This window comes from Stenotrophomonas sp. (genome assembly GCF_059505245.1).
The window spans coordinates 112412-169084 of record NZ_JCACKF010000001.1 but is presented as its reverse complement, the minus strand read 5'-3'; the positions used below and the strand labels follow the sequence as shown (position 1 = coordinate 169084).

Below are 56673 nucleotides of genomic sequence, written 5' to 3'. Positions count from 1 at the left end.
TCCTGCTGGCCAACAAGGAATCGCTGGTGCTGGCCGGCGAACTGCTGACCCGTACCGCCGAACGTGCCGGCGCCGAAATCATCCCGATCGACAGCGAACACAGCGCGATCTTCCAGTGCCTGCGCTCGCGCGACGCCAGCGTCGACGGCGCCGGCGTGCGCCGGATCCTGCTGACCGCCTCCGGCGGCCCGTTCCGTGGCCGCAGCCGCGCCGAACTGGCCCAGGTCACCCCGGCCCAGGCCGTTGCCCACCCGAAGTGGTCGATGGGACCGAAGATCTCGGTCGATTCGGCGACGTTGATGAACAAGGGCCTGGAAGTCATCGAGGCCCACCACCTGTTCGGCGTGCCCGGTGAACGCATCGAAGTGCTGGTGCACCCGCAGAGCCTGGTCCATTCGCTGGTCGAGTTCGTCGACGGCTCGACCCTGGCGCAGATGGGCCTGCCGGACATGCGCACCACCCTCGCCGTTGGCCTGGGCTGGCCACAGCGCATCGAATCGGGCGTGGCCGGGCTGGACCTGCTGGCCCAGGGCCGGCTGGATTTCGAGGCCCCGGACACCGACGCCTTCCCCTGCCTGGCTCTGGCCTGGCAGGCCATGCAGGCCGGCGGCACCGCACCGGCGGTGCTGAATGCTGCCAACGAGGAGGCGGTTTCAGCGTTTCTTCAGGGCCGGATCGGTTTCCTGACGATCCCGGCGCTGGTTGCTAACGCTCTTTCAACACTGCCGACGCAAGCAGCCGATACACTGGAGGTCCTGTTGTCCGCCGACCAGCGGGCACGCCAGCTCACCCTGAACGCCATCGACGCCGCCTGAACGACCGCCTCGCCCAGCATGACGCCGCCGCCCCTGCCCGCCACTGTGAGCCTGCATGACTGACTTCATCGGATCGGTCTGGTGGATGATTGTCAGCCTCGGGCTGCTGGTCACGTTCCACGAGTTCGGGCATTACTGGGTCGGACGCCTGTGCGGGGTCAAGATCCTGCGTTTCTCGGTCGGCTTCGGCCGGCCGCTGTGGTCGCGCCGCGACCGGCATGGTACCGAGTTCGCCATCGCCGCCATTCCGCTGGGTGGCTACGTGAAGTTCCTCGACGAACGCGAGGTCGAAGTCCACCCGCACGAGCGCGGCCAGGCCTTCAACCACAAGACGGTCTGGCAGCGCATCGCGATCGTTGCCGCCGGCCCGATCGCCAACCTGCTGCTGTGCATCCTCCTGCTGTGGGCGATGTTCGTGATCGGCAAGCAGGATTACTCGCCCACCGTCGGCCGCGTCAGCGGCATCGCCGCCAGTGCCGGCCTGGCCAGCGGCGACCGCGTGCTGCGCGTGGACGACCGCCAGGTGGTCACCCTCGGCGAGGCCAGCATGGCACTGACCGCGGCTGCGATGGACCGCCGCGACGTGAAGCTGGAAGTGCTGGATACGGCCGATCAGGTGCGCACGCGCACCCTGCCGCTGTCGCAGCTGCCGGCGGGTTTCGATGAGCGGCGGGTGCCGATCCTGGCTGGCATGTACTGGCAGTCGTGGCTGCAGCCCCCGCTGGTCGAGTCGCTCACCGCGGACTCCGTGGTGGCCGGGCAACTGCAGCCGGGCGACCTGATCGTGGCCATTGACGGCCAGCGCATCGACGGCGCCGACCAGGTGATCGGCGAGATCCAGGCGCTGGGCCGTGCCGGTGGCCCGGGCATGATCGAGGTCCTGCGTGGCGGCGAGCGCCTGGCGCTGGAAGTGACGCCACGCAAGGGCCAGGACGCCAAGGGCGGCCCCACGTGGCAGATCGGCGTTCAGTTCCCGACCAAGTTCAGCCCCCCCTACGACACCCTCCTGCGCTACGGCCCCCTGGACTCGGTCACCGTCGCGGTACGCGAAACCGGGCGCCTGGCGGCCGACTCGCTGGGCATGATGGGCCGCATCGTCACCGGCAAGGCCTCGCTTCAGAACGTTTCCGGGCCGGTCACCATCGCCCGCGTGGCCAATGTCTCGGCCAAGCGCGGCCTCGACTGGTTCCTGCAGTTCCTTGCCCTGCTGTCCCTCAGCCTGTGCATCATCAACCTGCTGCCGATCCCGATCTTGGACGGCGGCCACCTGCTGTATTACCTTATCGAGTTGGTCAAGGGCAGCCCGCTGAGCGAGCGTGCCATCGCCGCCGGCCAATACATCGGCCTGGCGTTGCTGGCCGGGCTGATGGGGTTGGCGTTCTACAACGACATCCTCGGCCTGGTCCCGCGATGAACTTTTCCATGTTGTTGCCGTCTACAGCGTCGGCATCCCGCACCAATGAAATCGACCTTCCTACCGGACGTGACATGACGCGACTCCCCAATCGCCGCCTGCTGGCCCTCGCCCTCGCCGCCGTCACCGGCGCTCCCGCCCTGGCCCAGGCAGCCGAGCCCTTCACTGTCAGCGACATCCGCGTCGATGGCCTGCAGCGCATCAGCTCGGGCACGGTATTCACCTACCTGCCGGTGGAACGTGGCGAGACGGTCACCGACAACAAGGTCGGCGAGACGATCCGCGCCCTGTACAAGACCGGCTTCTTCGAAGACGTGCAGCTGGACCGCCAGGGCACGATCCTGGTGGTGACCGTCAAGGAACGTCCGGCGATCAACAAGCTGACCGTGACCGGCAACAAGGACATCAAGTCCGACCAGCTGCTCAAGGGCCTGTCCGACATCGGCCTGACCGAGGGCGGCACCTTCGATCGCCTGAGCCTGGACCGCGTGACCCAGGAACTGCGCCGCCAGTACAACGACCGTGGCAAATACAACGTCGACATCACCCCGACGGTGAGCCCGCTGGACCGCAACCGCGTGGACATCGCCATCGCCATCAAGGAAGGCAAGGCGGCCAAGATCCGCCACGTCAACCTGGTCGGCACCGAAAAGTTCGAGAGCAAGGACATCCTGGAGACCTGGGAGTCCAAGGAGCACAACTGGGCGTCGTGGTACCGCCGTGACGACCAGTACTCCAAGGAAAAGCTGTCCGGCGACCTGGAAAAGCTCAACTCCTGGTACCTGGACCGCGGCTACGTCGATTTCAGCATCGATTCCACCCAGGTCTCGATCAGCCCCGACAAGCGCGACATGTTCCTGACCGCGGGCGTGACCGAGGGTGCGCAGTACAAGATCTCCGAGATCAAGGTCAGCGGCGACACCATCCTCCCGCAGGAGGACGTCGAGCGCATGGTGATCCAGAAGTCCGGCGACACGTTCTCGCGTGCCCTGCTGGAATTCAGCTCGGACACCATCACCAATTCGCTGTCCAACATCGGCTACGCGTTCGCCAAGGTGAACCCGATCCCGACCACCAACCGCGCCGAGCAGACCGTCGCCATCAACATGCAGGTCGTGCCCGGCCCGCGCGTGTCGGTGCGCCGCATCCTGTTCCGTGGCAATACCCGCACCTCCGATGAGGTGATGCGCCGCGAAATGCGCCAGTTCGAGAACAGCTGGTACTCGCAGGCCGCGATCGACCGCTCCAAGATCCGCCTGCAGCGCCTGGGCTACTTCGAATCGGTGGAAGTGGAGACCCCGGCCGTCAGCGGCAGCAACGACCAGGTCGACGTCGTCTACAACGTCAAGGAAACCACCTCGGGCAGCTTCGTGTTCGGCCTGGGCTACTCGCAGTCCTACGGCATGACCACCTCGGTGCAGCTGTCGCAGAACAACTTCCTTGGCGGCGGCAACCGCGTGTCGGTCGAAGCCTCGCGCAGCAGCTACCTGCAGCGCTACGGCTTCAGCTACACCAACCCGTACTTCACCGATGACGGCGTGTCGCTGGGCTATAACCTGTCCTGGCGCGAACTGGACTACTCCGACTTCAATACCGCGCAGTACAACAGCACCAATGGTTCGGCGCAGGTGGTGTTCGGCGTGCCGCTGACCGAGACCGATACCGTCTCGCTGATGTTCGGCATCGACAGCAACCAGATCACCACCTACCAGGGCTCGACCCCGCAGTCGATCATCGACTACATCAACGCGGTCGGTAAGCGCACCTTCCACGCTTGGCGCACCGAGCTGGGCTGGGCGCGCGACTCGCGCAACGACTACTTCATGCCGACGCGCGGCACCTACCAGCGCATCGGCCTGGAAACCACGCTGCCGGGTTCGACCATCGAGTACTACAAGCTGAACTACCAGATCAGCAAGTACTGGCCGATCATGCCGTCGCTGGTGATCAACACCCGCGCGGAAATCGGCTACGGCGATGCCTACGGCAACGACTACACCCGTACGCTGACCAATCCGGATGGCACCACCCGCACCGTCACCGCCAGCGGCCTGCCGTTCTTCGAGAACTTCTACGCCGGTGGCACCAACTCGGTGCGCGGCTTCGAGGACAACACCCTCGGCCCGCGCGAAGTCACCACCGGTTATCCGGAAGGCCAGCCGCTGGGTGGTTCGCTGAAGACCGTCGGTTCGGTCGAAGCCTACTTCCCGCGCCTGTTCGACAGCCCGTCGGCACGCGTGTCGGCCTTCGTCGACTTCGGCAACGTCTACAACGGCACCCAGAACTTCAAGGCCAACGAGCTGCGCGTGTCCACCGGCGTGGCCCTGCTGTGGCGCGCCCCGGTCGGCCCGATCTCGATCAGCTACGCCTTCCCGCTGAAGAAGGAAGACGATGACAAGATCGAGCGTCTGCAGTTCACCTTCGGCGGTCAGTTCTAAGAACTGACCACCGAAGGTGCGCCGCGGCTTGCTGCGCAAGCAGCGGGTCCCGACCTACCTCCTATCCCCCGCGCCATTGGCGCGCCCCCCTTAACAAAGGGGGGCTCTCCACCAGACGGGGTGCGAAGCGCCGGGCTCTGCCCGGCGTTTTCGTTTTGCAGATGACACTGCACGGCACGGGCTTTTGGCCGCGCTCGCGGGAAATTGTCCAGAGGCGGGGGGGGGGGGGGGGGGGGCGCGGGGGGCCCGCGCCCGGGCTATTCGGGCGCGGGGGGGGGGGGCCCCCCCCCCGCCCCCCCGCGCCCCGCGGGGGGGGGGGGGGGGGGGGGGCCCGCCCCCCCCCCCCCGCCTCCCGCCCGTACCAGGCAGGCGCCAAGCCCTGCCCCCGCATGACCGAAATGGCGTCACACGTTAAACTCCCGCCGTGAATACTCCCACCTACACCGCCCAGCAACTCGCCGAGCAGTTCGGCCTGCAGGTCCATGGCGACCCCGCCACCGCCATCCATGGCGTGGCCACCCTCGCCCATGCCGGCCCTGGCCAGCTGACCTTCCTTGCCAACCCGCGCTACCGCGCCCAGCTGGCCGACAGCCAGGCCTCGCTGGTGGTCCTGCGTGCCGACGACGCCGAGGCCGCCCCGGGCACTGCGCTCGTCGCCAAGGACCCGTACACCGCGTTCGCCAAGATCGCCGCGCTGTTCGACATCGCGCCGACCCGCCCACCGGGCATCCACCCCAGCGCCGTCATCGACCCCAGCGCCCAGGTGGCCGCCAGCGCCCATATCGGCCCGTTCGTTTCGGTCGGTGCGCGCAGCGTGGTCGGCGAGAACTGCATCATCGGCACCGGCAGCGTGATCGGCGAGGACTGCAGCCTGGACGCCGGCTGTGAACTGATCGCCCGCGTGACCCTGGTCACCCGGGTCACGTTGGGCAAGCGCGTGCGCGTGCATCCCGGTGCCGTGCTCGGCGCCGACGGTTTCGGCCTGGCGATGGACGCTGGCAAGTGGATCAAGGTGCCGCAGCTCGGCGGCGTCCGCATCGGCGACGATTGCGAGATCGGCGCCAATACCTGCGTCGATCGCGGCGCGCTGGAAGACACCGTGCTGGACGAGGATGTGCGCCTGGACAACCTGGTGCAGATCGCCCACAACGTGCAGATCGGCGCGCATTCGGCCATCGCCGGCTGCACCGGCATCGCCGGCAGCGCCAAGATCGGCCGCTACTGCCTGCTTGGCGGCCACGTTGGCGTGGTCGGCCACCTCGAAATCTGTGACAAGGTCGTGATCACCGGCAAGTCGGTGGTCCGCAACTCCATCCATGAGCCAGGCGAGTACTCGTCCGGCACCCCGTTGACCGACAACCGCACGTGGCGCAAGAACGCCGCGCGCTTCAAGCAGCTGGACGCATTGGCTCGCCGCGTCCTGGCTGCTGGCAAGGAGAAAGAATGAACGATTCGCTGCAGCTTCCGATCGATGTCTGCCAGATCCAGGAACTGCTTCCGCACCGCTACCCGTTCCTGCTGGTGGACCGGGTGCTTGAACTCGACGTCGAGGCCAAGCGCATCCTGGCGCAGAAGAACGTCAGCATCAACGAGCCGTTCTTCCAGGGCCACTTCCCGGGCCGCCCGATCATGCCCGGCGTGCTGATCATCGAAGCGCTGGCGCAGGCCGGCGGCGTCATGACCCAGCTCACGCTCGGCCGCGATGCGCAGTCCAAGCTGTTCTACATGGTCAAGGTGGAAAACGCCCGCTTCAACAAGCAGGTCGTGCCCGGCGACGTGCTGATGCTGGACGTGCAGATGAAGCGCCTGATCCGCAACATGGGCTGGTACTACGGCGAAGCCAAGGTCAACGGCGAAGTCGTCGCGTCGGCCGAGGTCATGTGCGCCGGCGCCAAGGGCTGATCCACTGGAGGCAGCAATGACTGACAACGCACCGCGGATCCACCCCACCGCCGTCATCGATCCGGCCGCGCGCCTGGCCGACGATGTGCAGGTGGGCGCCTTCACCCTGATCGGCCCCGATGTTGAAATCGGCGCCGGCACGGTGGTGGGCCCCCATTGCAGCATCCACGGCCCGACCCGGATCGGCCGCGACAACCGCTTCGTCGGTCATGCCGCGATCGGTGGCGAGCCGCAGGACAAGAAGTTCGCCGGTGAGCGCACCGAACTGGTGATCGGCGACCGCAACGTGTTCCGCGAGTTCGTCACGCTCAACCGTGGCACCGGCGGCGGCGGCGGCATCACCACCATCGGCAACGACAACTGGATGCTGGCCTACACGCACGTGGCGCACGACTGCCATGTCGGCAATTTCTGCGTGTTCTCCAACAACACCACCCTGGCCGGCCACGTGACCGTGGGCGACTACGTGATCATCAGCGGCTTCGCCGGTGCCCACCAGTTCTGCCGCATCGGTGCGCATGCCTTCCTCGGCATGGGCGCGCTGACCAATGGCGATGTACCGCCGTTCACCATGGTCGGTACCGATTCGCTGGGCCGCCCGCGCGGCATCAACAGCGAAGGCCTGAAGCGCCGCGGCTTCGACGCCGACCGCATCTCGGCCATCAAGCGGGCCTACCGCACGCTGTACGTGGCCGGCCTGCCGTTGGCCGAAGCCAAGCAGCAGCTGACCGAACAGGCGCGTGACAGCAATGACGTGAAGGCCATGCTGGACTTCATCGAGCACGCCGAGAGGCCCTTGCTGCGATGAGCAGCACGACCGGCCAGGCGGCGGCCGGCGCCGCGGTGATTCCGTTGGCCTCGATGGCCGGCAGCGTTCCCGCACAGCGGGTGCTCAGCGAGCGCCCGTTGCGGATCGCGCTGGTTGCCGGCGAAGCGTCCGGCGACCTGCTCGGTGCGGGCCTGGTGCGTGAACTGAAGGCGCGCTTCCCGAATGCCGAGTTCGCCGGCATTGGCGGCGATGCCATGCGCAGCGCCGGCTGCCAGACCTGGCACGATGCCAGCGAGCTGGCGGTGATGGGCCTGACCGAAGTGCTGCGCCACCTGCCGCGGCTGCTCAAGCTGCGCTCGGCGTTCCGCCAGCGCGCCCTGGAATGGCAGCCGGACGTGTTCATCGGCATCGACGCACCCGACTTCAACCTGGGCATCGAGCGCTGGCTGAAGCAACGCGGCGTGCGCACCGTGCATTACGTCAGTCCCTCGGTCTGGGCCTGGCGCGAGAAGCGCGCCGAGAAGATCGGCAGCAGCGCGGACCTGGTGCTGTGCCTGTTCCCGATGGAACCGCCGATCTATGCCAGGCACGGCATCGACGCACGCTTCGTCGGCCACCCGATGGCCGATGACATTCCGCTGCAGGGCAACCGCGAGGAAGCCCGTGCCGCGCTCGGGCTGCCGACCTCGGCCAAGGTGCTGGCGGTGTTGCCGGGCAGCCGCCTGGGCGAGATCTCGCGCCTGGGCGAACCCTTCTTCGAAGCCGCCTGGCAGGTCTCTGAACGCATTCCGGGCCTGCATGTGGTGGTGCCTGCCGCCAACCCGGCCTGCCGGCAGCTGATCGAAGAACAGCTGTCGCGCTCGGCATTGCCGGTGGCCTACTCGCACGTGCTGGATGGCCAGGCGCGCAACGCGATGATCGCCGCCGACGTGGTGGTGCTGGCCTCCGGCACCGCGACCCTGGAAGCCATGCTGGTGAAGCGGCCGATGGTCGTCGGTTACCGCGTCAACGAACTGACCTATCGCCTGGTCAAGGCGCTGGGCCTGATCAAGGTCGACCGCTTCGCCCTGCCCAACATCCTGGCCGGCCAGGACCTGGCGCCGGAGCTGATGCAGCACGACTGCACGCCGGACAGGCTGGCCGCGGCCATCCAGCAATGGTTCGACCACCCGCAGCGGGTGATCGACCTGCAGGACACGTACGTGCGACTGCACGAGCGCCTGCGCCGCAATGCTTCGGCGCGTGCCGCCGATGCCGTCGGCGAACTGCTGATGCGCGACCAGGCGCAGGCATGAGCCGCCGTCACGCCGCAGCGGCCAGCCTGGCCCTGTTCGACGGCGCGACGGTGGTCGAGCCGGAACACCTGGTCGCTGGCGTCGACGAGGCCGGACGTGGCCCGCTGGCCGGGCCGGTGGCAGTGGCGGCGGTGGTATTCGATCCGTCACGGCCACGCATCAACGGCCTGGACGATTCCAAGCAGTTGACGGCGGCCCGCCGCGAGCAGCTGCATGACCGCATCATCGAGCGTGCCCTGGCCTGGCACGTGGTGCTGGTGGACGTGGACACCATCGACCGCCTGAACATCTACCAGGCCACCCTGCAGGGCATGCGTGACGTCGTTGCAGCGGTTGCCCATGTGGCCGGCTTCGCCCGCATCGATGGCAACGTGGTGCCCAAGGGCCTGGTGCTGCCGGCGCAGGCGCTGGTCGGCGGCGATGGCATCGACCGCGCGATCATGGCCGCCTCGATCCTGGCCAAGGTTTCGCGCGACCGTTACATGCAGGACGTGCATACCCGCCACCCGCAGTACGGCTTCGAACAGCACAAGGGCTATGGCACCCCGGCCCACCTGGCCGCCCTGCGCGAGCACGGCCCCTGCATGGAGCACCGGCGCAGCTTCGCCCCGGTGCGTGAGTGCCAGGGCCTGACGCAGGCGGCGGCCATCGCCTGAGCCTGCTGGAGTTGTAGAGCCGAGCCCATGCTCGGCTGCTGTGGACAGCCGAGCATGGGCTCGGCTCTACAGAAGGCGGCCTCCCGCACGCCTGAATCCGGCGCCACGCCGTGCCCCTGTCAAGCCTTGTGGCAACCCCCTGCCCTCGCTACCCTGACCGGGCATTCCAGCGCTTCCCGACCCCGGCGACGATCGTCCGTCAGCACCCGGGGCCCGCGCGCTCCAACCTGGTCCGGCATGTCCAACTCCCGCTTCGTACATCTCCACGTCCACACCGAGTTCTCGCTGGCGGACTCCACCATCCGTGTGCCGGCCAAACCGGACCAGGCGGACCCGAAGAAGGCCAAGCAGGCCAACCTGCTGTCGCGCTCGGTCGAACTCGGCCTGCCCGCGCTGGCGGTGACCGACCTCAACAACCTGTTCGCCCTGGTCAAGTTCTACAAGGCCGCCGAAGGCGTGGGCATCAAGCCGATCGCCGGTGCCGACGTGCTGATCGCCGAGGAAGGCCAGGACCCGTGGCGGATGACCCTGCTGTGCCGCGACCGCGAGGGTTACCTGAGCCTGTCGCGGCTGCTGACCCGCGCCTGGATGGAAGGCCATCGCCCCGAGGGCGGCGTGGCCGTGCACCCGGACTGGCTGAAGGCCGGCAACGCCAACCTGTTCGCATTGGCCGGGCGGCAGAGCCTGGCCGGGCGCCTGGCGCTGGACGGCAAGCATGAACTGGCCGAGCAGCAGCTGGCCGACTGGCAGCGCGTGTTCGGCGATGGCCTGCACCTGGAGCTGACCCGCACCGGCCGCGAGGGCGAGGAAACCTTCAACCAGTTCGCGCTGATGGCCGCCGGCCAGCGTGGCCTGCCGGTGGTGGCCAGCAACGACGTGCGCTTCCTGTCGCCGTCGGACTTCAGCGCGCACGAAGCGCGCGTGTGCATTTCCACCGGCCGCGTGCTGGACGACCCCAAGCGCCCGCGCGAATACAGCGACCAGCAGTATCTGAAGTCGGCCGAGGAGATGTGCGCGCTGTTCGCCGACATCCCCGATGCGATCGACAACACGCTGGCGCTGGCCGAGCGCTGCAACATCGAGATGCGGCTGGGCACCTACTTCCTGCCCAACTACCCGGTGCCGGACGACGAGACGCTGGACACCTGGATCCAGAAGATGTCGCGCGATGGCCTGGAAGAGCGCCTGGAGAAGAATCCGCTGGCGCCGGGCAAGACCCGCGAAGAGTATTTCGAGCGCCTGGAATTCGAGCTCAACACCATCATCAAGATGGGCTTCCCGGGCTACTTCCTGATCGTGGCCGACTTCATCCAGTGGGGCAAGAACCAGGGTATTCCGATCGGCCCCGGCCGTGGTTCGGGTGCCGGTTCGCTGGTGGCGTGGGCGCTGAAGATCACCGATCTGGACCCGCTGCCGTACAACCTGCTGTTCGAGCGCTTCCTGAACCCGGAACGCGTGTCGATGCCCGACTTCGACATCGACTTCTGCATGGACCGCCGCGACGAGGTGATCGACTACGTCGCCCGCAAGTACGGGCGCGAGCGCGTCAGCCAGATCATCACCTACGGCACCATGGCCGCCAAGGCGGTGGTGCGCGACTCCGGCCGCGTGCTCGGCTTCCCGTACGGCCTGGTCGACGGCGTCTCCAAGCTGATTCCGAACATTCTGGGCATCCACCTGAAGGATGCGCTGGGCAAGGGCAAGGAAGGCCCGAGCTCTGAGATGGCGTCGGCCGAACTGATCCAGCGCTACGAGACCGAGGACGATGTCCGCGACCTGATCGACCTGGCGCTGCAGCTGGAAGACCTGACCCGCAACGCCGGCAAGCACGCCGGTGGCGTGGTGATCGGGCCCGAGCCGCTGAGCGAGTTCTGCCCGCTGTACGCCGAACACGACGAGAACGGCCTCGGCAAGAATCCGGTCACCCAGTTCGACAAGAACGACGTGGAAGAAGTGGGCCTGGTGAAGTTCGACTTCCTGGGCCTGCGCACGCTGACCATCATCGACTGGGCGGTGAAGGCGATCAACAAGCGCCATGAGCGCGCCGGCATCCCGCCGGTGGACATCGCCGCGATCCCGCTGGACGACACGCCCACCTACAGGGACATCTTCGCCAACGGCAATACCGGCGCGGTGTTCCAGTTCGAATCCTCGGGCATGCGCCGCCTGCTGAAGGACGCGCGCCCCGACCGTTTCGAAGATCTGATCGCGCTGGTGTCGCTGTACCGCCCCGGCCCGATGGACCTGATTCCCTCCTTCAATGCGCGTAAGCACGGCCAGGAAGAGATCATCTATCCCGATCCGCGCACCGAAGCCATCCTGAAGGACACCTACGGCATCATGGTGTACCAGGAGCAGGTCATGCAGATGGCGCAGATCGTCGGCGGCTACTCGCTGGGCGGCGCCGACCTGCTGCGCCGCGCGATGGGCAAGAAGGTGCCGGCCGAAATGGCCAAGCACCGCGAGATCTTCCGCGAAGGTGCAGCCAAGGGCGGCGTCGATGGCCCCAAGGCCGACGAAATCTTCGACCTGATGGAGAAGTTCGCCGGCTACGGCTTCAACAAGTCGCACGCCGCTGCCTACGCGCTGGTCAGTTACCAGACCGCCTGGCTGAAACGCCATTACCCGGCTGAGTTCATGGCGGCCACGCTGTCGTCCGATCTGGACAACACCGACAAAGTGGTCGGCTTCCTCGACGAGGTGCGCAACCTCGGCCTGACCGTGCTGCCGCCCAAGGTGAACCAGTCGGCCTTCATGTTCGAAGCGGTGACGCCGGACACCATCCAGTACGGCCTCGGGGCGATCAAGGGCGTCGGCCAGGGTGCCTGCGAGGCGGTGGTCGAGGAGCGGCTGAAGGGCGGCCCGTTCAAGGACCTGCTCGACTTCTGCACGCGCGTTGGTTCGGCCAAGCTCAACAGGCGCACGCTGGAAGCGATGATCAACTGTGGTGCGTTGGACGAGCTCGGCCGCAACCGTGCCTCGCTGATGCTGCAGCTGCCGGAGGTGATCAAGGCTACCGACCAGATGGCCCGCGAGCGGGCTTCGGGACAGAACTCGTTGTTCGGTGGCCCGGACCCGAGCGCGACCACGATCCAGCTGGACCTGCCCGAAGCCGAGGAGTGGCCGCTGCTGCAGCGCCTGAACGGCGAGCGCGACACGCTGGGCTTCTATCTCAGTGGCCACCCGTTCGATCCCTGGCGCGACGATGTGCGCGATCTGGTCGGCAACGACCTGGGTTCGGTGGAGAAGATCTGGAGCGCCAACAGCGGTGGTGGCGGCGGCGGCGAAAAGCGCTGGCGCCCGGAAGTGCAGACGGTGCTGGCCGGCCAGGTGGTCGGCGTGCGCCGCAAGGGCGAGAGCCAGATCTTCATCCAGCTTGAGGACGGACGTGGCCGCGTCGAGTGCAGCGCGTTCTCCGACGCGATGGCCGAGTTCGGCCACCTGATGACCAAGGACCGCATCCTGGTGGTCAAGGGCGGCCTGCGCGAGGACGAGTTCAATGGCGGCTTCGCGCTGCGCATCCGCCAGTGCTGGGACTTCGATGAGGTCTGCGCCAACTACGCCACGCGGCTGTCGCTGCGCCTGGACCTGCGCCAGCAGCGCCCGGTCTGGGAGCGCATCGATGCGCTGCTCGACCGCCATCGCCCGGGACGGACGCCACTGCGCCTGGACCTGCTGCTGAAGGGGCCGCACGGCGGCGTCGCCGGCATGCTCGATGTGTCCGGGCAGAGCGCGGTACGCATCGATTCCAAGCTGATGGAGGCGCTGCGCGCCGACCCGGCCGTGCGCACGCTGAAGGTGCGCTACAGCCCGCCATGGGCCAGCTGAGGCTGGCTCCCTCACTGTCCTGTCTCCCCTGTTTCCCCGTTCCAAGTATCAAGGACGATTGCCGATGAAGACCCTGCTGTTCCCGTTCGCTGCCGCACTGGCCCTGGCCGCCTGCTCCCCGTCGAAGATCGAGTTCCAGATCGACAACCCGACCGACACGCCGCTGGCGTTGAGCATCGACGGCCAGGACCTGCCGGTGGCCGCACAGGGCTCGCGCCCGGTCTCGCTCGCTGTCGGCGAGCATCGCCTGCATACCGACAAGCTCGGTGATGTGCGCTTCATCGTCTACGTCGACGGTCGTGGCGGGCTGATCAATCCGACCCTCAGCGAGTACGTGATCGCCCGCGAGATCTACGTCACCGACGAGAGCAAGGTGAAGAACTTCGGCGTCGGCAACAGCGGTATCCAGCTCGGCGGCGTCGACTTCGAAGGCCCGTTCGAGAAGCGCCACGACCTGTTCATCGACAAGACCTGGACCTACGGCGTGCGCGAACCCTTCCCCAAGGAAAAGGTGGTGGCCCACGTTGATTCCAGCGGCGGCCAGATCGTGGCCAAGGTGTTCACCGCTCCCGACTTCATCGCTTACGTGGAAGAAGGCATGGGCGAGCCCGGCGCGTTCAAGCGCGAACAACCAGGTGGCTACGTGGCCCCGGCCTACAGCCTGGAACCGGCCCCGGCCAGCCTGCCGGCGCTGGTGCCGGCCTTCGAGGCCCACGCCGCGCCCCTGCGCGAGGTCTACGCGCGCTGGCTGAAGGCCACCACCGCCGATGAACAGAAGGCCCTGCGCAAGCAGGATTTCGCCGCGCAGATGGCCTTCACCTCGGCCACTGCCACCCTGGGCAGCGGCCTTGGCCGGGAAGCCAACGAGGCCTACAACGACTTCGTCTCCCAGCGCAGCCAGTTGATGGGCCGCAGCGCCCTGGTGGTGCCCTGAGCTGACTGGCGCCCCCTGCGCGGCTGCGCTACCGTCGCCTTCCAGACGAAGGCGTACGGGTGGTTTGCACGCATTCGGCTAGAATTCCCCCCTTCTTTACACGACGGCTTCCGATGAATCCGAACTACCTCGACTTCGAGCAACCCATCGCCGACCTGGAAGCCAAGATCCAGGAGCTGCGCAACGCCAGTGCCGGGCCGGCGGTCAATGTCGAGGCGGAAGTGCACGCGCTGCAGGACAAGCTGCGCATGCGCACCGCGCAGATCTTCCGCAACCTGACCTCGTGGCAGGTGCTGCAGCTGGCCCGCCACCCGTCGCGCCCGTACACCGCCGACTACCTCCGCGTCATGTTCGATGAGTTCCAGGAGCTGGCCGGTGACCGCGCCTTCGCCGACGACAAGGCGATCATGGGCGGCCTGGCCCGCATCAATGGCCGCGCGGTAATGGTGATCGGCCACCAGAAGGGCCGCGACACCAAGGAAAAGATCAAGCGCAACTTCGGCATGCCCAAGCCGGAGGGTTACCGCAAGGCACTGCGCCTGATGAAGATGGCCGAGCGCTTCGGCCTGCCGGTGCTGACCCTGATCGACACCGCCGGCGCCTGGCCGGGCATCGACGCCGAGTCGCGCGGCCAGTCCGAAGCGATCGCGCGCAACCTGATCGAGATGGCCGAGCTGAAGGTGCCGATCATCTGCACCGTGATCGGTGAAGGCGGCTCCGGCGGTGCGTTGGCACTGGGTGTGGGCGACCGCACCGTGATGCTGGAATACGCGGTGTACTCGACCATCACCCCGGAAGGCTGCGCCTCGATCCTGTGGAAGGACGCGGGCAAGGCCAAGGAAGCGGCCGAACAGCTGGGCCTGACCGCGCCGCGCCTGAAGAGCCTGGGCCTGGTCGACAAGGTCGTGCGCGAGCCGACCGGTGGCGCCCACCGCAACCCGACGCAGATGGCCAAGCGCCTGAAGGCCGTGCTGCTGAACGAACTGGACGCGCTGGACAAGCTGTCCACCGAACAGCTGCTGGAACAGCGCTACACGCGCCTGCGCAGTTACGGCACGTACGAAGCAGCCTAAGCCCGGTAGTGCCGGCTGCTGGCCGGCAACACGAGGTGATTGCAGAAATGAAAGAGCCGGGCATTTGCCCGGCTCCTTCGTTTGCGCCCTGACAGCATCCACGCATGGCGTGGATCTACCGGACGCAGGTGACCCCGCCTCAGAACGGCTTGGCCAGCACCAGCCACACGATCGGAATGAACGCCAGCAGCGGGATCTCGTTGATCCAGCGCAGCGCGCGCGACGACGGCAGCGCCCGGCCCTTGGCCACGCCCTTGAGCAGGCGGCCGGTCCAGCCGAAGTACACCAGCAGCACCACCACCAGCCCCAGCTTGGCGTGCAGCCAGCCGGCAGCTCCCGGAGCCACCATGGTCGGGAAATCGGGGATGACCTTGTAGCCCAGCCACAGCACCAGGCCGAGCAGGAACGCCAGGCCGAACATCGAGTGGCCGAAGCGGTACAGGCGCAGGCCCATCAGCTGTAGGCGCTCGGTCACCGCCGGCTGGCCCGCGGTCTCGGCCAGGTTCACCAGGATGCGCGGCAGGTAGAACACCGTGGCCATCCACGCCACCACGAACACGATGTGGAAGGTCTTGACCCAGTAGTAGCTCTGCATGCGCTCGCTCCGGCGGCTGGCGTAGGTTGGCGGCCATTCTCGCATGCCGTGGCGAAGCCGCCGCAGGCACGCGCGCCGCGACACATCGACGCATGGCGCGCCGCAACACCGTACGATAGGCGCCGTTTTCCCCGATCGCGCACCGCCCCATGGACAAGACCTACGACGCCGCCTACTTCCAACGCTGGTACCGCCGTGCCGACATCGGCGGCAGCGCCCGCCTGGCGCGCAAGGTGGCGTTGGCCGTGGCCAGCGCCGAGTACTACCTGGAGCGGCCGATCCGCAGCGTGCTGGATATCGGCTGCGGTGAAGGCGCCTGGCGCGCGCCGCTGCTGAAGCTGCGTCCGAAGGTCGAATATCTCGGCTTCGACAGCAGCGAGTACGCTGTGCGCCGCTACGGCAGGACCCGCAACCTGTACCTGGCCCGCTTCGGCGACTTCGCCTGGCTGCGGCCCTGCGCCCCGGTTGACCTGCTGGTGTGTTCGGACGTGATGCACTACGTGCCCGACCGCGAGCTGCGTGCAGGACTGGCCGGCGTGGCCGAGCTGACCGGCGGCGTGGCCTTCCTGGAGACCTTCGCCGCCGAGGACGCGTTCGAAGGCGACCACGACGGCTTCCAGGCCCGACCGGCGCGCTGGTACCGCCGCACGCTGGCCCGCCAGGGCCTGCAGCCGGTAGGGTCGCACTGCTGGCTCGGCCCCGCCCTGGCGGGCGATGCGGCCGCGCTGGAACGGATGTGAATCCGGATTCATTATTTTCAGCCGACTTAACCTGCGGGACACCTGGATGGGATATGCTGCGCGGCAACATATGACCATACATATTCGGTCGTCATGCTCTATCAACTGCACGAACTGACCCGCAACCTGCTCGCCCCTTGGGTGCACCAGGCCCAGGCCAACGCCAGATTCTTCGCCAACCAGGGCCATTGGTGGTCGCAGATGCCCGGTGCTGATCGCCTGGCGGCGGTCAATGAACTCTTCCACCGCATCGGCAAGGATTACGAGAAGCCCGAGTGGGGCATCAACGAAATCGACGTCGATGGCGAGCGCGTGCCGATCGTCGTGCACGAGGAAGTGAGCAAGCCGTTCTGCAAGCTGCTGCGCTTCAAGCGCCACAGCAATGAAGCCGACCAGCTGCACACCATGCTCAACCAGCCGTTCGTGCTGGTGGTGGCGCCGCTGTCCGGCCACCACGCCACGCTGCTGCGCGACACCGTGCGCACGCTGCTGCGCGACCACCGCGTGTACGTCACCGACTGGGTCGACGCGCGCATGGTGCCGGCCAGCGAAGGCGAGTTCGGGTTGGATGACTACATCGCCTACATCCAGGAGTTCATCCGCCACCTCGGCGTCGAACGCCTGCACGTGGTGAGCGTGTGCCAGCCGACCGTACCGGTGCTGGCCGCGGTTTCACTGATGGCCAGCCGTGGTGAACCGACGCCGCGCACGCTGGTGATGATGGGTGGCCCGATCGATGCGCGCTGCAGCCCGACCGCAGTGAACAACCTGGCCACGCAGAACCCGCTGTCGTGGTTCGAGAACAACGTCATCCACACCGTGCCGGCCAGCTATCCGGGTGCCGGCCGCCGCGTGTACCCGGGCTTCCTGCAGCACGCCGGCTTCCTGTCGATGAACCCGAGCCGCCACTTCAGCTCGCACTGGGATTTCTACACCGACCTGGTCAAGGGCGACCTGGAAGACGCCGACGCGCACCGTCGTTTCTACGACGAGTACAACGCGGTGCTGGACATGCCGGCCAGGTACTACCTCGATACCATCCGCGTGGTGTTCCAGGACTTCCTGCTGCCGCGTGGCGAGTGGGTGGTCAACGGCGAGAAGGTCGATCCGTCGGCGATCCGCGATACCGCGTTGCTGAGCATCGAAGGCGAGCTGGACGACATCGCCGGCCTTGGTCAGACCGAAGCCGCGCAGGCGCTGTGCACCGGCATCACTGCGGACCGCCGTGAGCATTTCATCGTCGAAGGTGCCGGCCACTACGGCATCTTCAGCGGCCGTCGCTGGCGCGAGGTGGTGTACCCGAAGGTGCGCGACTTCTTCGCCGCGCATGCCGAAGCCCCGGCGGCGAAGGCCGCGAAGAAGAAGAGCAACGTCACCCCGTTGCGGCGCAAGGCGGGGTAATGCCCCGCCCGGGGTCGGATCCCTTTCCAACGGAAAGGGCTCTGACCCCAGCATGATGGGATCCGGGGTCAGAGCCCTGTTCTGCGAACAGGGATCCGACCCCTGGCCTGTTACAACCGCACCAGCAGGTTCTTGGCAATCAGCCCATGCAGCTTGCCGATGCCGCGTGCCAGGTGCATCGTCAGCACCAGCAGCAGTGCGCCCGCCGCAGCAACCGCGATCGCCACCAGCGGCGAGGCCGCCATCGGCAGCACATTCACGTCGTTGATGTACACGCCGGGGATGTCACCACTGAAGATCGCCGCGACCGGCGCCCAGATCAGGCTCAGCGACAGCGACAGCAGCGTCACCGCGATGGTGAAGTAGATCACGCCCAGCGGCAGCATCAGCACGAAGTACAGCAGCGTCAGCCAGGTACGGCCATCGGTGAACATGTCGCCGATGCGCTGCAGCCAGGTGCGGCTGCGGTCGGTGTAACGCGGGCGGCGCGGCATGCGCTCGCCCAGCAGCGCTTCCACCAGCCGTCCTTCCAGCAGCGCCAGCCCGCGCACCGAGCCGAAGAACAGCACGGTCAGCGGAATGCCGATGATCAGGATCAGCAGGCCCAGCGACAATGACAGGCCGGTCACCACCCAGGTGAAGAAGAAGATGCCGGTGGCCAGCGACAGCAGCATGTAGAACAGCGCACCGTAGGTGTGCGGATCGGTCACCACGCCGAAGAAGCGCGCCAGCAGCGAACGCTGCACCGGCGCCTGCGGCGGTGAGGCCGGCTCGACGCCACTGGCTTCCGCCGCTGCACGCAGCACCGGCGCGGTATCCGCACGCGGCGTACGCAGCGCGCGGTTCACCGTCACTTCGGTCTCGCGGTAGATGTCGGCCACTTCATCCGGCGCGCCATAGCTGCCGGCAACGTCGGCGATCACCTCGGCCTCGCTGCGGCCGGGCTGCGCCGCCAGCTCCGAGCGCAGGTATTCCTCGGCGTCGTACAGCGCGTCCTGCACCATCGCCGGATCGGCACCTTCCAGCGCCGCGCGCAGCTGCGCCAGGTACTGCGGGATGGTCGTGGGCAGGGCGCGGCCTGCCAGGCTCGGGTCGTTCATTGCGGTACCCCCTCCAACACGGAATCGACGGAATCGCGGGTGGCCTGCCAGGCCTGGCGCCACTGCGCCAGCACCTCGCGGCCACGTTCGTTGATGCGGTAGTAGCGCCGCGGCGGCCCGCTGCTGGAAGGTTCCACATGGCTTTCCAGCAGGCCGGCGCCCTCCAGGTTGCGCAGTACCGGGTACAGCGCGCTCTGCTTGCCGCTCAGCACGCCCTCGCCCACCCGCTCCAGCTCCTTGGCAATGAGGTAGCCGTACAGCGGCTCCCCGGCCCGGGCCAGCACCGCCAGCAGGGCCAGCGACACCGTTCCGGCGCTGAGCTCCTTCTGGAACTTCTTCAGGTGGACATCGTCCTCGGACATGACCGGCCCTCCACTACGTTGAAGTCCACAGTAGTGCGAAGTTCGGTATAGCGAATGTGTCGTTAGTCATCGTGCCGGTTGGCGAGACCAGGCCGCTCGCGCAGAATCGAAGCCTCGTTCATGTTCCGGGGTTCCCATGCCGCACCGTCGTCGCCTTGCCCTGACCGCCCTCGCCCTGGCCTGCCTGTTGCCCGCCATGGCCAGCGCGGCCTCGCCTTACCGCAGCCCGCAGCAGATCCTGGACGCTTCGGCCGCCAGCGACTGGCGCACCCCGGACCCGGCCAACCTGCTGTACATGGACCTGCCGGCCGGACGGGTGATCATCGAGCTGGCGCCGCAGTTCGCCCCGCGCCATGTCGCCAACATCCAGACCTTCGCCCACGAGCACTTCTGGGACAGCACCAGCATCTACCGCTCGCAGGACAACTTCGTGGTGCAGTTCGGCGATGCCGACGCCGATGACGCTGCCAAGGCCAAGCCGTTCGGCAGCGCCGCGCGCAAGCTGCCGGCCGAGTTCGAACGCGCCAGCGCCGGCCTGAAGGTCAGCGTGCTGCCGGATCGCGATGGCTGGGCCGCGCAGACCGGTTTTGTCGACGGCTTCCCGGTCGGCCAGGACCCGCAGGCCGGCAAGGCCTGGCTGGCACATTGCTACGGCATGCTGGGCGCGGGCCGCAGCAACGAGGAAGACAGCAGCATCGGTGCCGAACTGTACGTGGTGACCGGACAGTCGCCGCGCCAGCTGGACCGCAACATCACCCTGGTCGGTCGCGTGCTGAAGGGCATGGAACTGCTCAGCGCGACGCCGCGCGGGCCGGCGCCGATGGGCTTCTACACCGACCCGACACTGCGCACGCCGATCGTGTCGATCCGCCGCGCCAGCGACGTGCCGGCAGCCGAGCGCACGCCGATCCAGGTACTGCGTACCGACTCGAAGACCTTCGCCGATACGGTGGAGGCGCGGCGCAACCGCGTGGATGATTTCTACAAGCGTCCGGCCGGGCATATCGATCTGTGCAATATTCCGGTGCCGGTGCGCTGATGGTTTCCTGCGCGTGACGCGTGCTGAAGGTGCTTCACTGTTCATGGGCGTTACTTTTCTTTGTACGCAAAGAAAAGTAACCAAAAGAAACGCGCCGCCAGGTCGCGAGCCGCCGTGTTTCGCACGTCGGTCCCCTGCGCTTCTCGGTGAATCAGGGGACGGTGTGCACAAGGCAGCCGACTAGCAGTCGGCTCTACAGGACATCGGCACCTCTTCGCCCCTGATTCCCCTGCGATGCTCGGGTCGCTCAAGGCGGACCCAGTTCAAAGGCCACAGCTGCACCCAGAAGATCCACGCAATGCGTGGATGCTTTTGCTGTTGATCTTGACCTTCCAGTCCGCCTTGAGCGAGCCGAGCACCGCAGGTCTGGCGAGGGCGAAGAGGCGCGGGTGTCTGAGCGCAGCGAGTTCCCGCGCCGTCCCTCGACGGGCCGAGGAGCGCAGGGCACCGGTGCGCAGCACCGGCTCGCGGCCTGGCGGCGTGTTTCTTTGGTTACTTTCTTTGCACGAGCAAAGAAAGTGACACCTCTCCGCAGGCGCGGAAAAGAGCTGCCGGGCAGCGCCCGGCACTACCAGTGCGTCGGCGCGCTCAGCCCTTCTGACTCACCGCCACGCTCCCCAGAATCAACACACCGGCAATCAACATCTGCAACGTCACCGGCTCACCCAGGAACAACCACGCAAACGCCGCACCGAACAGCGGAATCAGGTAGGTCACCGTCGACGCCCGCGACGGGCCGATACGACCGATCAGGCGGTAGAACATCAGGAACGCCAGCCCGGTGCAGGCCACGCCCAAGGCAATCGCCGCGCCCCACGCCTTCAGTGGAATCGCCGCCTGCGGCCAGTGGGTCACCGCCATCGGCAGCATCCACAGCGAGGCACACGACAGCGTTGCAGCAGCGGCCGCCGCCGAGGGCAGGCCGGTCATGTGCCGCTTCACCAGGTTCACGCCCAGGCCGTACAGCAGCGAGGCCGCCGCACCAGCCAGCACTGCAGTGCCGATGCTCAGGCCCGAGACTTTGGCCGTGGCCAGTACCACCACGCCGGCGAAGCCGACCAGCAACGCGCCCGCGCGGCGCATGCCGATCTTCTCGCCGAAGAACAGGAAGGCGATCAGCGCGGCAAACAGCACGGTCATCGCATTGCAGATGGCGCCGATCGCCGCAGGGGCTCGCTCGGCCGCGTAGGCGAACAGCACGAACGGCAGCGCCGAGTTGATCAGCCCGATCGGTGCCAGCCACAGCCAGCGCCGCGGTGGGAACTGCGCGCGGGCACGCCACAGGAACGGCAGCAGCACCAGCGCGCCCAGCACCAGCCGCACCTCGACCAGCGCGAACGGGCCGAACGACGGCACCGCCACCCGCATGAACAGGAACGAGCAGCCCCAGATGGCGCCCAGCAGGGTCAATTCCAGCGGTGTGCGCCAGTCGCGCTCGGCTGCCTGTGGGACCGCATTCATGCCTCGCCTCCGTCCATCGTCAATTCCTCGTCAAGGCAGACAGGATCGGGCGCAGACGCCTGCCGCACAAGCGCGTAGTATCGCTGCCAGCCACAAATATGGTTTGAGGCTCGACATGCAGCTACGCCCTTCCCTGCTCCCCGCACTGGCCGTGTTCGCGGTCGCCGCGCGCCACCAGAACTTCGCCCAGGCCGCGCAGGAGCTGCACCTGACCGCCAGCGCGGTCAGCCACCATGTGCGCCGGCTGGAAGAAGTGCTGGAAGTACGCCTGTTCCTGCGCCACGCCCGCGGCGTGCGCCTGACCGCCGAGGGCCGGCAACTGGCCGACGCCGCCAGCGCCGCCTTCACCGATGTTGCGGCCGTCGCCCATCACCTGCAGCCGGATGCCGACAGCGTGCCGTTGCGGATCACCACGCTGCGCTCGCTCTCCTACTGCTGGCTGCTGCCACGGCTGCCGCGCTTCACCCAGGCCCATCCGCACATCCGCATCGAGCTGCACACCGGCAGCGGCCTGGATCGCTACGACGACAATGGGCCGGAAGTCGGCATCCGCTACGGTCTGGGCCAGTGGCCGGGCCTGCGTGCGCAGCACCTGATGGACGACTACCTGTTCCCGGTGGCCTCGCCGGCGCTGGCCGGGGTCGAAGCACTGGTCGATCCGGCGCGCATCGCCGACCTGCCGCTGCTGACCGACCTGTCGCCGCAGGGCTGGCGCGACTGGTTCCGTCATGCCGGCGTGCGCCCGCCCTCGCCGCTGCCGCCGATGCACACCTTCGCCGACAGCACCGATGCGATGCGTGCAGCGGTGTACGGCATGGGCGCGGTGCTGGCACGTACCCACATCGCGCAGCCCTACCTGCAGCGCTACGAGGTGGTACGCCTGCCCGGCCCGGCGCTGAAGGCGCGCTATGCGTATCACGTGGTGCACGCCGAAGGACAACCGCCGAGCCCGGCCGCACGCCTGTTCATCGACTGGTTGCTGGAGCAGGCGCAGGACGAACGCACGCCGATTCCCGCATTGCCGGACAGCCTGCTCGGACGCCCGGCCACACGCGCCTGACTGCGCCCTCACCCGTTCTTTGCCCGGCGCTGGCTAGGCTGCAGGCAACTCCACAACGTACCTACGCCATGGCCATGCTGCGACTGCGCATCACCGGAACCGAAGACGACGCCCGCGCCATCAGCGACCTGCTGCTCGGCCTGGAGGGCATCGAACATGTCGAGGAAACCGACGACCTGATGCCGCACATGGACGACGACGATTCCAGTTCGGCCGGGCTGTCCGATGACATCGGCCCGGGCATCCACGAGCTGGAAGTGGAAGTCGGCAATGAAAGCACCGCGCAGAAGGTGCGCGACGCGGTGCAGGAACTGGCGCTGGAGCTGGATGTGTTCGTCGAGTACGAGACCGACGAGGGCTGACGCCGGCTCCCTGCCGGCATCAGCCGTCACCTCAGCGGGTGGGCGGCAGCGTGCGACGGCGGCGACGCCACCACGCCCGCACACCCCAGGCCACGACCAGGGCCAGCACACCCACCGGCAGCAACGCGGCGACGGCGCGGATCAGGAACGCAATGCTGCCGCTGAGGATGCTGCCCGACTCGCTCAGCGCCTCGCCGATCTCGCTGCGGCTGCGCTGGCCCGAGGTGGTGTCGAAGTGGATCGTCACCAGCTGGGTATCGATGCGCCGACGCTGCTGTGCGGCATCCTTGTTGGCCTGCTCGACGCCTGCTTCGATCTCCGACAGCCGCGTGGTGATCGCCATCAGGTCCTCGATCTTCAGGTCCTTGCGGTCCTGGTAGGACAACAGCCGCGCGTGTTCCTTCTCCAGCCGGGACTTGGTCAGCGCGGTGTCCGCTACTTCCTGCGCGAGGTCCTCCGCGCGCGTGTTGCGCGACTGCAGCGTGCCGCCCTCACCGGCCATCGCGATCAGCGGCTCGGTGCCCTTCGGCGCGATGCGCACCTTCACTTCACCGCTGGGCTGCTCGCCGCCGCGCTGGTCGACCTGCAACACTGCACAGTCGCCGAACTTCGCGCTCTGGCAGGCCTGGGCGATCTGCTGGATGCGCGGTGCGATCTGCGCCGCCTCCAGCTGCACCTGCACGTCATGTTCGTAGGCCAGGAATGCGCCTTCCGGCGAAGCAACAGCGGCATCGGCCGCGGTCGCGCCCGCCTCTGCAGCGCGCTCACCGTTCTTGGCGCAGGCTGCCAGTGCCAACAGCAGCACCGGCACTGCCAGCGTGCGCGTCCACGCGCACAGCGGCCTCACAGCGCGGCTCCGTTGTAGGAGGTCACCGAAAGACCGGCCAGATCGACCTGCGGCACGCAGCGAACGTTCACCGCCACCATCGGTGTGCCGGTACGCGGATCGACCGCTTCGCTGTAGGGGGCGATACCGCATTGGCGGCAGTGGTGGTGGTCGATATGCGCCTTGTTGAAGTGGTAGGTGGCAACGTCAGCCGGATCGGTGGCCAGCTGGAACGCCTCGCGCGGGGCGAACCACAGCAGGCTGCCGCGACGGCGGCACATCGAGCAGTTGCAGTCGATGACGTCGCTGATCGGCGCCTCGGCCTGTACGGTGAATGCGATCCTGCCGCAATGGCAGCTTCCCTGGTATTCCATGTCCTGCGCTCCTTTGGAGGGTCCTTGAAACCGTCCATGGTAATCCTATGGCACGGGGACAAAGCAGCGACGGGGCCCTATGCTCAGGGTTTGACCCCGTACAGGAATGCCGATGCGCCCGCATCTTCTTGCCCTCGCCCTGGTCGCTGCGCTGGCCGGTTGCCAGCCTGCCGACGCCCCGACCAACGCTTCCACCCCGGGCACCAGCCAGCAGGCCGGTGACGCGGCGGTCGATGCCGCCTTCGCCGATCTGTCCAAGCGCGCCCTGGACACCTGGATGCAGCTGTCGCCGGTCAGCGCCACCCAGATCGGTGACCACCGCTACGACAGCGAACTGGACGACCTGAGCGCCGCTGGCCAGCAGAAGACCGTGGCCGCCTACAAGGCGCTGCTGGGCGAGCTGGACAAGATCGAGGTGGCCAAGCTGGGCCGCGAGAACCAGGTGGACGCGGCGATCCTGCGCAACCAGCTGCAGTCGGAAATCTGGAACGCCGAAGTGCTCCAGTCCGGCAAGTGGGACCCGCAGCTGTACAACGGCATCGCCGGCAGCGCGATCTATGGCCTGATGGCCCGCGAGTTCGCGCCGCTGCCGGAGCGCCTGAAGTCGGCGACCGCGCGCATGGAAAAGCTGCCGGCGATCTTCGCCCAGGCACGCGAGAACCTGGATCCGGCCCGCGTTCCGAAGATCCATGCCGAGACGGTGGCCAAGCAGAACAAGGGCATCCTCAGCATCGTCGATACCTTCATCACCCCGCACATCGGCGAACTGCCGCAGGCCGACCAGCAGCGCCTGCAGGCCGCCATCGACGGCCTGAAGAAGGCCGTGGACGAGCAGCAGACCTGGCTGGACAAGACCCTGGTGCCGAACGCCAAGGGCGACTTCCGCATTGGTGCGGAAAAGTACGACCAGAAGCTGAAGTTCGCGCTGAGCTCCTCGCTGTCGCGCCGGGAGATCGGTGAGCGTGCACGCGCCGAACTCAAGCGCGTGCGCGAGGACATGTACGGCATCGCGCAGACCGTACTGAAGGACAAGCCGGGTGCGCCGGAGATGCCGGCCCAGCCGACCGACGAGCAGCAGCAGAAGGCGATCGAGGCCGCACTGGAACTGGCCTACGCCGACAAGCCGGCGCGCGACAAGGTGGTCGATGATGCCAAGGCCGCGCTGGAGCAGTCCACCGCGTTCGTGCGCGAGCACGACCTGGTGACCCTGCCCGATGCGCCGGTGGACATCATCCTGATGCCGGAATTCCAGCGTGGCGTGGCCGTGGCCTACTGCGATTCTCCGGGCCCGCTGGACAAGAACCTGAAGACCTTCTACGCCGTGTCGCCGATTCCGGACGACTGGAACGAGAAGCAGGTCGACTCTTTCCTGCGTGAATACAACTCGCGCATGATCCACCTGCTGAGCATCCACGAAGGCACCCCGGGCCATTACCTGGAAGGCTGGCACTCGGCCAAGTTCCCCTCCACCCTGCGTGCGGTGCTGCGTTCGGGCCTGTTCGCCGAAGGCTGGGCGGTCTACACCGAGCGCATGATGCAGGAGCAGGGCTACCTCGACAACGACCCGCTGTTCCACCTGGTGCAGCTGAAGTTCTACCTGCGCACGATCTCCAACGCGATCCTCGACCAGGGCGTGCACGTGGACAACTGGGATCGCGAGAAGGCGATGCACCTGATGACCCACGACGCGTTCCAGCAGGAAAGCGAAGCGGCCGGCAAGTGGGTGCGCGCGCAGCTGACCTCGGCGCAGCTGCCGACCTACTTCGTGGGTGCGCAGGAACACTTCGACACCCGCAAGGCGGTGCAGGAAAAGCTGGGCGACAAGTTCAACCTGAAGGCGTACCACGACCAGGTACTGTCCTACGGCGCACCGCCGGTGCGTTTCGCACGCCAGCTGATGCTGGACCAGCCGATCGAGTGATCGGGGTGGTGTAAGTTGGAAACGGAACGGCCCGGGCAAACCCGGGCCGATCTGTTTGTGGGGGATCGCCAGGCCATCTCCGCATCACATGCCGGCAACATGGCCAGGCGCATCGTTCGCCGGATTCCCCGTTCCGCCGGTTTCCAATGTCTCTCCCCTTGCTTCGCCTCGCCCTGCTGCCCACGCTGCTGGCCAGTACGGGTGCCTTCGCTGCCTGCACCCCGCCGCCGCCCGGCCAGCCGGACATCCGTGCCCTGGGCTACTACACCGACAAGGCCGGTTCGGTGATCGACCCGGTACTGCACCAGCAGAACAAGGACGCCACCGCGCCGCTGGACCGCTATGCCGCCGATGTGGCGCGCATGAGCGATGACTACCTGCGCACCGGTGACCGGGCGGCGGCGCAATGCACACTGGCCTGGCTGGGTGCGTGGGCCGACGACGGCGCCATGCTCGGGCAGATGATCCGGGTCAACAACAACCAGTCGTTCTACATGCGGCAGTGGATGCTCGATGCGGTAGCGATGGCCTACCTGAAGGTGCACGACCAGGCAGATGCCCGGCAGCGCGCGCGCATCGATCCGTGGTTGCAGAGGCTGGCCCGGGCCAACCTGGCGTACTGGAACAATCCGAAACGGCGCCGCAACAACCACTACTACTGGGGCGGTCTGGGCGTGCTGGCCACCGGACTGGCCACCGACGACGATGCCCTGTGGCAAGCCGGCCACGCCGCCTTCCAGAAGGGCGTCGATGACATCCAGGACGATGGCAGCCTGCCGCTGGAGATGGCGCGCGGGCAACGCGCCCTGCACTACCACGACTACGCATTGGCGCCGCTGGTGATGATGGCCGAGCTGGCACGGCTGCGCGGCCAGGACTGGTACGCCAGCAGGGATCGCGCCATTGACCGCCTTGCCCGCCGCGTCATCGAAGGCAGCAAGGACCCTGCATGGTTCAACGAACACACCGGCGTTGCACAGCTGCCCCTGCAGGCCAGCGGCTGGGTCGAGTTCTACCGCTTGCGCTCACCCGATGGCGGCCTGTTCGATGCCGCGCATGCACGCGGACCGTTCCGTTCCCCACGGCTGGGCGGCGACCTTACGTTGATGGCTGCGCAGGGCATCGTGCGCACGCCGCCGCGATAGCCCCCTGTTTCAGCGACGGGCCCGCTGTAGCAGCTGCTGGAACTGCGCACGGCTGCAGCCCTGCCGGTCACAGCCCGGCAAGGGCAGTGCGACGCGTCCCGGCGGCTGCGCCTCGGTCAGCGGCACGGCATCGCGCAGCTGCGCGGTGGTCGGATAGACGTAGGCCAGGCGGAACCGCTCGCCACCGCCCTGGCGGTCGCGCCAACGCTCGAACTGCAGCAGGCCACCGATCGGCGTCTTCTCGAACTGGCCTGGCAGGCTGTAGTCACCGATTCCTATCGCCGCCAGCACCGAACCGATATTGGAATCATGGCCGACCAGCAGGGTCACCTTCGGCGACGCCGGATCACCGAACGACGCATCCACGCGCGCCAACAGCGGAGCGGCCACGTCACGCGCCACCGCGGGTGTTCCGAACAGGATGTCCTGGTAGCGGTTGCGGATCTGCGCCAACGCCATCCATTGGCCTTCCGTGTTCAAGCGGCCCCAACCTTCGCGCGGAACGCCACTTCCCTGGTAATGCTCCATCAGCAGGGCATCGACCAGACCGCTGGCCAGTGCCAGTGAACCCGAAGCGCGTGGCTCCTTGCCCGGCTCCGCATTGAAGGTCGTGTCGCCCAGCACCAGATGACAGTCGCTGCGCCCCGTACAGGCCGCCGACTGCGGGTAACGGGTGATTTCCTCCACCACGGACAGTGCGGGTGCCAGATCCGATGCTGTCAGCGCCTGCTGCATTGCCGCCAGCGCGCGCTTGCGGAATGCCGCGTCATCGTTGTGGATCACCGGGTCGAACAGCGGATCCATCGTCCCCAGCGCCATGCGCTGTTCGACCGCAACATGGCAGCCCGGAAACGCACCGGCAATGAAGAACTGCGCGGTGGCCTGGGTACGCTGCAGGCTGTTGGCATGGGCGTGGAAGTCAGCCGGCTGCGGGCAACCCGACGCCGGCAACAATTGCGCCTGGCGCAGCCACTGGCCGATGTAGCGCCCCATGTAGACTTCCAGCACGCCGCCCTTGGTGGTCAGCTCGCCGGGGCATACGTCCCAGCGTGGCCAGCGCTCCGGCGTGGCATGGGCAAGGGCGCCCGACGCCACCACCGGCGCGCGCAGGTTGTGGCGGCTGAGCAGGACGACCTGCTCGAGCTGGTCATTACCTACACCGTCCGCCGCTCCACTCGCTGCCATGCCCGGTGCAGCCATGACCAGCATCATCACCAGCGGTAGACGACGCAATAGGCGGAAATACATCGCGGTGACCTGGAACGGATGAGCCTGCATTATCCACTGCTCCGGTGCGAAGGGTATCGCAGATCCGGCGGATGCATCCCTGCATTGTGCACCTCCATGGCGATGTCCAGCCGCTCGGCAGCGCCACCAAGCGGCAGTCTCAAGAGAGTCGAACTGTTCCGGCTTCAACCGCACGCGGAGGTCTTTTGTCGTGACAAGCCCACCGTGCCCCCAAGTATCTGGGCGCACCAGGTTCCAGCACCTCCAACTACTTCCGATCGCAAGCATCACCAAACGTTGCGCGAATCTGACGATTACACGCCATGCCCCGCCTCTACCTGTGTCCAGATCGCCCTCCGGCATTGATCAATCAACGGGTTCGAAACGTCGAGCGGCAGATCATCTGCTTGGCCCACACGAAGTTCCGAGTGAAAGTCCTACGGCACAGGACTGCGGTTACCGACAGCCAAGTGCCACGCGTACGGCACATGCTTGATGTCGACCGAGAAATAGCTCCCGGTCTTCCACTTATCTTCGATAAAGGAACTACGTCATGAATGTATCCGCCACCCTCTCGGATCCGAAAACCGTCGCAACGTGGATGAAATTCTCCGGCGCAAACGCAAACGCGCTGGACACCATCTTTGAAGCCGAATTTGATGACATCAAAGTTGCGGCATTCAGCAGCGACTGCTGCGGGTCCAACAATTACGAAGATCCGCGATAAGGAAGGTGATGGCACACGGCTCGTACGTGTGCCATCAACCCAACCTGCCGGATTCAGGCTCAAGATCACACACAACTGAAATAAAATGAGCACCAGAGCATTAACACCCCAGCAGCCCAATATCCCATGCGATGCGATATTCCCGTACCCAACAGATATCACATCGTCGACCGCCATCATTGTGGCGACGACCCGCTCCAGCATCGACCGTGCCATTGACCTATCAAACAGAGGAATGGTCACCGGGATCATTGGTGCTGACTCGGCATACTCGATAGCCCCATCCGAGGCTCTTCACAAGCTGGAGCGCAAACCGGGACGCCACATCATCGTTGTGTTCAGCGACCAACTTACATCCAGCGTTGACGCGCCGGTCCTGACATCACGCCAAGGTCAGCAGCGCTTCCTATCCTTGGTCGAGGCGATTCTGAACAACCTTCACGGATTTCGCCTCATTGCATGCACGCATGAAGGCCCAATATCGTTACCTCCCGGTTCCCCTCTTGTTTCCGTGCTGCGCGTCCTTTCGGACCATCTGGATGCCAATCGCCGAATAGGCAGCAACTGGCTCGCAGAAGCAGCACAGAGCCAGCGGCGGCCGGGCACACGACTTTCCGAAAGCAGAATCCGCCAGCGCGTTTTCCATTCCGCCATGATGCACATGTACTGGAAGCATCCAGACTTCAATCCCATGAAATTTGACCAGATCCACGGGGAACTGAAGAGTTTTTACCGTGCATCGGAACCACGAAAGGAACCCGGCGATGCGCAACAGCCAGGCCTGTGAGATTGATCAGTACGCCCCGATTGTGACCATTCGACACGATATCCAGACAGAGCAGCAGCTTGGCCTGCATCTCTCCGACAGCGAAAGGATTGCTATCCACTCGGCATGCAGAATGAGCGGACTCGATCTGGACTCATACTATCGATGGTATCAACAGAAAAGCACAATCAGCTCCCAACTGGCACAGCTTGACCGCAATTCACTTCTCGAAGCCATCCGTTGCATTGATCGCTCCGACTATTCGTCAATCAATGAAAGGCTCCCGAGCGACAGAGGAGTTGTGATCGCACTTCCGCATCATGGCCACTACATCCTGTCTGCCATCCGCCTGATGGAGAGCATTCGCCACCATCGTGATGTTTACATCTTCTACGGTGATCCAACTAACCACTCCGGCAACGAGCTATTCGACGATCTCTATCGACGACTGTTCGATCGCGCCGGATGTCGCGCTGGCATTGTCCACTCGAATGCAAAAGGAATCGCTACAGCACTTCGCGCCCTGAAGAACGGGGCAGCTGTCATCATGATGCCCGACGTTCACCGCCTACGCGAAGAAGCCTTTTGTATTCCATTTCTTGGCCACCGCCTGGACGTCATGCTAGGCACCGCCGCTATGGCGCGAAGAACCGGGAGTTGCATCCTGCCGGTTGTATCCCTCGTTGACCACGATTTTCAGGCAACCGCTGTTCTCGGAGAACTGATCAATCCGAGCCACACGCCAGCGCCTGTTCCATCAGACGTTTCTGACTACTGGACCACATTGGAGATTTTCCGCTTTCTAGAACGCGAGATGGGTCCTCAGATCATCTATTGGCAGTACATCCGACAGCATCTCCTGCAGAGATCGAGGTTCCCGCACTTTCACCCCGACACAGTTGATGCGGCATGGAGCATGTTTTCGAAAGACCAGCGAACCCATCCGCGTCCCATGTTCACAGCATGCCTGGATTGAACATGGATAGACTACGCACCTCGTCAATCGGATTGATAGGCCTTGTTCTCATTGCGCTTTCTCCCGCCGATGGATACGCCAGAGATCAAGAAGAACCCAGCATTACTCCCCTTCGCACCGTCCATGCGACCCCTCCAAGGCCAGGGCCACGCATCTGGAAGTTCACGAAGGGATATTCAACCGTGCTGGTCCTGGGCACGGTTCAACCTCTCAGGAAGGGCCTATTCATAGATACCCGCAGCGTGGAGGCCGCAATTTCAGCATCCGACGTGGTTCTAAGCCCGCCAGGGGTGACAATCGAACACGATGGCGGATTTTTTGGCGGCCTCTTGCTGTGGCCCTCCATCCGCAAACTCAAGTTCCTCGACGGCGACAGAACGCTGCGTGACGCACTTACGGGCGCCGAGTATGCGAGATGGAACGAGCTCAAGCATCGCTATAATCTGCGCGACACCAGCATTGAGAGAATGCGCCCGATGTACGCGGCCTGGAAGGCTCATGACACCGCACTGAGGGCCAGCGAAATCAGGACCGGCAGCCATCTTTCCAAGGCTATCCTCCAGACAGCCCGAAGGCACCGGAAGCCTATCGTCGACGCTCGCTTCTCTGTGCCGGTAAAGGCCGCCAAACAGACGATTCAGAATTTCCACATTGATCCTGCGCTCGACCGCAGGTGTTTCGCAGATGCCACTTCAAGCCTGCAGCCTTGGCTCGATCGAGTCGACGAAATCGGTCGTGCATGGGCGGATGGAGACATTGAAGCAGACGTACTTCTGCACGCTCCATCATCACCCTCTCGGTGTTGGGTCCGCCTGACCAATGATGCAGTCGCCAACACGATGAACCTGAACCTTGATGTCGAGAGCCGAACTCACTGGCTCGAAGCGCTTCGCTCCACCACTTCCCGCCACAACATCGTTTTCACCACCCTGCCATTGGAGGACCTTCTCCATTCAAAAGGCATGGCCGCCGCGCTTATGGAAGAGGGATACACTTCCGATGCTAGAGCAATCGCTGGCGATCAACCATTTCCAAGCTATCCGACCAGCGTGAACTGATGTTCGGCCAGACCCATGGAAGTGGACTGTGACACGTCGCGATACACACCCCTGGGGATTACTGCTCCGCAGCCACGAATCCCCCGGTCTGTCGCGCCCACAAGCGCGCGTACAGACCACCGGCGGCGATCAGTTCGGCGTGGCTGCCGGTCTCGACGATGCGGCCCTGGTCCATCACCACCAGCCGGTCCATGCGTGCGATGGTCGACAGCCGGTGCGCGATCGCGATCACCGTCTTGCCGCCCATCAGCTCATCCAGGCTGTCCTGGATCGCCGCTTCCACTTCCGAGTCCAGCGCCGAGGTCGCTTCGTCCAGCACCAGGATCGGGGCATCCTTCAGCAGCACGCGGGCAATGGCGATGCGCTGGCGCTGGCCACCTGACAGCTTCACGCCACGCTCGCCGACATGTGCGTCGTAACCACGACGCCCCTGCCCATCCACCAGCGTGTCGATGAAGGCTTCGACACGCGCCTTGGCCACCGCAGCGCGCAACTGCTCATCGGTCGCGTCCGGGCGGCCGTACAGCAGGTTGTCGCGGATCGAGCGATGCAGCAGCGAGGTGTCCTGGGTGACCACGCCGATCTGCTGGCGCAGACTTTCCTGAGTGACGTAGGCAATGTCCTGGTCGTCGATCAGGATGCGGCCGCTTTCCAGGTCGTACAGGCGCAGCAGCACGTTGACCAGGGTCGACTTGCCGGCACCGGAAGGACCCACCAGGCCGATCTTCTCGCCCGGCTTCACCACCAGGTCCAGGCCTGCGATCACGCCACCCTTCTTGCCATAGTGGAAGTGGATGTCCTGGAAGTGCACGCCACCGCGGGTCACCTGCAACGGCACCGCGTCCTCGCGGTCCTGCACGGTCAGCGGCTGGGCGATGGTGGTGATGCCGTCCTGCACCGTACCGATGTCCTCGAAGATGCCATTGATGGTCCACATGATCCAGCCGGACATGTTGTGGATGCGGATCACCAGGCCGGTCGCCAGCGTGATCGCACCGACGGTGATGTGGCCGCCATTCCACAACCACAGCGCGAGCCCGCAGGTACCGGCAATCAGGAAACCGTTGACGATGGCGATGGTCAGGTCCATGCCGGTGGTCACCCGGGTCTGCGCGCGGTGCTTGACCGCCAGTTCCTGGATCGATTCGGCCACATAGGCCTGCTCGCGCCCGCCATGGGCGAACAGCTTCAACGTGGGAATGTTGGTGTAGCCATCGACGATGCGGCCCATCGCCTTGGAACGCGCTTCGGACGCAATCCAGGCCCGTTCCTTCGCGCGCGGCACGAAGTAGACCATGATCACCGCATAGGCCAGCAGCCACAGGATCAGCGGCACCATCAGCCGCCAGTCCGCCTGCGCGAACAGGTACAGCGCGGTGCCGGTGTAGACCACGATGTACCAGAGCGAGTCGACCATCTGCACCGCCGACTCGCGCAGCGAGGTACCGGTCTGCATCACCCGGTTGGCGACGCTGCCGGCGAAGTCATTCTGGAAGAAGCTCAGGCTCTGCCGCACCACGTAGTTGTGCATCAGCCAGCGCGAGCGGTTGCTCAGGCCGGGCACGATCGCCTGGTTGACCAGCAGGTTGTGAAGGCCGACCAGGATCGGCCGCGCGATGACCGTGATGAACAGCATCCAGCCCAGTTCATTGGCATGGCGCTTGAAGAAATCGGCCCCCGGTTGCTCGGCGACCATGTCGACGATGCGGCCCAGGTAATCGAACATCGCCACTTCCACCAGCGCCAGCAGCAGGCCGGCGATCAGGGTCGCCAGCAGCACCGGCCACACCGGGCGCAGGTAGTGCAGGTAGAACGGCAGCACCTTGCGCGGTGGCATGCGCCCATCCACGGGCGGGAACACCGGGATCAGGGATTCAAACCAACGGAACATCGCACTCCCTCGCCTCTTGCAAGCGGCGAAGTATCCCACGCCGGATGTGTACGCCAGCCGATGATCGCCGCCGCTCCGGTAGTGCCGGCCGCTGGCCGACAACCTGGCGGCATTTCGGAAGATCATGAGGTTACCGGCCAGCGGCCGGCACTACCTTCATTCGTTGACCGGGGTGAACAGCAGGTCCTGGAAATCGAAGCTGAAATCAGTCAGGTCGGAGATCGACTGCATGCGCACCTCACGCACCTTGCCGTCCGGGTCCAGGCTGAAGTTCACGAACGCATCGGCGTTGAGCGAGCGGTCATCCCAGCGCACGATGAAGGTGTCGTGCTGCCAGTGCTCCAGGCGGCCGCTCAGCTGCGCGGTCTTCATGAAGCGCAGGCGCAGGCCCTTGTCCGCGGCACTGACCTGCATGTCGCCATACCAGCGGTCGCGGAAGGTGCCGGTGTAGCCGGCCAGCGGCAGCGACGGCCTGCTGCCCTTGTCGCGCGCGCTCTGATGCTTGGCCCAGGCCTCGTCGGCCTTGTCCTGGCCCTTGGCCACGGCCTTGGCATAGGCGTCCACCCAGTCGTGCTTGTCGCCGCCCAGATAGGCATCAAGCACGCTCAGGGTGATCGCGTTGAACGCCGCGCCCACTTCCTGGTTGGTCAGCACCACCACGCCCAGCTTCTCGCCCGGCACCAGGGTCAAGCGCGAGACCATGCCCGGCCAGCCACCGGTGTGCCAGACCAGTTTCCGGCCGCGATAGTCACTCAGGCTCCAGCCTTCGCCATAGCCGGCAAAGTTGGCCCGTGCCGGTGCCAGCTCCGGCACGCTCGGCGCCGGGATCGACTGCGGGGTGATCATCCGCCACATCTGCTGCTGGCTCTTTTCGCTGAACAGCGCAGTGCCGTCGGCCAGCTTGCCTTCGGCCAGCTGCACCTGCATCCAGCGCGCCATGTCGTGCGCACTGGAATAAATGCCACCGGCGCCGGCATTGTTCGACCAGGTCAGCGGTGCGACGGTGCGCAGGTCCTTGAAATCGTACTTGGCGTGGCCGACCGCCGCCGTGTCACCCGGCTTCAGGTGATCGGCGTTGTAGCGCGTGCCGGCCATGCCCACCTTGTCGAAGATGCGGGTCTGCAGGAACTGCTGGTAGCTCACGCCCGAGACGTGCTCGATCACCTGCTGGGCGACCGCGTACAGGATGTTGTCGTAGGCATAGCTTTCGCGGAAGCCGCCCTTCAGCGGCACCTTGCCCAGCCGCTGCACCACTTCGGCGTTGCTGTAGGACGTGGTTGGCCAGAACAGCAGGTCACCGGCGCCCAGGCTCAGGCCGCTGCGATGCGACAGCAGGTCGCGGATCGTCATCTGCCCGGTCACGAACGGGTCGGACATGCGGAACGACGGCAGGTGGTCGATCACCTTGTCGTCCATCTTCAACTTGCCCTCTTCCGCCAGCAGGTTCAGCGAGGTGGCCGTGAACGCCTTGGTGTTGGACGCAATGGCAAACAGCGTATCGGCCTGCACCGGTTCCGGCTTGCCCTGCTCGCGCACACCCCAGCCGCGCTCCAGCACCACCTCGCCATCCTTGACCACCGCTACGGCAATGCCGGGCACGTCGAACTGCGTGCGCACGCGCTCGACGGTCGCATCCAGGTCCTGCAGCGGCGGCGGGGTCGCCGCGCTCGCCATGGTCGTGCACGCCAGCAGCACGGCTCCTCCGATCCAGGGTTTCATCCAGCACGATCTCCGAACAGGGGTGGCGGCCATGTGCAGGCCGTCACCGGGGTTTCGCGGGATGGTAACGTCCGGCGGCGCATCCTGCCCTGTGCCATAGGAGGGGTGTCATGGGCGAGAACGGCCAACCCAGCAGCGGCTCCACGATCATTCCGTGCCTGCGCTATCGCGACGCGCAGGCCGCCATTGACTGGCTGCAGCGCGCCTTCGGCTTCCATGCCCAGGCCGTCTACGCCGATGGCGATACGGTCTTCCATGCGCAGCTCACCTTCGGCAGCGGCATGATCATGCTGGGCTCGGCCAGCAACCAGAGTGCGTGGAGCAAACACGCTGCCCTGCCTGACGAGGTCGGCGGACGCCAGACCCAGAGCGCCTGCGTGATCGTCACCGATGCCGATGCGCACTACGCGCGGGCCAAGGCCGCCGGTGCCCGCATCGTCATCGACATCGCCGACCAAGACTATGGCGGACGCGGCTACGCCTGCGCCGACCCGGAAGGCTACCTGTGGTGGTTCGGCAGCTACGACCCGTGGCGCACGGACCACGGCCAGTGACCACGGCCGGCCGGCAGGCAGAGATCCGCTGCGGCATCGGCGGCTGGGTGTTTCCCGAATGGCGCGGCGGTGTGTTCTATCCAGCAGGCCTGCCGCAGCGGGAAGAACTGGCCCACGCCAGCCGCGCCCTGCGCTGCATCGAGATCAACGGCACGTTCTACCGCACGCCAACTGCGGCCCAGTGCGCGCAATGGGCTGCGCAGACACCCGACGGTTTCCGCTTCTCGATGAAGGCGCCGCGCTACCTGGTGCAGCGACGCGACCTGTCCAGCACCGTGGAAGCGGCCACACCGTTCCTGCAGGCGGCACTGGCGCTCGGTGACCGGCTCGGCCCATTGCTGTGGCAGTTCGATCCGCGCCACCCGGCCGACGCCGATGCACTGGAGGCGCTGATGGCACAGCTGCCTAAGCAGCTGGACGGGGTGCCGCTGCAGCATGCGCTGGAGGTCCGCAACGCCGAGGCACATGGCCCGGCACTGGTCGACGCCGCCCGCCGCCATGGCGTGGCGCTGGTGATCGAGGACAGCGACGAGGCGCCATTGCACGGTGATGTCAGTGCCGGCTTCGTCTATGCGCGGATCAAGCGCAGCCAGGCCCGCTTGAACGAGGGCCTGCCGGCGCCCGTGCAGCAACGCTGGGCCGAACGCGCACGCCGCTGGTCACGCGGTGAACCCGTGGATGACCTGCCCTGCCTGGCCGGGCCCGCTGCGGAGGCCCCGCGCGAGGTCTACCTGCTGTGCATCGGCGCAGGCAAAGCGCGCAACCCGGCGGCAGCGATGGCCCTGCAGCGCCTCATCGACAGCGCCAGCGGTCCAGCCCCCACAGCAGGGTCCACACCACCACGAACACGCTCGCAACGCGCAGCACGTTGAGCAGGAACGCCGCCAGCCCCAGGCGTTGCAGTTCGAGGAACGGATACGGCGCCTGTCCTGTCACTTCGGCGACCAGCATCGCCCAGCCCAGGTACACCAGCGGTACCAGCAGCACCCCGCCCAGTGCGCGCCAGCGCAGCGCGCCATGCGGCAGCAGCCACCACCACCCCAGCAGGTACAGCGCCGGCACAGCGTAGTGCAGGCCGGCATCGACCCACCATTGCAGCCCGGTGGGTTGCCACAGCCCCTGCAACGCCAGCACGTAGATGCACGCGGTCACCCCGATGCACAACGCGATCACCGCGGCGACAGTCGCGTTCAGCACACCCGCACGGATCAGCCGGACGCATCCCAGGCACACCGCCAGGTTGCTGAGAATCGTGAAGTAACCAACGAAGCGCAGCGTCGCCATGCCGACCCCGGCAGCCGCCCCGGGGCCATGCAGCAGCAACAGGTATTGCAGCAGCAACGAGGTGGCCGCCATCAGTGCAGTCAGCGCTGCCCATGCACGCTGGGCGGAACGGTTGGCAGCCATTGCGGGGTTCCCCTGGCGAGTTTCCGCGAGCATGCCACAGGCATCGCCGGCGGCCGTGCGATTGCCGCACAATAGGCGGATGAGCACACCCGACACCCGCAAAGCGTTGTGGCAGATTCACTTCTGTGTCCTGCTGTGGGGCGTCACCGCCATCCTCGGCAAGCTGATCACCCTGCCCGCACTGCCGCTGGTGTGGTGGCGCATGCTGCTGGTGACGGCGATGCTGGCGCTGCTGCCGCGGGTCTGGCGTGGACTGCGTACGCTGCCAGTGCGGCTGGTGGCCGGTTATGCCGGCATCGGCGCCCTGGTCGCCCTGCACTGGCTGACGTTCTACGGTGCGGTAAAGCTGGCCAATGCGTCGGTGGCCGCCACCTGCATCGCGCTGGCGCCGGTGTTCACCTCGATCATCGAACCGTGGGTGGCCAAGCGGCCATTCCAGCTGCGTGAACTGGCGTTCGGCCTGGCGGTGCTGCCGGGTGTCGCGCTGGTGGTCGGTGGCGTGCCCGACGGCATGCGCCTGGGTGTGCTGATCGGCGCGATCTCGGCGCTGCTGGTGGCAGTGTTCGGCTCGCTCAACAAGCGCATGGTCAGCCACGCAGATCCGCTCACGGTCACCGCGCTGGAGCTGGGTGCGGGCACCCTCACCCTGACCCTGCTGGCGCCGCTGATGCCCTACCTGCTGCCTGCGCTGGCCAGCCCGTTGTGGGTGGTCCCGGACCTGCACGACGGCATCCTGCTGCTGGTGCTGGCCGGGTTCTGCACGCTGCTGCCGTTTGCCCTGGCCCTGGTCGCACTGCGCCACCTGAGCGCCTACACGGTGCAGCTGGTGACCAACCTGGAGCCGGTCTATGCGGTGGTGCTGGCGGTGGTGCTGCTGCGCGAGCAGCACGAAGTCACCCCGTGGTTCTACCTGGGCGTGGCGATCATCGTCGGCGCGGTGTTCCTGCATCCGCTGCTGAACCGCCGCAAGCCGGTGCAGCATCCGGAGATTCTTGGCACGGCCGAGGCGCGCAACATCGCCGATTGAGTGCATCCACGCATGGCGTGGATGGCCGCATCAACGCTGCGGCCAATGCCAGGCCGGCGCATCCAGCAGGCCCTGCCCGCTCAACAGCGTGCGGCCCTGTTCCTTGTACAGATGCAGCGAATGGCACCCTGGCGCCTGTTCCAGCGCCGCGATCAGCCGGCTGGCATGTGACACCACCCATACCTGGCTGCGCGCACTGGCTGCGATGATCAGCCGCGCCAGCGCCGGCAGCAGGTCCGGATGCAGGCTGGTCTCCGGCTCGTTGAGCACCAGCAGCGGCGGTGGACGCGGCGTGTGCAGCGCAGCGGCCAGCAGCAGGAAGCGCAACGTGCCGTCGGACAGTTCGGCCATCGACAAGGGCCGCAGCAGCCCAGGCTGGTGGAAACGCAGCGCCAAGCGTCCATCCAGCTCCTCGAAGCCGACCGTGGCGCCCGGGAATGCATCGTCGACGCTGCGTGCCAACGCCACCGGGTCACCGATCTCGAGGATGGTGACCCAGGCCGCAGCCAGATCCCGGCCGTCGTGATGCAGCACCGACGTGCGCGTGGCCATCGCCGGTTGCCGCGCCGGGGCATCGGCATCGCTGCGGAAATGGTCGTAGAAGCGCCAGCAACGGATGTACTCACGCAGCGTGATCGTTTCGGGCATGCGCTGCGGGTCGCCGACCTGGGTGAACAGACTGTCGAACAGCGACAACCTGTCATCCACCAGATCCCAACCGCGCGCATGGCGCTGCCGCACCATCGCTCCATGACGGTCGACCAGCAGGTTGGCGCTGCGCAGGAACGGGCCGGCCCAGATCGCCTCGGCCTTGATCTGCGGGTCCAGTGCGAAGACCGATCGACTGGGCGGCGGGTAGCCCAGATCGATGGCGTAGCCGAATTCGTCAGTGGCGAAGCCCAGCTTCAATCCCACCGATTCCTGGCGTGGGCCGCCCTGCAGGGGGATTTCGCCGGCCGCAACCCGACGGTCCATCTTTTCCGGACCCGCCCACAGCGCCGAGCCCAGCCCGCCTTCGCGGGCCAGCACCGCCGCGACGCCGCCCTGCGCGGTCTCGGCCAGCAGGCGCAGGGCACGGTACAGGCTGGACTTGCCACTGCCGTTGTCACCGGTCACCACGTTCAACTGCTGCAACGGCAGTACGAGCCCGTGCAGCGAACGATAGTGGGCGATGGCCAGGGTCTGCAGCATGGTCGGCGTCCGGGGAACCAGGGGATCATGCTGCCCGGTTCTGATCGCAGGAGCTGCGACGCGATGTGAATCGGTGACAGCATCCACGCGTCGCGTTGATCTACTGGAGCGGCATCCGTTTACCGCGCGGGTGGCAGATGCTTCAGCCGGCCACTTCCACCCGGTTGCGGCCATTGCCCTTGGCCCGGTACAGCGCCTTGTCGGCACGTGCCAGCGTGTCATCCACGCTTTCACCGGGCTGGTGCTGGGCCACTCCAATACTGATCGTGACCGGGAATCCCAGCGGCAGATCAGCCACGGCCAGGCGCAGGAACTCGCACTGCAGTTCGGCGGTGCGCAGGTCGGTAGCCGGCATCACCGCCACGAATTCCTCGCCGCCATAGCGCGCGGCCATGCCGCGACCGGCGAAATGCGAACGCAGCAGCACGCCCAGTTCGGCCAGCACGCGGTCACTGGTGGCGTGACCTTGGAAATCATTGATGTGCTTGAAATGGTCGATGTCCAGCAGCGCGACGCAGGCCACCCCGGGCTGGTCTCCGTTCACCGCCACCGCCTCTTCCAGCGCTGCCGCCATCGCACGGCGGTTCGGCAGGCCGGTCAACGCGTCGGTGCGGCTCTGTTCGGCCAGGTCGGCATTCTGCGCGAGCAGTACGTCCTGGTACTCAGACAGCAGTCGCTCGTAGTCATCGCGCTCCAGCATGTGTTTCTGGATGTCGAGCGCGAAGCGGCGCAGTTCCATCACCAGCATCACCTGCCGCGACAGCGCCGCCAGCGCTGCAGCCTTGTCGCTGGCCAGGTGCTGTGGCTGCGCATCGAATACGCACAGCGTGCCCAGCGGCAGGCCATCGGAGCTGATCAGCGGCGCGCCCGCATAGAAGCGGATGTGCGGATCGCCCACCACCACCGGATTGTCGTGGAAGCGGATGTCCTGCAGCGCGTCCTCGACCACCATGACCTGCTGCGGTTGCAGGATCGCGTGGCCGCACATCGATTCGCTGCGCAGGTTTTCTGCCGCATCGATGCCCTGGATCGACTTGAACCATTGCCGCTCGACGTCGATCAGGGTCACCGCCGCCATCGAGGTGCCGCAGACCGCCTTGGCGATCACCACCAGGTCGTCGAAGGATTTTTCACGCTCCGAATCGAGGATACGGTAGCGGTACAGCGCCTCAAGCCGAAGGGCTTCATTGGCAGGCTTGTCGGGCTTGATCATGCAGCGTCACGTTCCGGCAGGTCACCGCGAAGTCTAGCTGATGCCGGTGCGTAATCCGCACAACGGGTAGTGCCGGCCGCTGGCCGGCATCCCACGCTCATTGGATGCCTGGTGCAGCCGGCCAGCGGCCGGCACTACCGCGCGTTACCAGTCCAGCTGCCTCGGCAGCAGGCCCTGCAGCTCCTGCTCGGTCAGGTTGCGCCACTGGCCCGGCTTCAGCGCACCGATCTTGATGTTGTCGATGCGCACGCGACGCAACTGGGTCACCCGATAGCCGAACTCGGCCGCCATCAGGCGGATCTGTCGGTTCAGGCCCTGCTGCAGGGTGATGCGGAAACCGAACTTGGCGATGCGCGAGGTCTTGCACGGCAGCGTCATCTGGTCGTGGATGCGAACGCCACGGGCCATGCCACGCAGGAACTCGTCGGTGACCGGCTTGTTCACCGCCACCAGGTACTCCTTCTGGTGGCCGTTCTCGGCGCGCAGGATCTGGTTGACGATGTCGCCGTTGCTGGTCATCAGGATCAGGCCTTCGGACTCCTTGTCCAGGCGGCCGATCGGGAAGATGCGCTGTTCATGGCCGACGAAGTCGACGATGTTGCCCTTGACCGAGGTCTCGGTCGTGCAGGTGACGCCGACCGGCTTGTTCAGCGCGATGTAGACATGGCGGCGGGCACCGGGCTTGCGGGCCACGCGCGCGCGCAGCGGCTGGCCGTCGACCAGCACCTGGTCTTCCTCGCCCACCACCGCGCCGGTGCCGGCCGGATGGCCGTTGACGGTGACCCGGCGGGCGGCGATCAGGCGATCGGCCTCGCGGCGGGAGCAGAAGCCGGTGTCGGCGATATGTTTGTTGAGTCGGGTGGTCATCGCCCTATTATCCGGCATCCCCGCCCGCTGCGCTTCATGCCGGGGGCGGCGGATCGAGTTCTTCGCCGTCGAATACCCGGTTGCGGCCGGCACGCTTGGCCACGTACATGGCGTGGTCGGCCCGGCGCAGCAGCGCGGCGAGATCGTCCTCGCCCGGCCGCCACTGCGCCAGGCCGATGCTGGCGGTGACCTCCAGACCGGGCACCTGCAGCGCCCGGGCCGCCTCGGTGAGGTGCTGGCGCAGGCGATCCAGACGCGCCGATGCCGCCTCGCGCGGCATGCCCGGCATCAGCAGCAGGAACTCTTCGCCACCCATCCGCACCACCTGGTCCTGGCTGCGGACCGCGGCACGCAATGCACGTGCCACCGCCACCAGTACCTGGTCACCCACGGCGTGGCCATGGCGGTCATTGATGTCCTTGAACAGGTCGATATCGAGGAAACCGATCACCAGCGGGCCGCGCTCGCGATCGACCCGCTCCAGGTGCCGTGCCAGCTGCTGCAGCCCGGCACGGCGGTTGGGCAGCCCGGTCAGGCCATCGGTCTCGGCCAGCTGGCGAAGTTCATCGCGCTGCTGGCGCAGGCGGCCCAGCCGCTGGTTCAGCGCATAGGCAGCCATCATCAGCAGCCAGGTCACCGACAGTTGCAGTGCCTCCACGCGGTACTCCAGCAACCACGCAGCGCGGCAGGCGTCTGCCAGGATCAACACCAGCATCGGTGCCAGCGCCGCCAACCCCGCCTGCGCCCAGCGGTCGCCGCGCAGCCATGCCCACACCCCGGCCATCAATGCCAGGCCGCAGCCCAGCAGGTAGGACACCTGCAGGCCCTGCGCCACCCAGGCCAGGCTGTCCCGCTGCAGCCAGGGCACCCACGCGGCCAGCGCCAGCAATCCCCACAGCGCCAGCAGCTGCATCGGGCGCGATCGCGGCAGCAGGCGGTCGCCGCCGTTCAGTCGCCACAACGCGGGCAGCACCAGCGCCTGGGATGCAGCGGTCAACGACAGCAGCCACCACGCGCTGCGCTCACCCACCGGCAGCCATGGCTCGGGGTAGCCGCTCAGCCCGCCGAGAATGGCCTGCCACAGCACCAGCACGGTGGTACCGGCGATGTAGACCAGGAAACTGCGGTCGCGGGTGGTAAGGAAGGCCATCAGGGCCGACAACGCCAGTGCGATTGCCACGGCGATGCAGGCCGCGCGCACCAGCAGGCGGGCGGTATCGTTCTGCTGCACGGGACTGGGCGCGCCCAGCCGCAGGGTCGGTACCCAGCGCGCCTTCAGCGGCGTCTGCCATGACACCAGGAACGGTTCATGGCTGCCCGCCGGCGGCACCGCGACCAGGCCGATGCCTGCGCGGAACCGGGAATCACGGGTACGAGCATCGTGCATGTTGCCGCAGATTTCGCGATCCCCATGCTGCACGCGGACTTCGCCCGCGAACACATTGAACACGTCCAGTGCCTGCGGCTGGCCCGACCAGCCGCCCGCTGGCGCGGACACCTGCACCTGTTGCCGTGGCCCCGCCAGCATCTCCGGCGTGCATGCGCGATGCGGGGTGGGTTCATCGGTCGCCGCACCGACCAGCAGGTAGTCACGCCCGGCTTCGGCTACAGCCGCCGACAGCGGCCACGGCATTGCCAACCACACCAGCAGCACGACCAGCACCGCTCCCGTTCCGTACTGCCCCTGCCTGCCGCCCACGCCACGTCCTGTTCCTGCTTACGCCCGCGCCCACTGCGCGTCGCCCCTGCCGGGCATTATCGCAGCCGCGGCTGCAGCCCACGTGTAGACCAAAGTCGCCGACGGGCGTTCAGCCAGCGGCGGGCGGACCTTTCACCGCCACCAGGCGCACCGGCCGCAGGTCGGCCAGGGTCATCCGCTCCAGCGGTTGCGGCCGCTCGACCGCATAACCCTGCAGGCCCTGCACCCCAAGCCGGGTCAGCGCGGCGGCGACGTCGGCAGTCTCCACCCATTCGGCCACCACCTCCATCTGCAGCTCGCGCCCCAGTTCACTGATCGCGCGCACGGTGGCATGGCTGACCGGATCGGTATCCATGTCGCGCACGAAGGCCCCGTCGATTTTCAGGATGTCGGCCGGCAGCTGGCGCAGGTAGCCGAACGAGGACAGCCCGGAACCGAAATCGTCCAACGCCATCCGGCAGCCACGCGCCTTCACTGCATCGATGAAAGCACGCGCCTGGCTGAGGTTGCTGATCGCAGCGGTCTCGGTGATCTCGAAGCACAGCTTGGAGGCCAGCGCGCGGTTGCGCTCCAGCAGGTCGCAGACGAAGGCGAGGAAGCCGGGCTCGGCGATCGACTGCGCCGAAACGTTGACATTGCACAGGCCCAGCTGCCGCACGTGTGCCGGGCACACCTGCAGGTGCCGGAACAGCAGGCCAAGCACGTGCCGGTCCAGCGCCACGGCCATGCCATAGCGCTCCACCGCCGGCATGAACTGGCCCGGCAGGTGCAGGCTGCCATCGCTGCCACGCATGCGCACCAGTACCTCGTAGTGCAGGTAGGAGGGATCGCCGACGCGGGCGATGCGCTGCGCATACAACACCATGCGGTTTTCGGCCATGGCCAGGCTGACGCCCTGCAGCCGCTCGGCTTCCTGGCGCCGTTCCTCCAGCGCCATGCGGTTCTCGTTGAAGCAGTGCACGCGGTTGCGGCCGGCCTGCTTGGCCGCATAGCACGCGCTGTCGGCGGCGCTCATCAGCCAGTTCACATCCGGCGCATCGGCGCTGACCTCGACCACGCCGATGCTGCAGCTCAGCTGCGGGCTGCCTTCGCTGACCGGGAACGTCGCCTGCCCCAGGTTGCGGATTACCCGCTGCAGCACGCGCTTGGCCTCGTCCTGCCCGGCATGGGCCAGGAACACGGCGAACTCGTCCGCGCCCAGCCGGCCCACCCAGTCACCATCGCGCACCGCCGCCACCAGGTAGTCGGCGAAGCTGCGCAGCATCTGGTCGCCGGCGGCGTGACCGAAGCTGTCGTTGACCAGCTTGAAATGGTCCAGGTTGATGTAGCACAGCGCGTGCGTGCCACCTTCGCTGCGCACCTGCAGCAGCGCGCGTTCCAGCAGCCGTTCGATCTCGCGGCGATTGATCAGGCCGGTCAGCGGGTCGTGGCTGGCGTGGTGCTCGATCTCGCGCGCCAGTGCATGGTTCTGGCTGACGTCTTCGATGATGGCGAACACCGACAGGCCACCGCCGGTGCTGCGCACGCCGGTGCCGCTCCAGCGGCCCCAGACAAGGCTGCCATCGCGACGGCGGAAGCGCAGTTCGCTCGGGCGCAGCTGGCGGTCCCAATCGATGCGGCCCACCCCATCGATGACCAGCTCGCCGTCCATCAGCAGGTCGCCCAGCGACAGCTGCAGCAGCATGTCACGACGATGGTCGAGGATATCGGCCATCGCCTGGTTGGCCTCGATCACCTTGCCTTCGGCATCGAGCTTGAGCATGCCGACGTTGGCCTGGTAGAACGCCGCGCGGAAACGGCTCTCGTGTTCGGTCAGGTCCTTGCCGACGCGGCGCGCCAGGGCGACCGCCATCAGGCTGATCGCCAGCACCGACAGGCCCGCCACCATCAACGTGGCCAGCCTCACCAGCGTCGCCATCCGCAGCAGCGCCTGCGAGAACGCCTGGCTCTGCACCTTCATCCGCTGGTCCAGGTCACGCAGCTGCTGCAGGTAGTGGTCGCGTGCGGCAACGGGCACCAGGTTGCCGTCGTGCCGCAGCTGCAGTTCATCGATCAGTCGCTGCAGCGCCATCAGGTCGCCATCGGTCTGCCGCCACAACGCGCTCGCTTCGCGGAATGCACCGATGTCGCGCGCGTAGCGGAACGAGAACACCAGGCGTGGGATGTCGGCACGCGCATTGCCGCCCTGCAGGAAGCCCTGCCTGGCCTTCTCCTCGTCCGGTTCGGCCTGTTCCAGCGCCAGTCGCGCCTGCAGATCGCCCAACGGCACCTGCAGGGCCTGGCGTGCGTCGTCCAGGTCCTCGGCATCGCCACGCGCCAGGTAGCGACTGAGTGCGGCGGTGGCATCCTGCTGGCCACGCGACCAGTAGCCCTGGCCGGCGATCCAGGCAGTGGAGGCCGCCTGCAGTTCCTGGATCAGGGCGGACAGTGCGACCAGTCCGATCGCCATGCCGGTCAACAACGCAAATCGCAGTCCCAGCCCCCGGGTCATCGGCACCCGCCGGCTGTGTTGGTCCGTGCCACTCCTACCCATCCCGGATCCCCCTGAATGTGCTGCGGTGACAACCTCCTTAGGAACCGGCTCAGCCTAGGACCGGCAATGTGTGGGCCATGCGAAAAAGGGGACGGAGGGGATTAAGTCGTTCTTGGCACAGGCGCATGGCCAGCCAGATACGACTTAATCCCCTCCGTCCCCTTTTTCTGTCCGCCGGCCCGGGGGCTGGCGGTGGTGTGGACGGCTGCGGGTGCGGCTTAGAAGCTGCGCGGGCCGCGCGGCTTGAAGCCGTCACGACGCGGCGGGCGACTGTCGCGGTCACCGCCGCGGTCGCCACCATGGCCGCCCGGGCCGCCACGACGCGGGCCACCCGGACCGCCCGGGCCACGCTTGTCGAAGCGCGGCTTGAACGGGCGCGGGGCCGGGTTGGTGTCTTCACCCGGAGCCAGCGCACGCATCTGCAGCTGCTGGCCGGACACCCAGACCTTCTGCAGGTGCGACAGCACGTCCGGCGGCATCTGTGCCGGCAGGTCCAGCAGCGAGAAGTCGTCGTGGATGTCGATGCGGCCGATGAAGCGGCTTTCCAGGCCGGCTTCGTTGGCAATGGCGCCGACGATGTTGGCCGGCTTCACGCCATGCTGGTGACCGACCGAAATACGGTAGGTCTCCATGCCCTGCTCCGGTGCACCACGCGGCGGAACCTCACGGCGCGGACGCTGTTCAAAACCACCTTCGGCGTCGTCACGGCGCGGCCCACGCTCGAAGCGCGGACCCCGTTCGTTGCGGTCGAAGCGATCACCACGTTCCGGGCGGTCACCACGGTCGAAGCGCTCGCGCGGTGCGCGCTCTTCGCGCGGGGCACGCACCGGCGGCTGCAGCAGGAACGGGGTATCGCCCTGCAGCAGCTTGGCCAGCGCGGCAGCGATCTCGATGGCCGGCACGTTCTGCTCGTTCTCGAAGCGCTCCAGCAGCTGGCGGTAGAAGTCCAGGCCACCGGCGCCGAGGGTTTCGCTGATGCGCGAGGTGAACTTGTTGATGCGGGTGTCGTTGACCGCTTCCACGCTCGGCAGCTGCATCTCTTCGATCGGCTGGCGGGTGGCGCGCTCGATCTGGCGCAGCATGCCCTTCTCGCGCGGGGTGGCGAACAGGATCGCCTCGCCGCTGCGGCCGGCACGACCGGTACGGCCGATGCGGTGCACGTAGCTTTCGGTGTCGTACGGGATGTCGTAGTTCAGCACGTGGCTGATGCGCTCCACGTCCAGGCCGCGCGCGGCCACGTCGGTGGCGACCAGGATGTCCAGCTTGCCTTCCTTCAGCATGGCGATGGTCCGCTCACGCTGGGCCTGCTGCATGTCACCGTTGATGGCGGCAGCGGCCAGGCCACGCGCCTGCAGCTTGCTGGCCAGTTCTTCGGTGCCGGCCTTGGTCCGCGCGAAGATGATCATCGCGTCGAACGGCTCGACTTCCAGGATGCGGGTCAGCGCGTCCAGCTTGTGCATGCCGCTCACCCACCAGTAACGCTGGCGGATGTTGGCCGAAGTAGTGGTCTTGGCCGCGATGGTCACTTCCACCGGGTCCTGCAGGTAGGTCTGCGCGATGCGGCGGATCTGCGGCGGCATGGTGGCCGAGAACAGGGCCACCTGGCGCTGCTCCGGCAGCTTCTTCAGCACCGCTTCGACGTCGTCGATGAAGCCCATGCGCAGCATTTCATCGGCTTCGTCCAGCACCAGCGTCTTCAGCTCGGACAGGTCCAGGGTGCTGCGGTCCAGGTGATCGATCACGCGGCCGGGGGTACCGACCACGATATGCACGCCGCGGCGCAGGGCCGACAACTGCTGGCCGTAGGGCTGGCCGCCGTACACCGGCAGCACGCGGAAGCCGGGGATCTTCGACGAATAGGACTGGAACGCCTCGGCAACCTGGATGGCCAGCTCGCGGGTCGGCGCCAGGATCAGGGCCTGGGGCTTGATCTGCTGCAGGTCGATGTTGGACAGTACCGGCAGTGCAAAGGCAGCGGTCTTGCCGGTACCGGTCTGGGCCTGGCCCAGCACGTCGCGGCCTTCCAGCATCGCCGGGATGGTGGCGGCCTGGATCGGCGACGGGGTTTCGTAGCCGATGGCGGTGACGGCCTGCATCACGGGCTCGGACAGGCCGAGCTGCGCAAACTGCAGCGGCGCTTGGGAATCTTGGGACATGGGGAACTCCGAAGGCACTGCCGTCTTCCTGGCAGTGCGATAAAAAAGGTGATGGTCCGCGCTTTGGGCGCCCTTCTTATCGCGTGCCCTGGCGCTGCTCGGTCGGAGGAGATTTCACTCGCTCAGAGCGGAATGATACCGCATTGATGCTGAACGAGGCATACAGCTTTCCTCACAGATGCCGTCGGGCCCGTGCTGGCGCACAATACGCGCCCTCTTCCCGGCCCGGCCGCTGGCCTGCGCCCTCTTCCCAGGAACCCCGCTCCATGCAGATTCTCGAATTCGACCTCGACGGTGACTACGTCGAACTCAAGCAGCTGCTCAAGCTGGCCGATCTGGTCACCAGTGGCGGCGAGGCCAAGATGGTCATCAGCGAGGGCCAGGTACGGGTGGACGGGGAAGTGGAACTGCGCAAGGCCTGCAAGATCCGCGCAGGCCAGGTGGTCGAATTCGCCGACAGCCAGATCCGGGTGCTGGCTGCAGGCTGATCTGAAGCTGTTCAGGCCACGCGCTGGGTCAGGTGCGAGGCAATCAGCTGCCTGAACGGTGCCACGCCCTGCGCCAGGCGCAGGCCGGCCGCACGCAGCAGGCGCGCCGGGCGACGGTCGTCGGTGTACAGGCTGGCGATCGCATTGGTGGCCTCGTACAGCGGCCGCGACGCCAGCCGATGACCACGCTGGTAGCTGGCCAGCATGCCGGCGGCGGCAATGTCGGCACCACGGCGCTGCTGCGCGACGATGCCCTGCGCCAACCGCTGTGCGCTGGCCAGGCCCAGGTTGAAGCCATGCGCGGTGACCGGATGCATGCCCACCGCGGCATCGCCGATCAGCGCAGAACGCTCGCCGACGAAGCGATCCGCGTACACACCCATCAGCGGATATGCCTGCGGCGTGGCCACCGGCTGCATCCGGCCCAGGCGGTGTTCGAAGCAGGCACTGATGGCCTCACCGAAGGCCACCTCGTCCATCGCCAGCAACGCCTCGATCTGCCGCGGCGGCAGCGTGATCACCGCCGATGCCTGGCCCTCGTTGAGCGGCAGCAGCGCCATCGTGCGGCCGTAGCCGAACCACTCCCAGGCGGTGTGGTGATGGTCGCGCTCGACCTGCATGCGGCACACCAGCATCGACTTGCCGAAGTCGCGCATCTGCGCACCGATGCCGAGCATGCGGCGCGTGGCGGAGAAGCGGCTGTCAGCGGCCACCAGCAGCCGCGCATGCAGTTGGCTGCCGTCATCGAGTTTGACCACGTGGCCCTGCGCATCGGCCTGCACGCCCAGCACCTTGCGCCCATCGAACAGCTCCAGGCCGTCCTGGCCCTGCACGGCATCCCACGCGGCGCGACGGATCAGATGGTTGGGTACCAGCCAGCCCAGCGGCTGGCCGTCGACCTGGCTGCTGGCGAAGGTCAGCGCGAACGGCGAGCCGCCGTTCATCACCCTGGCATCGCGCAGATCAGCAATTTCAGCGTGCGGCAGGCGCTGCCACAGCCCCAGCTGCTCCATGCTCTGCCGCGAGGCATGGGTCAACGCGATCTCGCGGCCATCAAAGGCGGCCTCGGCCAGCGCCTGGCGCGGCTGCACTTCGACCAGCCCGACCTGCAGCCTGCTGCCGGCCAGCGCGCGCGCGAAGCACAGACCTGCCGGTCCGGCGCCGACCACCACCACGTCCATCCTGCGCATGCGCGCCTCCTGCCGTTGATCCAATCCGCGCCAGCATAGCGCCGCGCGCCTGAGCGGCCTTGATCTGGATCAGGCCGACTTACAGAAGTGCGAACACCAGCGCCAGGATCGATAGCAGCGACACCAGCCACACCAGGCTGCGCACGTAGGGCACGCCTGCGGCGTACAGGGGCAGATAGACCACACGCGCCCAGAAGTAGGCCTGCGCCGCCAGTGCAGTGGTGTCGTTGCCGCGACCGGCCACGACCACTGCGATGGCGGCGGCGGCGAAGAACGGAAACGTCTCCAGGAAATTGGCCTGCGCGCGCTGCAGGCGGCCGGCCAGCGGGCTGAGCGGCTTCGCATCGCCATCGCGTGCCGAAGCATTCCACTTCATCCCGCGCTCGCGGGTGACCACCGTGGAGGTGGCGAAGATGTACACGAAGCCCAGCAGTACCGACCAGGCCAGCATCGTCAGTTCAGTTGCCATCATTCACCTCCTCAGGGTGCCGACGCGCGCAGGCTGTAACCGGCCAGGCGCCACACCTGGTCCTCGTCGAAACGGAACGAGACCAGCTCGCGCACCGGCTGTGCGCTGTTGGCGAAACGGGTCGGGAAGCTGACGTTGATGTACAGCCCTTCCGGCACTGCTGCACCGGCGCTGTACTTGACCCGGGTGATGGTCGGCTGGCCACGCCCGGCCAGCGCACCCAGGCGCGTACGCTCGGCGGCCAACTGGCTGACGAAAGCGGCCTTCGGCACCGCACGGCGCGCGACGGCCGAAGCGCCATCCCACAATTCGCCGGCGCGGTTGGCGTCGACCAGTTGCGCTGCCTTCACTGCGGCGGCGCCCATTTCCGTGTCCTGTTTCTGCACCTGCGCCTGTTGAGCAGCGGTCAACGCAGGGGAACCGGCGGTAGCGGGCTTCGCAGCTGCCGGCGAGGCTGGTGCCGGGCGTGCCGGGGCCGGTGCAGGCGTGGCCGGCGCAGGGGCCTGCGCCAACACGGTCAGGGGCAGCAGGGACAGCAGCAGGAACGCGCGCTTCATGGACACCGCCGGTTTTCTGGAGAGAACCGCAGTCTACGCCAGCGCGGTGACTACGCCGTCAGCGTGCCGGAGCGTTGCCCTCCACCGCTGCCGCATCAGCTTGCGCGGCGGGCGCGGCGGTGTTCGCTGGCGGCTGCTCGGCCACCGGCGGCGGCTCCGACGGTGCCGGTGGCAGCGTCGCCACATCGATCTCCGACAGCGGGCTTTCGTCCGGGCATACCGCATCCGGGAAACCGAAGCGCTGCTTCAGGGCCTGGCCGCAGCTGTTGATCGATTCCATGTCGGCGCCGTCGCGCTTGCACTGCTGGTCGAAGGCGATCAGGAACGCGTCCTTGCGCTGCACGAAGTCATCGCCGCAGGCGCGCATCTGCTTGATCCGTTCCAGATCGTCCTGCACCGCGTTGGTGCCATCCAGGCCGTACTGGCGCAGCTCATCCGGCGTCAGCAGGCGCAGGCTGCGATTGGGCACGGTCATCATCAGATCGGCCACGCCCACCGCCACGCCATTGCGCTGCAGGTAATCCTTCACGTTGTCGTAGACTTCGTGCAGCTCGCGGTTGAGCTCGGCGCGCGAGGTGGCCTTGGAGCTGATCCGCATCATGCGGTGGATGCCGACCTTGCCCGACAGCAGGCGGTTGTCACCGGCAGCCAGCACGAACACGCAGGCACTGTGGCAGATGGAGCCTTCGCGCACCCAGATGGTCCAGCCCGATTCACCGATGCTGTCACCGGCCACGATCGCCGACTCCACCTGGCCACCACTGGAGTCCAGGTCGAGGATGCGCTTGTGGATCTTCAGTTCGTCAGCGACCACCGCCAACCGCCACATCATTTCGGCGAAGCCCGGATTGATCTTGCCGGCGTAACGCACGCGCATCAGCCCACGCTCGGCACACGGCGCCAGGGCCTGGGTGATCTGCTCGCGCTGCAGCCCTTCCAGTTCGGCACCGTCGCCGGCATCGCCCGCATATTCCGTGCTGCAACTGACCCACGCACGCCCATTTTCCAGCTGCGCCTGCGGCCACGGCCGACCCGCCTGGCTGCGCGGTGGTGCCGGTGCCGGTGGCGCGTCGGCGGCATTGATCGAAACCATGTTCTCGCCATCACTGGCCGGCGCCCGCGCTGCCTTGTCGGCAGCGGTCACGTTGCCCGGATTCTCCAGCTGACTGCAGCCCGCCAGGGCCAGGCACAACAGGGGCAACCAGCGGAATTTGGCGGACATCGGGCAACCGGGATTCATGGGACCAAGAGCCACAGTCTACCCGTCCAGGCCGCGCATTCAGCGCGTGGCACTGAACCCCTTCTGACCCTTGGGAAAGCGTGTCGACCAAGGTAGACACCTACCAACGGCCTCAGGAACCTGTCGAAGGCGTGGCGGGTCCGGTGGCAGGGGTGCGAGCGGCATGGATGCCGCGACCAAGTCCCCAGGGGTGAGGGCGCTTTGCTTGCGAAGCACTGCTTCGCAAGCGCCCGAACGCACAGCCGCCAGCGGCTGGGCCGGTCTGGGGGTTCACGGCGTCCCCTGCCACCGGACCCACCACGCCATCCCACAGGAATCCCGCTTCTGCTGTTGCTGTTGCCGGCCAGCGGCCGGCACTACCGCGGGTCCGGGCGCAGCCCGGCGTGACCCCCTTCAGCATCCATGTCCGAATGTGGCGAGTATCCCCGCCCGCACCCGCCTAGACTGCCGCCATGGACACCGCCCTCGCCCTCGACACCGCCGCCTGCGACCGCGCCCGCCTGGCCCGCGACGCACGTTTCGACGGCGTGTTCTTCACCGCCGTGCGCAGCACCGGCATCTATTGCCGCCCGGTCTGCCCCGCACCGCCCCCGAAGCCGCGCAACATCACCTACTACCCGACCGCCGCTGCTGCCGCCGCCGCCGGCTATCGCCCGTGTCTGCGCTGCCGCCCGGAGCTGGCACCACAGGCCCAGCAGGCACTGGCCGGGCAGACCGTACAGCGCGCCCTGGCCCTGATCCACGGCGGCTTCCTGCAGGAGCAGCCGGTGGCCGATCTTGCTACGAAGCTCGGCCTCAGCGCGCGCCAGCTGCAGCGCCTGTTCGTCGAACGCCTGGGTGCGACGCCCGGGCAGATCCACGCCACCCATCGCCTGCTGCTGGCCAAGCAACTGCTGACCGAGACCACGCTGGCGGTGACCGACGTCGCACTGGCCGCCGGATACAACAGCCTGCGCCGCTTCAATACCGCATTCCTGCAGGGCTGCGGCATGGCCCCCACCGCACTGCGCCGCCAGCATCAACCGCTGGCCGCCGACGATGGCGGCCTGGTGTTGCGCCTGGGCTACCGTCCGCCGCTGGACTTCCCGCGCATGCTGGCGTTCCTGCGCAAGCGCAGCCTGCCCGGCATCGAGCTGATTGGCGAGGACAGCTACCAGCGCGTGCTGGGCACGCCGGAGCGCCCCACCCTGCTGCGCGTCACTGCCGACCCGAAGCGCCCGGAGCTGCGCCTGCAGCTGGGTGCGGTGGATCCGCGCCTGATCCCGGACATCGTGCGCCGCGTGCGTCGCGTGTTTGATCTGGATGCCGACCTGCAGCAGGTGCACGCCGCATTGGGCGAGGAACCCTTGCTGGCGCGCGGTATCGCCGAACGCCCCGGGCTGCGCGTGCCCGGCGGCTGGGATGGCTTCGAAGTGGGCGTGCGCGCCGTGCTCGGCCAGCAGGTTACTGTTGCCGCCGCCACCACCTTCGCGCGGCGGCTGGTCGATGCCTATGGCGCGCACCTGCCGGGCATGTCGTCCGACTTTGATCGCCAGTTCCCGGCACCCGAGGTATTGGCCGAGGCGCCTCTGGAATCAATCGGCCTGCCGCGCAGCCGCGCCGCGACCGTGCGTGCACTGGCCACCGCCTGCGCCAGCGGCCAGCTCGACTTCGGGCCCGGCCAGGCGCTGGAAGAGTTTGTTGCCCGCTGCGTGGCACTGCCCGGCATCGGCCCATGGACCGCGCAGTACATCGCTTTGCGTGGCCTCGGCCAGCCCGATGCCTTCCCGGCCGGCGATCTTGTACTGCAGCAGGTCCTCGGCCACGCGCAGGGCCAGCGCCTGAGCGAACGCGCAACCGAAGCGCGCTCGCAACCGTGGCGTCCCTGGCGCGCCTACGCCGTGCTGCACCTGTGGCACCTGTCCGGCACATTCGTTGGAGAACCGACATGACACTGTTGTTCGATCGTTTCGACAGCCCGATCGGCGTGTTGACCATCGCCGGCGACGAGCGTGGCCTGTCACACGTGCTGTTCCCGGAGAACCGCCACCCCGCGCGCGGGCGTGATGACTGGCATTACGCACCGGATGCCTTGCCGGAAGCACGCGAGCAGCTGCTGCAGTTCCTGCACGGCGAGCGCAACAGCTTCGACCTTGTGCTGGCGCCGCGTGGTACGCCGTTCCAGCTGCGCGTGTGGCAGGCGCTGGCGCTGATTCCGTTCGGCCAGACCTGGAGCTACCTGCAACTGGCGCAACACCTGGGACAGCCCAGCGCGACCCGCGCGGTGGGCGCGGCCAACGGGCGCAACCCGTTGCCGATCATCCTGCCCTGCCACCGCGTGATCGGCAGCAACGGTGCACTGACCGGTTTCGGCGGTGGCCTGGAAACCAAGGCCGCGCTGCTGCGGCTGGAACAACGCCAGGCCCCGCTGTTCGCCTGAACATCGGGGTCAGATCCCTTTTCCCGTGGAAAAGGGATCTGACCCCGGGCGATCCTGGCGCGCCGTGTCTTGGGCCGGTAATTGCACCGGCTTATCATGCACGGATGACTTCCGTACGCCTGACCTGTTCGCTGGCGCTGCTGCTGCCATTGGCTGCCTGCACCACTGCGCCTGCCCCTACCGCCTCCGTTCCCACGTCCGTCGCATCGGCCGCACCGCCGAAGCTGCTGCTGATCTCCATCGACGGCCTGCGCGCCGATGCGCTGGACCGCGGGCTGACCCCGAACCTGCAGCGGATGATCGACGGCGGCGTGCGCGCCCGCTGGATGACACCGTCCTATCCTTCCCTGACGTTTCCCAACCACTACACCATCGTCACCGGCCTGCGCCCGGACCACCATGGCATCGTCAACAACAGCATGGACGATGAAGCGCTGGGCCGTTTCGAGCTGAGCAACCGCGAGGCCGTCACCACCAGTGCCTGGTGGGGCGGTGAACCGATCTGGGTCGGCGCCGAGAACGCCGGCGTGCGCACCGCCACGACGTCGTGGCCGGGCAGTGAATCGGAAATCCGTGGTGTGCGCCCCAGCCAGTGGCGCATCTACGACGGCAAGGAACCGCTGGAGCAGCGTGCCGGTATCGTGCTCGACTGGCTGGCACAGGCCGACGCCGATGCCCCGCGACTGACCACGCTGTACATGGAGCACGTGGACAAGGCCGGGCACAACTACGGCCCCGGGTCGAAGCAGTACGCCGACGCCATCGCACGCGCCGACCTGATCGTCGGCCAGGTGCTCGACGGCCTGCAGCAGCGCGGCCTGGTCGCCACCACCAATGTGATCGTGGTGTCCGACCACGGCATGGCCAGCGTCGCCGACGGCCACGTGATCGCCACCGAATCGATGGCCGACCCGTCCATCGCGCGCAATGTCAGCCAGGGCCAGTCGGTGGGTTTCGCGCCGGTCGCAGGCCGCGAAGCAGAGGCCGAACGCGCCCTGCTCGGCCGCCATGCGCACTACGAGTGCTGGAAGAAGGAGAACCTGCCGGCGCGCTGGCACTACGGCACGCATCCGCGGGTTCCGGCCATCGTCTGTGCGATGGATGAAGGATGGGATGCGCTGCACCGCGAGAAGATCGCCAAGCGCGCGAAGCAGGACCGTGGCTCGCACGGCTACGACAATGCCCTGCCGTCGATGCGTGCGGTGTTCGTGGCCAGCGGCCCGTCGTTCCGCCAGGGCCTGGTGATCGACGGCTTCGACAATGTCGACGTCTACCCGCTGCTGGCCCACCTGCTGCAGGTGCCGGCCGCGCCGAACGATGGCAATCCGGAAACGCTGAAGCAGACCCTGCGCTGAATTCCCTGTAGAGCGAGCCCATGCTCGGCTGCATTACGCCAGCCGAACATGGGCTCGGCCCTGCAGGAACGCGCATAAAAAAACGCGGCGCCAGGCGCCGCGTTTTCCTTGGACCGGTCGGTCGGCCTGATCAGGCCTTGGCGACGGCCTTCTTCGCCACGGCCTTCTTCGCCGGAGCCTTGGCCACGGTCTTCTTGGCAACCGGGGCGGCGGCGCCTACGGCGACCTTGCTCGCGGTGTGCGAACGGGCGTTGCCGTAGCTGGCGTTGTAGCGCTTGCCCTTGGCGGTCTTGCGGTCACCCTTACCCATGTCTTCAACTCCTCAAGTGTGAAATCTGGTTACCCCGTACTGACACGGGTTCGGCGGGGCCGCCTTGCTGGGCGCCCCCGCGCACGATCGGAAATCCTATCACGGCGTGCCTAGTGCGCGCAGC

The 56673-nt window shown here is 66.8% G+C and carries 51 protein-coding genes (2 of these 51 only partly in view); 29 read left to right on the top strand and 22 right to left on the bottom strand.

The window, feature by feature from the left end; all coding sequences use genetic code 11:
* From AC5JLE_RS00750 to AC5JLE_RS00700, 11 genes are all read left to right on the top strand, one after another.
* A protein-coding gene (locus tag AC5JLE_RS00750; RefSeq protein ID WP_496064915.1) for a 1-deoxy-D-xylulose-5-phosphate reductoisomerase crosses the window boundary here: on the top strand, nucleotides 1-815 show its 3' portion. Its footprint begins 376 nt before the window's first position; 815 of the gene's 1191 nt are visible here — the last part of the coding sequence; its start codon lies off the left edge, out of view; the stop codon is at nucleotides 813-815.
* Between the two features lie 55 nt (nucleotides 816-870).
* The gene (gene rseP / locus AC5JLE_RS00745; protein WP_164166050.1) at nucleotides 871-2229 is read left to right on the top strand and encodes an RIP metalloprotease RseP; all 1359 of its coding nucleotides are present in this window, start codon (nucleotides 871-873) and stop codon (nucleotides 2227-2229) included.
* Nucleotides 2230-2303: 74 nt separating this feature from the next.
* Entirely contained in the window at nucleotides 2304-4667 is a 2364-nt protein-coding gene (bamA, locus tag AC5JLE_RS00740) for an outer membrane protein assembly factor BamA (RefSeq protein ID WP_032956838.1), read from the top strand.
* 424 nt (nucleotides 4668-5091) lie between these two features.
* Nucleotides 5092-6114: a UDP-3-O-(3-hydroxymyristoyl)glucosamine N-acyltransferase gene (lpxD, locus tag AC5JLE_RS00735; protein WP_014646493.1), complete on the top strand. Its 1023-nt coding sequence runs from the start codon at nucleotides 5092-5094 to the stop codon at nucleotides 6112-6114.
* Nucleotides 6111-6569 (top strand): 3-hydroxyacyl-ACP dehydratase FabZ, encoded by a 459-nt coding sequence (gene fabZ, locus AC5JLE_RS00730; RefSeq protein ID WP_005415845.1) that lies wholly within the window; start codon nucleotides 6111-6113, stop codon nucleotides 6567-6569. The genes lpxD and fabZ overlap by 4 nt, the downstream gene beginning before the upstream one ends.
* Before the next feature lie 16 nt (nucleotides 6570-6585).
* The gene (lpxA, locus tag AC5JLE_RS00725; RefSeq protein WP_014646492.1) at nucleotides 6586-7377 is read left to right on the top strand and encodes an acyl-ACP--UDP-N-acetylglucosamine O-acyltransferase; all 792 of its coding nucleotides are present in this window, start codon (nucleotides 6586-6588) and stop codon (nucleotides 7375-7377) included.
* Nucleotides 7378-7430: 53 nt separating this feature from the next.
* The gene (gene lpxB / locus AC5JLE_RS00720; protein ID WP_134967132.1) at nucleotides 7431-8633 is read left to right on the top strand and encodes a lipid-A-disaccharide synthase; all 1203 of its coding nucleotides are present in this window, start codon (nucleotides 7431-7433) and stop codon (nucleotides 8631-8633) included.
* Nucleotides 8630-9289, top strand: a complete 660-nt coding sequence (rnhB, locus tag AC5JLE_RS00715; protein ID WP_496064914.1) for a ribonuclease HII — start codon at nucleotides 8630-8632, stop codon at nucleotides 9287-9289. The genes lpxB and rnhB overlap by 4 nt, the downstream gene beginning before the upstream one ends.
* Before the next feature lie 237 nt (nucleotides 9290-9526).
* Complete coding sequence (gene dnaE, locus AC5JLE_RS00710; protein WP_014646489.1) at nucleotides 9527-13117, top strand: DNA polymerase III subunit alpha; 3591 nt, start codon at nucleotides 9527-9529, stop codon at nucleotides 13115-13117.
* Nucleotides 13118-13181: 64 nt separating this feature from the next.
* The gene (locus tag AC5JLE_RS00705; RefSeq protein ID WP_014646488.1) at nucleotides 13182-14051 is read left to right on the top strand and encodes a hypothetical protein; all 870 of its coding nucleotides are present in this window, start codon (nucleotides 13182-13184) and stop codon (nucleotides 14049-14051) included.
* Nucleotides 14052-14164: 113 nt separating this feature from the next.
* Nucleotides 14165-15124 (top strand): acetyl-CoA carboxylase carboxyltransferase subunit alpha, encoded by a 960-nt coding sequence (locus AC5JLE_RS00700; RefSeq protein WP_014646487.1) that lies wholly within the window; start codon nucleotides 14165-14167, stop codon nucleotides 15122-15124.
* Between the two features lie 139 nt (nucleotides 15125-15263).
* Here the strand turns inward: AC5JLE_RS00700 and AC5JLE_RS00695 are convergent, their stop codons facing one another.
* Nucleotides 15264-15719, bottom strand: a complete 456-nt coding sequence (locus AC5JLE_RS00695) for a CopD family protein (RefSeq protein ID WP_014646486.1) — start codon at nucleotides 15717-15719, stop codon at nucleotides 15264-15266.
* 149 nt (nucleotides 15720-15868) lie between these two features.
* On the opposite strand from AC5JLE_RS00695, the gene AC5JLE_RS00690 reads away from it, so the two are divergent.
* Nucleotides 15869-16459, top strand: coding sequence for a class I SAM-dependent DNA methyltransferase (locus AC5JLE_RS00690; RefSeq protein WP_164166054.1), 591 nt, complete (start codon nucleotides 15869-15871; stop codon nucleotides 16457-16459).
* 93 nt (nucleotides 16460-16552) lie between these two features.
* Nucleotides 16553-17860, top strand: a complete 1308-nt coding sequence (locus AC5JLE_RS00685) for a polyhydroxyalkanoate depolymerase (protein ID WP_014646484.1) — start codon at nucleotides 16553-16555, stop codon at nucleotides 17858-17860.
* A gap of 110 nt (nucleotides 17861-17970) precedes the next feature.
* Here AC5JLE_RS00685 and AC5JLE_RS00680 read toward each other — a convergent pair whose 3' ends face one another.
* Both AC5JLE_RS00680 and AC5JLE_RS00675 read right to left on the bottom strand, forming a co-directional pair.
* Nucleotides 17971-18960, bottom strand: a complete 990-nt coding sequence (locus AC5JLE_RS00680) for a sensor domain-containing protein (protein WP_014646483.1) — start codon at nucleotides 18958-18960, stop codon at nucleotides 17971-17973.
* Nucleotides 18957-19322 (bottom strand): PadR family transcriptional regulator, encoded by a 366-nt coding sequence (locus tag AC5JLE_RS00675; RefSeq protein WP_004150914.1) that lies wholly within the window; start codon nucleotides 19320-19322, stop codon nucleotides 18957-18959. Before AC5JLE_RS00675 ends, AC5JLE_RS00680 begins: the two co-directional genes overlap by 4 nt.
* 136 nt (nucleotides 19323-19458) lie before the next feature.
* On the opposite strand from AC5JLE_RS00675, the gene AC5JLE_RS00670 reads away from it, so the two are divergent.
* A complete protein-coding gene (locus AC5JLE_RS00670) occupies nucleotides 19459-20361 on the top strand; it encodes a peptidylprolyl isomerase (protein ID WP_241884172.1) in 903 nt (300 codons plus the stop codon).
* A 588-nt stretch (nucleotides 20362-20949) separates the two neighbouring features.
* Here the strand turns inward: AC5JLE_RS00670 and AC5JLE_RS00665 are convergent.
* A complete protein-coding gene (locus AC5JLE_RS00665) occupies nucleotides 20950-21822 on the bottom strand; it encodes a DMT family transporter (RefSeq protein ID WP_014646481.1) in 873 nt (290 codons plus the stop codon).
* A 115-nt stretch (nucleotides 21823-21937) separates the two neighbouring features.
* Between AC5JLE_RS00665 and AC5JLE_RS00660 the strand changes: the two genes are divergently transcribed.
* On the top strand, nucleotides 21938-22882 hold the full coding sequence (locus tag AC5JLE_RS00660) for a LysR substrate-binding domain-containing protein (RefSeq protein ID WP_014646480.1): 945 nt from the start codon (nucleotides 21938-21940) through the stop codon (nucleotides 22880-22882).
* Between the two features lie 68 nt (nucleotides 22883-22950).
* Nucleotides 22951-23244: a hypothetical protein gene (locus tag AC5JLE_RS00655; RefSeq protein ID WP_005408721.1), complete on the top strand. Its 294-nt coding sequence runs from the start codon at nucleotides 22951-22953 to the stop codon at nucleotides 23242-23244.
* A 31-nt stretch (nucleotides 23245-23275) separates the two neighbouring features.
* On the opposite strand, the gene AC5JLE_RS00650 is transcribed toward AC5JLE_RS00655, so the two are convergent.
* Nucleotides 23276-24091 carry a DUF4349 domain-containing protein gene (locus AC5JLE_RS00650; protein WP_032956827.1) on the bottom strand — a complete coding sequence of 272 codons (816 nt, stop codon included), beginning with the start codon at nucleotides 24089-24091 and terminating at the stop codon, nucleotides 23276-23278.
* On the bottom strand, nucleotides 24088-24444 hold the full coding sequence (locus AC5JLE_RS00645) for a GFA family protein (protein ID WP_241884171.1): 357 nt from the start codon (nucleotides 24442-24444) through the stop codon (nucleotides 24088-24090). The genes AC5JLE_RS00650 and AC5JLE_RS00645 overlap by 4 nt, the downstream gene beginning before the upstream one ends.
* Nucleotides 24445-24556: 112 nt before the next feature.
* Between AC5JLE_RS00645 and AC5JLE_RS00640 the strand changes: the two genes are divergently transcribed.
* Both AC5JLE_RS00640 and AC5JLE_RS00635 read left to right on the top strand, forming a co-directional pair.
* On the top strand, nucleotides 24557-26365 hold the full coding sequence (locus AC5JLE_RS00640) for a DUF885 domain-containing protein (RefSeq protein ID WP_262216656.1): 1809 nt from the start codon (nucleotides 24557-24559) through the stop codon (nucleotides 26363-26365).
* A gap of 146 nt (nucleotides 26366-26511) precedes the next feature.
* Nucleotides 26512-27510 (top strand): polysaccharide lyase, encoded by a 999-nt coding sequence (locus AC5JLE_RS00635; RefSeq protein ID WP_401733325.1) that lies wholly within the window; start codon nucleotides 26512-26514, stop codon nucleotides 27508-27510.
* A gap of 9 nt (nucleotides 27511-27519) precedes the next feature.
* Here the strand turns inward: AC5JLE_RS00635 and agp are convergent, their stop codons facing one another.
* Nucleotides 27520-28788, bottom strand: coding sequence for a bifunctional glucose-1-phosphatase/inositol phosphatase (gene agp, locus AC5JLE_RS00630; protein WP_241884168.1), 1269 nt, complete (start codon nucleotides 28786-28788; stop codon nucleotides 27520-27522).
* 502 nt (nucleotides 28789-29290) lie between these two features.
* On the opposite strand from agp, the gene AC5JLE_RS00625 reads away from it, so the two are divergent.
* The 4 genes from AC5JLE_RS00625 (at nucleotide 29291) to AC5JLE_RS00610 (ending at nucleotide 32264) form a co-directional block, all read left to right on the top strand.
* On the top strand, nucleotides 29291-29464 hold the full coding sequence (locus AC5JLE_RS00625) for a hypothetical protein (protein WP_241884167.1): 174 nt from the start codon (nucleotides 29291-29293) through the stop codon (nucleotides 29462-29464).
* A gap of 85 nt (nucleotides 29465-29549) precedes the next feature.
* Nucleotides 29550-30251, top strand: a complete 702-nt coding sequence (locus AC5JLE_RS00620; protein ID WP_241884166.1) for a hypothetical protein — start codon at nucleotides 29550-29552, stop codon at nucleotides 30249-30251.
* Entirely contained in the window at nucleotides 30229-31206 is a 978-nt protein-coding gene (locus AC5JLE_RS00615) for an LpxL/LpxP family acyltransferase (RefSeq protein WP_241884165.1), read from the top strand. The genes AC5JLE_RS00620 and AC5JLE_RS00615 overlap by 23 nt, the downstream gene beginning before the upstream one ends.
* Nucleotides 31140-32264 (top strand): TraB/GumN family protein, encoded by a 1125-nt coding sequence (locus tag AC5JLE_RS00610; protein WP_321210771.1) that lies wholly within the window; start codon nucleotides 31140-31142, stop codon nucleotides 32262-32264. The genes AC5JLE_RS00615 and AC5JLE_RS00610 overlap by 67 nt, the downstream gene beginning before the upstream one ends.
* 58 nt (nucleotides 32265-32322) lie before the next feature.
* Here the strand turns inward: AC5JLE_RS00610 and smrA are convergent, their stop codons facing one another.
* Nucleotides 32323-34155, bottom strand: a complete 1833-nt coding sequence (smrA, locus tag AC5JLE_RS00605; protein WP_496064913.1) for a multidrug efflux ABC transporter SmrA — start codon at nucleotides 34153-34155, stop codon at nucleotides 32323-32325.
* 156 nt (nucleotides 34156-34311) lie between these two features.
* Entirely contained in the window at nucleotides 34312-35874 is a 1563-nt protein-coding gene (locus AC5JLE_RS00600) for a serine hydrolase (protein WP_241884163.1), read from the bottom strand.
* Nucleotides 35875-35984: 110 nt separating this feature from the next.
* On the opposite strand from AC5JLE_RS00600, the gene AC5JLE_RS00595 reads away from it, so the two are divergent.
* Both AC5JLE_RS00595 and AC5JLE_RS00590 read left to right on the top strand, forming a co-directional pair.
* Complete coding sequence (locus tag AC5JLE_RS00595) at nucleotides 35985-36428, top strand: VOC family protein (protein ID WP_014646472.1); 444 nt, start codon at nucleotides 35985-35987, stop codon at nucleotides 36426-36428.
* Entirely contained in the window at nucleotides 36425-37300 is an 876-nt protein-coding gene (locus AC5JLE_RS00590; protein WP_032956808.1) for a DUF72 domain-containing protein, read from the top strand. Before AC5JLE_RS00595 ends, AC5JLE_RS00590 begins: the two co-directional genes overlap by 4 nt.
* Here the strand turns inward: AC5JLE_RS00590 and AC5JLE_RS00585 are convergent.
* Nucleotides 37221-37835 (bottom strand): Pr6Pr family membrane protein, encoded by a 615-nt coding sequence (locus AC5JLE_RS00585; RefSeq protein WP_496064912.1) that lies wholly within the window; start codon nucleotides 37833-37835, stop codon nucleotides 37221-37223. The genes AC5JLE_RS00590 and AC5JLE_RS00585 overlap by 80 nt on opposite strands.
* 79 nt (nucleotides 37836-37914) lie before the next feature.
* Between AC5JLE_RS00585 and AC5JLE_RS00580 the strand changes: the two genes are divergently transcribed.
* The gene (locus AC5JLE_RS00580; RefSeq protein ID WP_014646470.1) at nucleotides 37915-38862 is read left to right on the top strand and encodes a DMT family transporter; all 948 of its coding nucleotides are present in this window, start codon (nucleotides 37915-37917) and stop codon (nucleotides 38860-38862) included.
* Between the two features lie 30 nt (nucleotides 38863-38892).
* On the opposite strand, the gene AC5JLE_RS00575 is transcribed toward AC5JLE_RS00580, so the two are convergent.
* The 6 genes from AC5JLE_RS00575 to AC5JLE_RS00550 all read right to left on the bottom strand — a co-directional run bounded on the left by AC5JLE_RS00575 (nucleotide 38893) and on the right by AC5JLE_RS00550 (nucleotide 48521).
* Entirely contained in the window at nucleotides 38893-40053 is a 1161-nt protein-coding gene (locus AC5JLE_RS00575) for an AAA family ATPase (RefSeq protein ID WP_241884161.1), read from the bottom strand.
* Between the two features lie 142 nt (nucleotides 40054-40195).
* Nucleotides 40196-41266, bottom strand: a complete 1071-nt coding sequence (locus AC5JLE_RS00570) for a sensor domain-containing diguanylate cyclase (protein WP_496064911.1) — start codon at nucleotides 41264-41266, stop codon at nucleotides 40196-40198.
* A 144-nt stretch (nucleotides 41267-41410) separates the two neighbouring features.
* On the bottom strand, nucleotides 41411-42133 hold the full coding sequence (locus AC5JLE_RS00565; RefSeq protein WP_014646467.1) for a pseudouridine synthase: 723 nt from the start codon (nucleotides 42131-42133) through the stop codon (nucleotides 41411-41413).
* Nucleotides 42134-42167: 34 nt separating this feature from the next.
* Nucleotides 42168-43832 (bottom strand): sensor domain-containing diguanylate cyclase, encoded by a 1665-nt coding sequence (locus AC5JLE_RS00560; protein WP_075075649.1) that lies wholly within the window; start codon nucleotides 43830-43832, stop codon nucleotides 42168-42170.
* Between the two features lie 109 nt (nucleotides 43833-43941).
* Entirely contained in the window at nucleotides 43942-46365 is a 2424-nt protein-coding gene (locus AC5JLE_RS00555; protein ID WP_049418832.1) for a putative bifunctional diguanylate cyclase/phosphodiesterase, read from the bottom strand.
* 218 nt (nucleotides 46366-46583) lie between these two features.
* Nucleotides 46584-48521, bottom strand: a complete 1938-nt coding sequence (locus AC5JLE_RS00550; RefSeq protein WP_046429684.1) for a DEAD/DEAH box helicase — start codon at nucleotides 48519-48521, stop codon at nucleotides 46584-46586.
* Between the two features lie 266 nt (nucleotides 48522-48787).
* Between AC5JLE_RS00550 and AC5JLE_RS00545 the strand changes: the two genes are divergently transcribed.
* Nucleotides 48788-49009: an RNA-binding S4 domain-containing protein gene (locus AC5JLE_RS00545; RefSeq protein ID WP_014036469.1), complete on the top strand. Its 222-nt coding sequence runs from the start codon at nucleotides 48788-48790 to the stop codon at nucleotides 49007-49009.
* A gap of 11 nt (nucleotides 49010-49020) precedes the next feature.
* On the opposite strand, the gene ubiM is transcribed toward AC5JLE_RS00545, so the two are convergent.
* The 4 genes from ubiM to AC5JLE_RS00525 form a co-directional block, all read right to left on the bottom strand.
* Entirely contained in the window at nucleotides 49021-50199 is a 1179-nt protein-coding gene (ubiM, locus tag AC5JLE_RS00540; protein ID WP_496064910.1) for a 5-demethoxyubiquinol-8 5-hydroxylase UbiM, read from the bottom strand.
* 79 nt (nucleotides 50200-50278) lie between these two features.
* Nucleotides 50279-50668, bottom strand: coding sequence for an MAPEG family protein (locus tag AC5JLE_RS00535; RefSeq protein WP_046429692.1), 390 nt, complete (start codon nucleotides 50666-50668; stop codon nucleotides 50279-50281).
* 11 nt (nucleotides 50669-50679) lie between these two features.
* Nucleotides 50680-51225: a DUF4019 domain-containing protein gene (locus AC5JLE_RS00530; protein ID WP_241884158.1), complete on the bottom strand. Its 546-nt coding sequence runs from the start codon at nucleotides 51223-51225 to the stop codon at nucleotides 50680-50682.
* Nucleotides 51226-51283: 58 nt separating this feature from the next.
* Nucleotides 51284-52447: a COG3904 family protein gene (locus AC5JLE_RS00525; protein ID WP_041863185.1), complete on the bottom strand. Its 1164-nt coding sequence runs from the start codon at nucleotides 52445-52447 to the stop codon at nucleotides 51284-51286.
* Nucleotides 52448-52917: 470 nt separating this feature from the next.
* Between AC5JLE_RS00525 and AC5JLE_RS00520 the strand changes: the two genes are divergently transcribed.
* From AC5JLE_RS00520 to AC5JLE_RS00510, 3 genes are all read left to right on the top strand, one after another.
* Nucleotides 52918-54396, top strand: coding sequence for a DNA-3-methyladenine glycosylase 2 family protein (locus AC5JLE_RS00520; RefSeq protein ID WP_014646458.1), 1479 nt, complete (start codon nucleotides 52918-52920; stop codon nucleotides 54394-54396).
* Complete coding sequence (locus tag AC5JLE_RS00515; protein ID WP_005408696.1) at nucleotides 54393-54884, top strand: methylated-DNA--[protein]-cysteine S-methyltransferase; 492 nt, start codon at nucleotides 54393-54395, stop codon at nucleotides 54882-54884. The genes AC5JLE_RS00520 and AC5JLE_RS00515 overlap by 4 nt, the downstream gene beginning before the upstream one ends.
* A gap of 104 nt (nucleotides 54885-54988) precedes the next feature.
* Complete coding sequence (locus AC5JLE_RS00510) at nucleotides 54989-56239, top strand: alkaline phosphatase family protein (protein WP_288494659.1); 1251 nt, start codon at nucleotides 54989-54991, stop codon at nucleotides 56237-56239.
* A 130-nt stretch (nucleotides 56240-56369) separates the two neighbouring features.
* Here the strand turns inward: AC5JLE_RS00510 and AC5JLE_RS00505 are convergent, their stop codons facing one another.
* Nucleotides 56370-56549: a 30S ribosomal protein THX gene (locus AC5JLE_RS00505; RefSeq protein ID WP_004150462.1), complete on the bottom strand. Its 180-nt coding sequence runs from the start codon at nucleotides 56547-56549 to the stop codon at nucleotides 56370-56372.
* A gap of 110 nt (nucleotides 56550-56659) precedes the next feature.
* Nucleotides 56660-56673: the 3' end of a MerC domain-containing protein gene (locus AC5JLE_RS00500; RefSeq protein ID WP_496064909.1), read on the bottom strand. The gene runs 400 nt beyond the window's last position; 14 of the gene's 414 nt are visible here — the last part of the coding sequence; its start codon lies beyond the right edge, outside the window — the gene reads right to left on this strand; it ends in the stop codon at nucleotides 56660-56662.

Bases quoted from the DNA above. Each gene is read 5' to 3' on its own strand.
- rseP (WP_164166050.1), top strand. From the start codon at position 871: ATGACTGACTTCATCGGATCGGTCTGGTGGATGATTGTCAGCCTCGGG.
- bamA (WP_032956838.1), top strand. From the start codon at position 2,304: ATGACGCGACTCCCCAATCGCCGCCTGCTGGCCCTCGCCCTCGCCGCC.
- fabZ (WP_005415845.1), top strand. From the start codon at position 6,111: ATGAACGATTCGCTGCAGCTTCCGATCGATGTCTGCCAGATCCAGGAA.
- lpxA (WP_014646492.1), top strand. From the start codon at position 6,586: ATGACTGACAACGCACCGCGGATCCACCCCACCGCCGTCATCGATCCG.
- lpxB (WP_134967132.1), top strand. From the start codon at position 7,431: ATGGCCGGCAGCGTTCCCGCACAGCGGGTGCTCAGCGAGCGCCCGTTG.
- rnhB (WP_496064914.1), top strand. From the start codon at position 8,630: ATGAGCCGCCGTCACGCCGCAGCGGCCAGCCTGGCCCTGTTCGACGGC.
- dnaE (WP_014646489.1), top strand. From the start codon at position 9,527: ATGTCCAACTCCCGCTTCGTACATCTCCACGTCCACACCGAGTTCTCG.
- AC5JLE_RS00705 (WP_014646488.1), top strand. From the start codon at position 13,182: ATGAAGACCCTGCTGTTCCCGTTCGCTGCCGCACTGGCCCTGGCCGCC.
- AC5JLE_RS00700 (WP_014646487.1), top strand. From the start codon at position 14,165: ATGAATCCGAACTACCTCGACTTCGAGCAACCCATCGCCGACCTGGAA.
- AC5JLE_RS00695 (WP_014646486.1), bottom strand. From the start codon at position 15,719: ATGCAGAGCTACTACTGGGTCAAGACCTTCCACATCGTGTTCGTGGTG.
- AC5JLE_RS00690 (WP_164166054.1), top strand. From the start codon at position 15,869: ATGGACAAGACCTACGACGCCGCCTACTTCCAACGCTGGTACCGCCGT.
- AC5JLE_RS00685 (WP_014646484.1), top strand. From the start codon at position 16,553: ATGCTCTATCAACTGCACGAACTGACCCGCAACCTGCTCGCCCCTTGG.
- AC5JLE_RS00680 (WP_014646483.1), bottom strand. From the start codon at position 18,960: ATGAACGACCCGAGCCTGGCAGGCCGCGCCCTGCCCACGACCATCCCG.
- AC5JLE_RS00675 (WP_004150914.1), bottom strand. From the start codon at position 19,322: ATGTCCGAGGACGATGTCCACCTGAAGAAGTTCCAGAAGGAGCTCAGC.
- AC5JLE_RS00670 (WP_241884172.1), top strand. From the start codon at position 19,459: ATGCCGCACCGTCGTCGCCTTGCCCTGACCGCCCTCGCCCTGGCCTGC.
- AC5JLE_RS00665 (WP_014646481.1), bottom strand. From the start codon at position 21,822: ATGAATGCGGTCCCACAGGCAGCCGAGCGCGACTGGCGCACACCGCTG.
- AC5JLE_RS00660 (WP_014646480.1), top strand. From the start codon at position 21,938: ATGCAGCTACGCCCTTCCCTGCTCCCCGCACTGGCCGTGTTCGCGGTC.
- AC5JLE_RS00655 (WP_005408721.1), top strand. From the start codon at position 22,951: ATGGCCATGCTGCGACTGCGCATCACCGGAACCGAAGACGACGCCCGC.
- AC5JLE_RS00645 (WP_241884171.1), bottom strand. From the start codon at position 24,444: ATGGAATACCAGGGAAGCTGCCATTGCGGCAGGATCGCATTCACCGTA.
- AC5JLE_RS00640 (WP_262216656.1), top strand. From the start codon at position 24,557: ATGCGCCCGCATCTTCTTGCCCTCGCCCTGGTCGCTGCGCTGGCCGGT.
- AC5JLE_RS00635 (WP_401733325.1), top strand. From the start codon at position 26,512: ATGTCTCTCCCCTTGCTTCGCCTCGCCCTGCTGCCCACGCTGCTGGCC.
- agp (WP_241884168.1), bottom strand. From the start codon at position 28,788: ATGCAGGCTCATCCGTTCCAGGTCACCGCGATGTATTTCCGCCTATTG.
- AC5JLE_RS00625 (WP_241884167.1), top strand. From the start codon at position 29,291: ATGAATGTATCCGCCACCCTCTCGGATCCGAAAACCGTCGCAACGTGG.
- AC5JLE_RS00620 (WP_241884166.1), top strand. From the start codon at position 29,550: ATGAGCACCAGAGCATTAACACCCCAGCAGCCCAATATCCCATGCGAT.
- AC5JLE_RS00615 (WP_241884165.1), top strand. From the start codon at position 30,229: ATGCGCAACAGCCAGGCCTGTGAGATTGATCAGTACGCCCCGATTGTG.
- AC5JLE_RS00610 (WP_321210771.1), top strand. From the start codon at position 31,140: ATGGAGCATGTTTTCGAAAGACCAGCGAACCCATCCGCGTCCCATGTT.
- smrA (WP_496064913.1), bottom strand. From the start codon at position 34,155: ATGTTCCGTTGGTTTGAATCCCTGATCCCGGTGTTCCCGCCCGTGGAT.
- AC5JLE_RS00600 (WP_241884163.1), bottom strand. From the start codon at position 35,874: ATGAAACCCTGGATCGGAGGAGCCGTGCTGCTGGCGTGCACGACCATG.
- AC5JLE_RS00595 (WP_014646472.1), top strand. From the start codon at position 35,985: ATGGGCGAGAACGGCCAACCCAGCAGCGGCTCCACGATCATTCCGTGC.
- AC5JLE_RS00585 (WP_496064912.1), bottom strand. From the start codon at position 37,835: ATGGCTGCCAACCGTTCCGCCCAGCGTGCATGGGCAGCGCTGACTGCA.
- AC5JLE_RS00580 (WP_014646470.1), top strand. From the start codon at position 37,915: ATGAGCACACCCGACACCCGCAAAGCGTTGTGGCAGATTCACTTCTGT.
- AC5JLE_RS00575 (WP_241884161.1), bottom strand. From the start codon at position 40,053: ATGCTGCAGACCCTGGCCATCGCCCACTATCGTTCGCTGCACGGGCTC.
- AC5JLE_RS00570 (WP_496064911.1), bottom strand. From the start codon at position 41,266: ATGATCAAGCCCGACAAGCCTGCCAATGAAGCCCTTCGGCTTGAGGCG.
- AC5JLE_RS00565 (WP_014646467.1), bottom strand. From the start codon at position 42,133: ATGACCACCCGACTCAACAAACATATCGCCGACACCGGCTTCTGCTCC.
- AC5JLE_RS00555 (WP_049418832.1), bottom strand. From the start codon at position 46,365: ATGGGTAGGAGTGGCACGGACCAACACAGCCGGCGGGTGCCGATGACC.
- AC5JLE_RS00550 (WP_046429684.1), bottom strand. From the start codon at position 48,521: ATGTCCCAAGATTCCCAAGCGCCGCTGCAGTTTGCGCAGCTCGGCCTG.
- AC5JLE_RS00545 (WP_014036469.1), top strand. From the start codon at position 48,788: ATGCAGATTCTCGAATTCGACCTCGACGGTGACTACGTCGAACTCAAG.
- ubiM (WP_496064910.1), bottom strand. From the start codon at position 50,199: ATGCGCAGGATGGACGTGGTGGTGGTCGGCGCCGGACCGGCAGGTCTG.
- AC5JLE_RS00535 (WP_046429692.1), bottom strand. From the start codon at position 50,668: ATGGCAACTGAACTGACGATGCTGGCCTGGTCGGTACTGCTGGGCTTC.
- AC5JLE_RS00530 (WP_241884158.1), bottom strand. From the start codon at position 51,225: ATGAAGCGCGCGTTCCTGCTGCTGTCCCTGCTGCCCCTGACCGTGTTG.
- AC5JLE_RS00525 (WP_041863185.1), bottom strand. From the start codon at position 52,447: ATGTCCGCCAAATTCCGCTGGTTGCCCCTGTTGTGCCTGGCCCTGGCG.
- AC5JLE_RS00520 (WP_014646458.1), top strand. From the start codon at position 52,918: ATGGACACCGCCCTCGCCCTCGACACCGCCGCCTGCGACCGCGCCCGC.
- AC5JLE_RS00515 (WP_005408696.1), top strand. From the start codon at position 54,393: ATGACACTGTTGTTCGATCGTTTCGACAGCCCGATCGGCGTGTTGACC.
- AC5JLE_RS00510 (WP_288494659.1), top strand. From the start codon at position 54,989: ATGACTTCCGTACGCCTGACCTGTTCGCTGGCGCTGCTGCTGCCATTG.
- AC5JLE_RS00505 (WP_004150462.1), bottom strand. From the start codon at position 56,549: ATGGGTAAGGGTGACCGCAAGACCGCCAAGGGCAAGCGCTACAACGCC.